The 57,671-nt window shown below is 42.5% G+C and carries 46 protein-coding genes, 1 pseudogene, 1 CRISPR repeat array and 1 riboswitch; of the genes and pseudogenes, 19 read left to right on the plus strand and 28 right to left on the minus strand.

Features of this window, described 5'->3' with window-relative positions:
* Positions 1 to 95 precede the first annotated feature (95 nt).
* Positions 96 to 923 (minus strand): annotated as a pseudogene (locus V7L31_RS11540) (cytochrome P450); the annotation flags it as partial.
* A gap of 169 nt (positions 924 to 1,092) precedes the next feature.
* Here V7L31_RS11540 and V7L31_RS11545 point away from each other — a divergent pair.
* Complete coding sequence (locus V7L31_RS11545; protein ID WP_334696346.1) at positions 1,093 to 3,306, plus strand: phosphoketolase; 2,214 nt, start codon at positions 1,093 to 1,095, stop codon at positions 3,304 to 3,306.
* A 108-nt stretch (positions 3,307 to 3,414) separates the two neighbouring features.
* Here the strand turns inward: V7L31_RS11545 and hisC are convergent, their stop codons facing one another.
* Complete coding sequence (hisC, locus tag V7L31_RS11550; protein ID WP_334696347.1) at positions 3,415 to 4,479, minus strand: histidinol-phosphate transaminase; 1,065 nt, start codon at positions 4,477 to 4,479, stop codon at positions 3,415 to 3,417.
* 382 nt (positions 4,480 to 4,861) lie between these two features.
* Here hisC and V7L31_RS11555 point away from each other — a divergent pair, with 382 nt between their 5' ends.
* From V7L31_RS11555 to V7L31_RS11565, 3 genes are all read left to right on the plus strand, one after another.
* A complete protein-coding gene (locus V7L31_RS11555; RefSeq protein ID WP_334696348.1) occupies positions 4,862 to 6,958 on the plus strand; it encodes a TonB-dependent receptor plug domain-containing protein in 2,097 nt (698 codons plus the stop codon).
* 378 nt (positions 6,959 to 7,336) lie between these two features.
* Positions 7,337 to 7,900 carry a type IV pilin-like G/H family protein gene (locus V7L31_RS11560; RefSeq protein WP_334696349.1) on the plus strand — a complete coding sequence of 188 codons (564 nt, stop codon included), beginning with the start codon at positions 7,337 to 7,339 and terminating at the stop codon, positions 7,898 to 7,900.
* A 188-nt stretch (positions 7,901 to 8,088) separates the two neighbouring features.
* Positions 8,089 to 10,308, plus strand: coding sequence for an O-linked N-acetylglucosamine transferase, SPINDLY family protein (locus V7L31_RS11565; RefSeq protein WP_334696350.1), 2,220 nt, complete (start codon positions 8,089 to 8,091; stop codon positions 10,306 to 10,308).
* Between the two features lie 259 nt (positions 10,309 to 10,567).
* Here V7L31_RS11565 and V7L31_RS11570 read toward each other — a convergent pair whose 3' ends face one another.
* The 8 genes from V7L31_RS11570 to V7L31_RS11605 all read right to left on the minus strand — a co-directional run bounded on the left by V7L31_RS11570 (position 10,568) and on the right by V7L31_RS11605 (position 20,059).
* Entirely contained in the window at positions 10,568 to 11,014 is a 447-nt protein-coding gene (locus V7L31_RS11570; protein ID WP_179064900.1) for a tellurite resistance TerB family protein, read from the minus strand.
* A gap of 178 nt (positions 11,015 to 11,192) precedes the next feature.
* Positions 11,193 to 11,330, minus strand: coding sequence for a hypothetical protein (locus V7L31_RS11575; RefSeq protein WP_179064901.1), 138 nt, complete (start codon positions 11,328 to 11,330; stop codon positions 11,193 to 11,195).
* A gap of 426 nt (positions 11,331 to 11,756) precedes the next feature.
* The gene (locus V7L31_RS11580; RefSeq protein ID WP_334696351.1) at positions 11,757 to 12,632 is read right to left on the minus strand and encodes a bile acid:sodium symporter family protein; all 876 of its coding nucleotides are present in this window, start codon (positions 12,630 to 12,632) and stop codon (positions 11,757 to 11,759) included.
* A 95-nt stretch (positions 12,633 to 12,727) separates the two neighbouring features.
* Positions 12,728 to 15,112: an arylsulfatase gene (locus V7L31_RS11585; protein WP_334696352.1), complete on the minus strand. Its 2,385-nt coding sequence runs from the start codon at positions 15,110 to 15,112 to the stop codon at positions 12,728 to 12,730.
* A 122-nt stretch (positions 15,113 to 15,234) separates the two neighbouring features.
* Complete coding sequence (locus V7L31_RS11590; protein ID WP_334696353.1) at positions 15,235 to 16,170, minus strand: formylglycine-generating enzyme family protein; 936 nt, start codon at positions 16,168 to 16,170, stop codon at positions 15,235 to 15,237.
* Between the two features lie 827 nt (positions 16,171 to 16,997).
* The gene (locus V7L31_RS11595) at positions 16,998 to 17,918 is read right to left on the minus strand and encodes a histone deacetylase family protein (RefSeq protein WP_334696354.1); all 921 of its coding nucleotides are present in this window, start codon (positions 17,916 to 17,918) and stop codon (positions 16,998 to 17,000) included.
* 110 nt (positions 17,919 to 18,028) lie between these two features.
* Positions 18,029 to 18,259: a DUF6737 family protein gene (locus tag V7L31_RS11600; RefSeq protein WP_334696355.1), complete on the minus strand. Its 231-nt coding sequence runs from the start codon at positions 18,257 to 18,259 to the stop codon at positions 18,029 to 18,031.
* 180 nt (positions 18,260 to 18,439) lie between these two features.
* Positions 18,440 to 20,059 (minus strand): cyclic peptide export ABC transporter, encoded by a 1,620-nt coding sequence (locus tag V7L31_RS11605; protein ID WP_334696356.1) that lies wholly within the window; start codon positions 20,057 to 20,059, stop codon positions 18,440 to 18,442.
* Between the two features lie 555 nt (positions 20,060 to 20,614).
* Between V7L31_RS11605 and V7L31_RS11610 the strand changes: the two genes are divergently transcribed.
* Complete coding sequence (locus V7L31_RS11610; RefSeq protein ID WP_334696357.1) at positions 20,615 to 22,270, plus strand: B12-binding domain-containing radical SAM protein; 1,656 nt, start codon at positions 20,615 to 20,617, stop codon at positions 22,268 to 22,270.
* On the opposite strand, the gene V7L31_RS11615 is transcribed toward V7L31_RS11610, so the two are convergent.
* The 4 genes from V7L31_RS11615 to V7L31_RS11630 all read right to left on the minus strand — a co-directional run bounded on the left by V7L31_RS11615 (position 22,267) and on the right by V7L31_RS11630 (position 24,472).
* Positions 22,267 to 22,668, minus strand: a complete 402-nt coding sequence (locus V7L31_RS11615; protein WP_334696358.1) for a DUF1636 domain-containing protein — start codon at positions 22,666 to 22,668, stop codon at positions 22,267 to 22,269. The two genes, V7L31_RS11610 and V7L31_RS11615, sit on opposite strands and share 4 nt — an antisense overlap.
* Positions 22,669 to 22,820: 152 nt before the next feature.
* Complete coding sequence (locus tag V7L31_RS11620; protein ID WP_334696359.1) at positions 22,821 to 22,994, minus strand: hypothetical protein; 174 nt, start codon at positions 22,992 to 22,994, stop codon at positions 22,821 to 22,823.
* A gap of 30 nt (positions 22,995 to 23,024) precedes the next feature.
* Positions 23,025 to 24,242 carry a hypothetical protein gene (locus V7L31_RS11625; protein ID WP_334696360.1) on the minus strand — a complete coding sequence of 406 codons (1,218 nt, stop codon included), beginning with the start codon at positions 24,240 to 24,242 and terminating at the stop codon, positions 23,025 to 23,027.
* Positions 24,243 to 24,280: 38 nt separating this feature from the next.
* On the minus strand, positions 24,281 to 24,472 hold the full coding sequence (locus V7L31_RS11630; RefSeq protein ID WP_292801525.1) for a CbtB-domain containing protein: 192 nt from the start codon (positions 24,470 to 24,472) through the stop codon (positions 24,281 to 24,283).
* A 395-nt stretch (positions 24,473 to 24,867) separates the two neighbouring features.
* Here V7L31_RS11630 and hpnJ point away from each other — a divergent pair, with 395 nt between their 5' ends.
* The 3 genes from hpnJ to hpnI all read left to right on the plus strand — a co-directional run bounded on the left by hpnJ (position 24,868) and on the right by hpnI (position 28,995).
* A complete protein-coding gene (hpnJ, locus tag V7L31_RS11635) occupies positions 24,868 to 26,322 on the plus strand; it encodes a hopanoid biosynthesis associated radical SAM protein HpnJ (RefSeq protein WP_334696361.1) in 1,455 nt (484 codons plus the stop codon).
* A gap of 199 nt (positions 26,323 to 26,521) precedes the next feature.
* The gene (gene hpnK / locus V7L31_RS11640) at positions 26,522 to 27,454 is read left to right on the plus strand and encodes a hopanoid biosynthesis-associated protein HpnK (protein WP_334696362.1); all 933 of its coding nucleotides are present in this window, start codon (positions 26,522 to 26,524) and stop codon (positions 27,452 to 27,454) included.
* Positions 27,455 to 27,783: 329 nt separating this feature from the next.
* Complete coding sequence (hpnI, locus tag V7L31_RS11645) at positions 27,784 to 28,995, plus strand: bacteriohopanetetrol glucosamine biosynthesis glycosyltransferase HpnI (RefSeq protein ID WP_334696363.1); 1,212 nt, start codon at positions 27,784 to 27,786, stop codon at positions 28,993 to 28,995.
* A gap of 132 nt (positions 28,996 to 29,127) precedes the next feature.
* Here the strand turns inward: hpnI and V7L31_RS11650 are convergent, their stop codons facing one another.
* The 10 genes from V7L31_RS11650 to V7L31_RS11695 all read right to left on the minus strand — a co-directional run bounded on the left by V7L31_RS11650 (position 29,128) and on the right by V7L31_RS11695 (position 42,002).
* A complete protein-coding gene (locus V7L31_RS11650; protein WP_334696364.1) occupies positions 29,128 to 30,741 on the minus strand; it encodes an iron uptake porin in 1,614 nt (537 codons plus the stop codon).
* Between the two features lie 117 nt (positions 30,742 to 30,858).
* Positions 30,859 to 31,905, minus strand: coding sequence for a Gfo/Idh/MocA family oxidoreductase (locus V7L31_RS11655; protein WP_334696365.1), 1,047 nt, complete (start codon positions 31,903 to 31,905; stop codon positions 30,859 to 30,861).
* A 154-nt stretch (positions 31,906 to 32,059) separates the two neighbouring features.
* Positions 32,060 to 33,460: a sugar porter family MFS transporter gene (locus V7L31_RS11660; RefSeq protein ID WP_334696366.1), complete on the minus strand. Its 1,401-nt coding sequence runs from the start codon at positions 33,458 to 33,460 to the stop codon at positions 32,060 to 32,062.
* Positions 33,461 to 33,669: 209 nt separating this feature from the next.
* The gene (locus V7L31_RS11665) at positions 33,670 to 34,668 is read right to left on the minus strand and encodes an ABC transporter permease subunit (RefSeq protein WP_334696367.1); all 999 of its coding nucleotides are present in this window, start codon (positions 34,666 to 34,668) and stop codon (positions 33,670 to 33,672) included.
* Positions 34,665 to 36,221 carry a sugar ABC transporter ATP-binding protein gene (locus tag V7L31_RS11670; protein WP_334696368.1) on the minus strand — a complete coding sequence of 519 codons (1,557 nt, stop codon included), beginning with the start codon at positions 36,219 to 36,221 and terminating at the stop codon, positions 34,665 to 34,667. The genes V7L31_RS11665 and V7L31_RS11670 overlap by 4 nt, the downstream gene beginning before the upstream one ends.
* Before the next feature lie 420 nt (positions 36,222 to 36,641).
* Complete coding sequence (locus tag V7L31_RS11675; protein WP_334696401.1) at positions 36,642 to 37,697, minus strand: ABC transporter substrate-binding protein; 1,056 nt, start codon at positions 37,695 to 37,697, stop codon at positions 36,642 to 36,644.
* 125 nt (positions 37,698 to 37,822) lie between these two features.
* Complete coding sequence (locus V7L31_RS11680) at positions 37,823 to 38,824, minus strand: ABC transporter substrate-binding protein (protein WP_334696369.1); 1,002 nt, start codon at positions 38,822 to 38,824, stop codon at positions 37,823 to 37,825.
* Positions 38,825 to 39,806: 982 nt separating this feature from the next.
* A complete protein-coding gene (locus tag V7L31_RS11685) occupies positions 39,807 to 40,703 on the minus strand; it encodes an inositol oxygenase family protein (protein WP_334696370.1) in 897 nt (298 codons plus the stop codon).
* 327 nt (positions 40,704 to 41,030) lie between these two features.
* Positions 41,031 to 41,354 (minus strand): DUF1815 family protein, encoded by a 324-nt coding sequence (locus V7L31_RS11690; RefSeq protein WP_334696371.1) that lies wholly within the window; start codon positions 41,352 to 41,354, stop codon positions 41,031 to 41,033.
* 138 nt (positions 41,355 to 41,492) lie between these two features.
* A complete protein-coding gene (locus V7L31_RS11695) occupies positions 41,493 to 42,002 on the minus strand; it encodes a gluconokinase (protein WP_334696372.1) in 510 nt (169 codons plus the stop codon).
* A gap of 191 nt (positions 42,003 to 42,193) precedes the next feature.
* Here V7L31_RS11695 and V7L31_RS11700 point away from each other — a divergent pair, with 191 nt between their 5' ends.
* From V7L31_RS11700 to V7L31_RS11730, 7 genes are all read left to right on the plus strand, one after another.
* Positions 42,194 to 43,225 carry a LacI family DNA-binding transcriptional regulator gene (locus V7L31_RS11700; protein WP_334696373.1) on the plus strand — a complete coding sequence of 344 codons (1,032 nt, stop codon included), beginning with the start codon at positions 42,194 to 42,196 and terminating at the stop codon, positions 43,223 to 43,225.
* 26 nt (positions 43,226 to 43,251) lie between these two features.
* Positions 43,252 to 44,679 carry a glucuronate isomerase gene (uxaC, locus tag V7L31_RS11705; RefSeq protein ID WP_334696374.1) on the plus strand — a complete coding sequence of 476 codons (1,428 nt, stop codon included), beginning with the start codon at positions 43,252 to 43,254 and terminating at the stop codon, positions 44,677 to 44,679.
* A 117-nt stretch (positions 44,680 to 44,796) separates the two neighbouring features.
* Positions 44,797 to 45,633: an SDR family oxidoreductase gene (locus V7L31_RS11710; protein ID WP_334696375.1), complete on the plus strand. Its 837-nt coding sequence runs from the start codon at positions 44,797 to 44,799 to the stop codon at positions 45,631 to 45,633.
* A gap of 94 nt (positions 45,634 to 45,727) precedes the next feature.
* The gene (locus V7L31_RS11715; RefSeq protein WP_334696376.1) at positions 45,728 to 46,120 is read left to right on the plus strand and encodes a hypothetical protein; all 393 of its coding nucleotides are present in this window, start codon (positions 45,728 to 45,730) and stop codon (positions 46,118 to 46,120) included.
* Between the two features lie 127 nt (positions 46,121 to 46,247).
* Complete coding sequence (locus V7L31_RS11720; protein WP_334696377.1) at positions 46,248 to 47,519, plus strand: lactate racemase domain-containing protein; 1,272 nt, start codon at positions 46,248 to 46,250, stop codon at positions 47,517 to 47,519.
* Positions 47,520 to 47,758: 239 nt separating this feature from the next.
* A complete protein-coding gene (tmk, locus tag V7L31_RS11725; protein WP_334696378.1) occupies positions 47,759 to 48,394 on the plus strand; it encodes a dTMP kinase in 636 nt (211 codons plus the stop codon).
* Positions 48,395 to 48,482: 88 nt separating this feature from the next.
* Positions 48,483 to 49,049 carry a hypothetical protein gene (locus V7L31_RS11730; protein ID WP_334696379.1) on the plus strand — a complete coding sequence of 189 codons (567 nt, stop codon included), beginning with the start codon at positions 48,483 to 48,485 and terminating at the stop codon, positions 49,047 to 49,049.
* 94 nt (positions 49,050 to 49,143) lie between these two features.
* Here V7L31_RS11730 and V7L31_RS11735 read toward each other — a convergent pair whose 3' ends face one another.
* Positions 49,144 to 49,332 carry a hypothetical protein gene (locus V7L31_RS11735; protein ID WP_094353117.1) on the minus strand — a complete coding sequence of 63 codons (189 nt, stop codon included), beginning with the start codon at positions 49,330 to 49,332 and terminating at the stop codon, positions 49,144 to 49,146.
* A 128-nt stretch (positions 49,333 to 49,460) separates the two neighbouring features.
* Between V7L31_RS11735 and V7L31_RS11740 the strand changes: the two genes are divergently transcribed.
* From V7L31_RS11740 to V7L31_RS11755, 4 genes are all read left to right on the plus strand, one after another.
* On the plus strand, positions 49,461 to 49,838 hold the full coding sequence (locus V7L31_RS11740) for a hypothetical protein (RefSeq protein WP_322676131.1): 378 nt from the start codon (positions 49,461 to 49,463) through the stop codon (positions 49,836 to 49,838).
* A gap of 779 nt (positions 49,839 to 50,617) precedes the next feature.
* Positions 50,618 to 51,241: direct repeats of the CRISPR family, unit length 35 nt; unit sequence GTTTTAATTCCTTTACCCCTCACGGGGATGGAAAC.
* 141 nt (positions 51,242 to 51,382) lie between these two features.
* Positions 51,383 to 51,466: riboswitch (adenosylcobalamin-variant (AdoCbl-variant) riboswitch) on the plus strand.
* A gap of 1 nt (position 51,467) precedes the next feature.
* Positions 51,468 to 53,075, plus strand: coding sequence for a precorrin-3B synthase (cobG, locus tag V7L31_RS11745; RefSeq protein ID WP_442944408.1), 1,608 nt, complete (start codon positions 51,468 to 51,470; stop codon positions 53,073 to 53,075).
* Between the two features lie 138 nt (positions 53,076 to 53,213).
* Complete coding sequence (locus tag V7L31_RS11750) at positions 53,214 to 53,840, plus strand: precorrin-8X methylmutase (protein ID WP_334696381.1); 627 nt, start codon at positions 53,214 to 53,216, stop codon at positions 53,838 to 53,840.
* Between the two features lie 2 nt (positions 53,841 to 53,842).
* Entirely contained in the window at positions 53,843 to 54,547 is a 705-nt protein-coding gene (locus tag V7L31_RS11755; protein WP_334696382.1) for a precorrin-2 C(20)-methyltransferase, read from the plus strand.
* A gap of 288 nt (positions 54,548 to 54,835) precedes the next feature.
* On the opposite strand, the gene V7L31_RS11760 is transcribed toward V7L31_RS11755, so the two are convergent.
* The 3 genes from V7L31_RS11760 to V7L31_RS11770 form a co-directional block, all read right to left on the minus strand.
* On the minus strand, positions 54,836 to 55,522 hold the full coding sequence (locus V7L31_RS11760; protein WP_334696383.1) for a PHP domain-containing protein: 687 nt from the start codon (positions 55,520 to 55,522) through the stop codon (positions 54,836 to 54,838).
* A gap of 506 nt (positions 55,523 to 56,028) precedes the next feature.
* A complete protein-coding gene (locus tag V7L31_RS11765) occupies positions 56,029 to 57,165 on the minus strand; it encodes an AIR synthase related protein (protein ID WP_334696384.1) in 1,137 nt (378 codons plus the stop codon).
* Between the two features lie 226 nt (positions 57,166 to 57,391).
* Positions 57,392 to 57,598 carry a hypothetical protein gene (locus V7L31_RS11770; protein WP_179064108.1) on the minus strand — a complete coding sequence of 69 codons (207 nt, stop codon included), beginning with the start codon at positions 57,596 to 57,598 and terminating at the stop codon, positions 57,392 to 57,394.
* Positions 57,599 to 57,671: the final 73 nt, after the last annotated feature.

Here is a 57,671-nt window from a genome sequence, read left to right on the forward strand (position 1 = left end):
TCTTACCCTAGCTCTGATAGCGCCATTTTGTTTCAAACCTTATTGCTGATCAGGCAAGTCCGCTTGTCAATAGGCTTTGAGATGCGCTAACCCTGGTATAACGCCCATGCTAAGGCTGTTGCTGTGGTTTCGTGACCGGCGACTAACAAAGTCATCAATTCATCGCGCAACTCTTCATCAGTCATAGGTTGATCGGCTTCATCCCTAGCAGCTATGAGTAAGCTAAGAATATCTGTCCGTGATGAATCTGGTTGTTCTCGACGTTCCCGAATTTCGAGGTAGATGAGTTCGTCAGCTTCTTGCTGAAGGCGCATCTGGTTTCCCCAGAAGTTAATCGGGCCAAAATCCCTTTGGAAGGCTGGAAAATAAAGCAAAGCCACACTTAAGCGAGAACTGGCTTTTTCTAAAAGCTCGCCCAAAAAATGCTGTAGTTTTTCGGCGCGAGGCCCTTCATATAGACCAAATACAGCCTGCATAATCACCCGCAGGGTAATAGCTTGAGTTACAGACCGAATATTAAAGGGTTTACCTATTTGGTATTGGCTGATAACTTGCTTGGTGACATCGGTAATCACCTCGCTATAGTTCCGCATTCTTTCACCATGAAAGGGAGGCATTAACAACTGACGTTGACGCTGGTGTTCTGCGCCGCTGATGGTAATCACAGAATGCTTTCCCAGCAAAGGTTCAAAAATATCATTCAGATCGCCAGGTACTTCTAATTCCTTGGTATCATTTGTTAAAATTTGCTGTTGCGCTTGGGGGTTGCTGACAATCACCAAAGGAGGAAGATTTTTGTCTAATCTGAGAGTAAAAATCTCGCCATAGCTTTTAGCACAAGCCTCCATAAATGACATCGGATTAGCAATCCAGCGTAGCATCTGCACAACTGCTGGAGTTTGTGGGCCATTTGGGAATTTCATAAATTTTTTTCCTACTTCAACTAATTTAAATTTTGCTTGCGTAACCATTTAAAGTACTTATTCTAACGTTGCAAAAAAGCAATAAACTGTTACAACCTCGAAGATGTAAAATTTTGGTTAAATTCAACGAGCATCTACAGTTTCACCTCCTCGTCAAAAGGTACTCAGCATGACTGCAATCTCCGCAAAGGCATCTTCAGCGCTTCCCAATTTTTCTGAAGGGATTCAATATTTTGGTGAAGCGTTACCAGATTTTGAAACTTATGGTGCTACAGCTGCTATTGAGTCGGGCAAAATAGCGATCGCATCTCCCACAGAACCAAATGCAGTATATCAAACTTTACTGGCTGCCGATGCCTTACGCTACCTGACTTTACAAGTTACTGGTAGTAAAGCTTCTGGGCATCCCGGCGGATTTGCCAGCCAAGCAGAAGCTTACGCATCTCTTGTCATGCTGGGATACAAGAACATTATTACTGAAGTCGGACACCACGCCCCTGGATTTTATAGTGCCATGTTCTTGGATCGTTCGCTAGAGGACATGGGAATATTTACAGTTCAACAATTGCGCGATCGCTTCCGAGAAAAGCACGGACTTTTAGGACATCTTTCTGGTTACATTCCCGGTATTCTCGCACCTGCTGGGCCTTTGGGACAAGGGCAACACTTTGCAATGGCGGCTGCACTGTTGCACAAAGATAAGTTGTTCCCCTTTACAGTTGGGGATGGTGGATTGGGTGAGCCTTATATTGTAAGTGCGATCGCGCATTTCCATACAGCTTATCCTGCTGTCACCAACTTCTTACCGATATTAGTGTGGAACGGTTACAGCCAAGAACATCACAGCATGGTTTCTCTAAAAACCAATGAACAGATGCAAGCATATTGGCAAGGTAACGGTTTTGATGAAGTGGTGTTAGTGGATGCCAAAGATTTCGACGATAAAAACCAACCAGGGGATTACGTTGATAGTACTGCCTTTTCCTTTGAGAAACGCCTAGCATTCACTGAAGCCGTACTTTCGGGTGTAGATAAAGCAGCGCGTTTTGCATTGGGCGGTAAACTTACCGTCTTCATTATTAAACAACTCAAAGGTGCAGGAGTCCACGCGCGGGGTGCAAAATCTCACAACCTCTATCCTAAAGACACGTTGGATGCGCCACATATTATCAGTGCATTGCAAACCCGTGCTTTGTCTGCGGAAGCTTGGCAATTAGTCAGAACAAATGCCGAACGTGCAGGTGGTGGCCCAGCAGCCAAAACGGTGGTGACAGAGTTTGAATTCCCATTACCAGATTTAGGCGAATTACCTTTAGAAGAATATGCAGTTGGTGGTGAACCCAAAGTTTCCACAACCGCGATGGGACGATTGGTAGGAATCGTAGGAAATAAAGATCGAAATTTCCTTGTCACCAACGCCGATGGGAATGAAGCATCAGGAATTGCCAACATCAACCAAGCATTAAAGATTATCCACCCCACAACCGACGACTTATATTTCCAAGCACCAAATGGACAAGTTTATGAACCATTGAGTGAAGATGCTTGTGCCGGTTTAGCTGCCGGTTTAGCGTTAATGGGTGCGAGAACTTTGTGGTGTTCTTACGAATCTTTTGCCATCAACGGATTACCAATTTGGCAAACTGTAACCCAATCAATGGCAGAATTGCGCCGTCAAACTCCTTCGACTATTACTTTATTCACAGCAGGTGCATTAGAGCAAGGGCGCAACGGTTGGACTCACCAACGTCCAGAAATTGAAGCTTACTTTGCTTCGTTGATGCGAAATGGAAATATTTTTCCATTATTTCCGCCTGATGCTAATAGTATTCAAGCTTGTTATGATTGGGCGTTGAAAACTAAGAATAAGGGAATTGTGATAACTGCAAGTAAAACGCCATTACCAATTCGCACTACTTTAGAACAAACTCGTCAAGGGTTGCGCGATGGTGCTGTGCTATTACATGAAGTCGCTGGTGATAAACAAGTTGTATTTGCTGTAATTGGTGATTTAACATTAATACCAGTATTTGAAGCTGCTGCTTTTTTAGAAACTGAAGGTATTGGCGTGAAGATAGTTACTGTCATCAATCCTCGGCAATTGTACCGTAGCCATGATACTGCTTGGGATACTTGTTCTGAACCCGAAGGCGGTTTCTTGGATGATGCCAAATTTGCCGAATTATTTGATGGTGATGCGTTAATTGCTGTTACTGGTGGCGCTGCGGGGATGCTGGAACCAATTCTGTTGCGGAGTACGGCGAAGCGCGACACTTTTGCTTGGAAGCGTGGGGAAACTACAGCCAGTGCTGGTGAGTTGATGGCCTTTAATGGATTAACTGCTGAAGCGTTGACGAAGAGAGCGATCGCTTTAGTGCATTAAGATTTAGGTTATTATTGCCGCAAATACACCCATATATACACAGAAAAAGAGGCATTTTTATGGGTGTATTTGCGGTTTTCTTATTCGATATGTTTTATTAACACATCTTTAATTTCTGGAGATGTCTAATAAATCAATTAGTACCTCCACAAGAGCCTGATTTTGTTCATCAGTGCCAACAGTAATACGTAATTTATCATCTAGTCCAGGTTGCTTAAAGTAGCGGATTAAAATTCCCCCTTCCTTCAGTTTTTGATAAAGATATTCTGCATTTCCTTCTCTTGGCTGTACCAACAAAAAGTTAGTTTGGGAATCCCAAATATGAAAACCTAATTGCTTCAAATCTGTTGCTAACTTAACCCGTGATGCCTTAATCTTTGCTACACAAGCATTTTTATAAGCTTGATCGGTAATAGCAGCTGTACCAATTGCACAAGCGATCGCATCAATGTTATAGCTATCTTTCACCTTAAACAATCCCTGCAACAATTGGGGATTCGCCACCCCAAAACCCAGGCGTAATCCTGCCAATGAGTACCCCTTAGAAAGTGTCCGAATCACGATGACGTTTTCGTATTCCTTTACCAAAGCCAAGGCATTTTCTTCGGTAAAATCTACATAAGCTTCATCAATCACCAAAACCCCAGATAACTGGCTGGCTAATTTTCGCAAGTCATCTGTTGCCACCACATGCCCTGATGGACTATTGGGCGAGGCAATAAATGTCACAGAACCATTGGCGGCAACCAGTTCTTCTAAAGGTAAGCTGTAGTCCTCGCTGTAGGAAATTTCAATAATTTCCGCCGCTTGCATTTCTGCCAACGTGCGATACAGCACGTAAGTTGGCATCGGGTAAACAACCTTCTTCCCAGGTTCTACACAGGCTCTAATGATTACGCTCAATAATTCATCACTACCATTTCCGACGATAATCCAATCACTAGGAACTTCTAAAACTTTACTTGCAGCTTGCCGGAACTCTCCACCGAAAGGTTCTGGATACCGCCGTAACCACTCACCATCGATATTCTGTAGCACAGCTAATGCGGCAGGAGAAGGAGGATAAGGGTTTTCATTGCTGTTAAGTTTAATAATCTGTTTACCGCGTTGAGGCTGCTCACCGGGAACGTAGCTAGCCATTGCATCAACATTGGAGCGAAAGTAGTTATTCATAGGGCATTGGGTATTGGGCATTGGGCAAAACAAACAGTTCCAAGTTCCGTTAGCGGGGCGTTGAGCCGGTTCTGAATGCTGAGTAAAGAATGAGATTTTCCAATAATTTTGTGGGGTGGGCAACATGAGCGCCCTGATAATGCAAGTTGTATACGTAACAGTTTACTCAGCACTCCTGAAGGCATTGGGCAAATTTCAACCCGCAATTTCTGACAATATCGTTTTTTGTCGTTTAGATCAAAAAATACGGCATCATAAATTACGAATTGACTAACAGTTTCATCTGAACCCTAGAAATATGACAGCGTGTCTTTTGACACGATTTTACTATTACAGCCACAATGCTACGTGGTAACTGTTTTTACTTGGTGTGAAAGAGAACGTGAAAAAGGATTTTTTGTTGCTAACAGTTGCTTTACCAAGTTTACTGATAGCGTTTCCTAGTTATGCTGCTGAGAGTGAAATTGAGCAGAGAAATAATCATAAATCGACCGAAGTCATTTCAGATATTCCAAGTTTGAGTGAAATTGAGTTACCCGCCACTAATGCCGAATTATTATCTCAACAATCTATACCGATTCAAGTTAATCCAGAAGAAACTCAGCCAGAAACAGAGCAAACTCCCAGCGATGATGCAGACATTTCGATAGAAGCGATCGCAGAACCAGATAATCTACCTCAATCTACTCCAACTTACGTAATTGATCGAGAAGAAATTAAAAAGCAGGGTGCTGCAAGTTTAGCCGATATTTTGAAAAGAATGCCTGGTTTTGCAATCAATGATGTCGGTCATGGTGCAGATATTCACACAGGTACATACTATCGAGGAGCCTCAATTAATCAATCTGTATTTTTGATTAATGGCAGACCAATTAACAACAATGTCAACACTTATCATGGTGGCACTGATTTAAATAGTATTCCTGTAGAGGCAATTGAACGAGTGGAATTATATAGCGGTACAGCCTCCGCTTTATATGGTTCTTCAGCCTTTGGAGGAGTTGTGAATATTATCACCAAAGAAGGTTATGGCAAACCTAAATTGAGTGGAAGTGCAGAATTTGGCTCATTGAGTTTAAATAATCAACAAGTGACTTATGGTGGTTCATCTGATAAAGTTAAGTACAACTTTAGCTTTGAAAGATTCTTTACAGATAACCGTTATCGCGTCCCTGTAGGTGCAGCTAATCGTGATAGTCAGGGGTTTTTATCAAATGCAGACACAGCGACAAGTACTTATTTTGGTAGCATTGGACTAGATTTAGATCAGAAAAATTCATTGAATTTAGATGTTACTAAACTCAGCAGTCGTCGCGGCTTAATTTATTTTGGCTTTCCTCTCCAAACAGATAGATTAGACCACGATGGTTTAAATGTTGGCTTATCTTGGAAAACTCGACTAGGTAATGGCGAAAGCTCTAATCTAACAACCTCAATTGGTTATAACCAAGATTATTTCAGCACTTATGGCCCTACAGGAGCATTTTACCGTACAGGAGCTTTAGATACACAACAACTCACAGCTAGGGTAGATCATGAGTGGAAAATTACTGCCAATAATAAATTGCGTTGGGGATTAGATTTGAAAAACACCGACTTAATCGGTGATGTTTTGAGTACAAATCCTAGTAGTATTGCCAAAAATGAAACTGAAGATCGGAGTTTGTTCAATACAGCTTTATTCGCTGTCAATACTTGGAATATTAGCGATAATTTTTTGATAGATTTAGGCTTAAGACAAAGCTTTGACAGCCAATTTGGAAATTATCTTAACCCAAGTGTAGGGTTACGTTATGCCGTCACACCAATAGTAGCAGTGCGTGGAAGTTGGGCAGGAGGACAACGCAATCCTGGGTTAGATCAGTTGTATGTTTATGATACAGTTCATGGTTGGGAACCCAATCCTGATTTAAGACCGGAAACGGGTTCTACTTGGACTGCGGGAGTGGATGTTAATTTTGCTCAAAATCTGATTGGACAGTTTACTTACTTTGGTAGTAGTATAGGCGATCGCTTGGGAGTCATCGCCGGAAAATGGGCAAACATTGGACTAGTAGATACCAATGGTTTAGAGGCTGCATTGCAATTAAAAATTGCCAATAGCTGGTCAACTTTCCTCAACTATACCTATACAGATGCTCAAATCAAAACAGGAACAGAGGCAGGTTTGCAGTTAGGTTTGATTCCCTACTCTGTACTGCAAACTGGCGTGGGTTATCAAAATTCCGGTTGGCAGGCTAATTTGTATGTTACCTACAATAGTGGCGCTCGTAGATCCATCTTCGCTAACCCCAGTGACAAGCCTACAGATTTTGCACCGTCTTTCGTGAATTTAGATTTGAGCGGGCGTATACCTCTAACTAGCAATTTAGGATTGACAGTTTACTTAGAAAATCTACTGGGTGAGCAATATGAGCGAGTTAATCGCATATATAGCCCTGGATTTACTTTCCGTGTGGGTTTAAGCGCCAATTTTTAGATATTACAGCTATTTTCAGGTAAATAGCTGTAAATGTAGAGATTTTGCAATGACAAAATCTCTACTTCAGGCGCAGGGTTTATCTTACCGTATATAGAAGAGGACGACTTGGAAACAAGAAACCTGCGATCGCCTGACGTGTTGACTAAACCAAGCTCCATTGCTGATGCAGAATGGGGACACGCTCACCGAAACAGTGCTGAGTAAGGGGTGCTGAGTAAAAAGTAATAGTCGCACTGGCTCATCGCCCCACTACCGCTAACAGCACTCCTGAAACATTTAACCAAACTTTTTTTCTGAAGGTGATAGGAAAGCGATCGCAAGTGGGTAAGTTACATCTAGAACACACAACCACTTCCTACACCAGGGAAAACACTTATGAAAACCGAATTGAAAGCAAAGTTTATCCAACACATCCTCGACAAAAAGAAGGAAAACGAAGGTTTCACACTTATTGAATTATTAGTAGTAATTATCATCATCGGTATTTTGTCTGCGATCGCTCTACCTTCTTTCTTGAACCAAGCTAACAAAGCCAAGCAGTCTGAAGCTAAAACTTATACAGGTTCCATGAACCGCGCCCAACAAGCTTATTACTTAGAACAGAACACATTTGCAACTAGTGGAGCTAGCTTTGGTAACTTAGGTCTTGGTATTGCAACACAAACATCAAATTACAAGTACGTCATTACTGGTAATGCTAGTCAAGTAACCAACCAAGCACAAACAGTACTTGGTACTGCACCTCTAAAAACTTATATTGGTGGTGTGGGTGTAGCAACACAAGCTGCTACCAGTGAAGCTACTACCATAGCTATTTTATGCGAAGCTTCACAAGCTAGAGTTAACGGTGGTGCAGATGGTACAGCAAGCGCTGATTTTACAACTAACGCTAATGGCTCGCCAACTTGTCCCGCTAGCTACGTTAGCTTATCTAAGTAGATAAGTGAGTTAGTAGATAAAAATTACTCACCTAGAATACTTGATATCAAATCTTAAGTTGTCAAAACGACTTTTATTCAGCTAAATCACGTCTTTTTTCAAGTGGGTAGATTCTTCTATCCACTTGATTTCAATTTTGTGATTTATGCACAATGATATTGCTCATACTTTTTTCTAAGAAAATCACAATGATTACTAATATATATAATTGGCAAAATCAGGCTAAAGAGTACTTTCTCCAAGAAAAATATCTGCAAGCGACACAGTTATATGAGCGAGCAATAGAAATAGAACCCAATACTATTTCTTATTATTGGCATTTAGGGTTACTATTGCTATTACAAGGGCAAGAAGCAGAAGCTCAAATGACTTGGATGCTGCCAATGACAGAGGCAGATGAGGAACAGTTAGCAATTTGGACAAATGAATTACTTCAAGTTTTACAAATAGAAGCTGAAAGGCGTGAAACACTGGCAGAATATTCTGTAGCTTGGTTAATTCGCCAACATATACGAGAAATTAATCCTAGTAATCTCAATAATTTGCTTCAAATTCTTCTACTTTCTATCAAATTAGAAAAATTTGAAGAAATTGAGAATTTGAATGAGTGGGGATTAATTGAAAGCTTAAATTACAAAGAAAATACAGAAATTAATGCGGAATTATTAATCCAATTTTTAAAAGAATTTTTAAATGCTGCTCCCTTACATCCAATTCACCTAAATTTAATAGAAGCTAGTCTTCCTTATTTCTCTGACACTCATAAATGCTTCTGTATATTGCTTCCTGCTGCTATCCAAATTGGCCATACTTTGCGACAGCCTTTACTAGCGGCATCTATTCTAAAATTGCATTTAAAATTAGAACCAGATAATGTAGAGATTTTGCGGCACTTAGCAACTTTTTATCAAGATGCTCGTAATTATTCGCAAGGGATAGAGACAGCTAAGTTATGTTATTCCCTATCAGAAGGTTTGGCTGATAAAATTTTTGCGCTCCATCTGATGTTAAGAGGTTTAATGTCAGCAGGTGGATATTGGCAGGAGATATGTACAACTTGCCAAGAATTAGAAACTGTATATAAACAGTTTATTGAAACTCAACCAATTCTTTTAGAAGAAGGAAGAATATTACGGTTGCTTACGCCAGCCTTTGCGATACCTCACATTAAAGATGCTCCTTCTGAATTTCGATTTATTCATAATAAAATAGCTGAAATTTTTAATAATGATATTCAAGCTCTTGCACAATCACAAGAAAAAAACTATCATCATAAACTTATTAATAATCAATATTTAACACCCCATACAAAGAAATTAAAAATTGGTTATGTATCTTACGCTTTAAGGAATCATTCTGTTGGTTGGCTAGCTCGCTGGTTATTTCAACATCATGACCGAGATAAATTTGATATTCATACTTATTTTGTTAATTATCAGTTAGTAGATGATCTTCTCCAAGACTGGTATTTCAATCACGCAGGTAATGCTCATAAATTAGGTATGAATGGTCTAGAAATCGCTGACCAAATATATCAAGATGAAATTGATATTTTAATTGATCTTGATAGCATTACTTTAGATATTACCAGTGAAGTGATGGCACTCAAACCAGCCCCAATTCAAGTTACTTGGCTGGGGTGGGATGCATCAGGTATACCTGCAATTGATTACTTTATTGCAGATCCTTATGTGTTGCCAAATGATGCCCAAAATTACTATACAGAAAAAATTTGGCGATTACCTCAAACTTATATAGCAGTAGATGGTTTTGAAGTTGGTGTCCCAACTCTCCGCCGCGATGACTTGGATATTCCTATGGATGCCGTTGTATATCTCAGTGCCCAAAGAGGATACAAACGCCATCCAGAAACGACAAAATGGCAAATGCAAATTATCAAACAAGTACCTAACAGCTACTTTTTGATTAAAGGACTGGCTGAGGAGGAAACAATTAAACGCTTCTTTTACCAAATTGCCGAAGAAGAAGGTGTAGATTGTTCTCGGTTACGGTTTTTGCCACAAGTCTATTTAGAGTCAGTTCATCGTGCTAATTTAGCCATTGCTGATATTGTATTAGATACATTTCCTTACAATGGGGCAACAACAACCTTAGAAACATTGTGGATGGGTATCCCTTTAGTGACAAGAGTCGGTGAACAGTTTGCAGCGCGTAATAGCTACACCATGATGATGAATGTAGGTGTGACAGAAGGTATCGCTTGGACAGATGAAGAATATATAGAATGGGGTGTGCGCTTGGGTAAAGATGAAGCTTTACGCCAGCAGGTGGCTTTGAAACTGAAAGCATCTCGACAAACAGCACCCCTTTGGAATGGTAAGCAGTTTACTCGTGAGATGGAGAAGGCTTATCAGCAAATGTGGCAGAGATATATTGAGAAAAAATAAGCTTGTAGTTCAGGAGTCAGAATTTAGAATACTCTATCCATGTGCCCTTATAGAAAAGCGATTTGACTTCTAAGTTCTTCTTGATAAAAAACTCCACGTCACTTGCGGGATGGAGTTTCCCGTCGCTTTCAATAAATAATTTTGAATAGCAAAAAATAGTGGCAAAAAAGCTGAACTTCCTTGCCACGCTTTGATTATAAGCTACTCATACAGTTTAATCAGGTAGGTACAATAGGCATAACAAGTGATGTTCCACACCCTATGCGCGATTTTTAATCAAGATTACTTGCACAATTTGTATTGCTATCTCACTAGAAACCCCTAAAGCTTGATATAGATCATTTAAAAAGTTTTTTTCTTCTTCAAGTACAATACCTTCAGCTAGGACTAAATCGGTCGCGACTGCAAAGGCTGCTTCCCGCAAATCTTGAGATAAAGAATCTTTTGCTGCATTAAACAAAGCATTAAAGCCATCACCCTGGAGAATGCCCAAGATTTTGTCAAACAATCTGTCCATCATTTCGTGAGGATAACTTTTAAAAAGTTTCATCCGAGACAACACAGAAATGATAGAATTTGCTTGCTCAACAGAAAGATAACCGTCCGAAGCTGTTGCCGTCAATATAATGACTGCAAAGGCTTCCGCTGGATTGAGTGCTGCTTGGGTTTGGCTTTCTGTGCCCAACACAGCGTCGAATAGACCCATTGTAGTAGCTCCTTGGTTAGAGTCCCAATAGCGCTATAGCTACCTGTGTGTTTGGTAGATTTACAGGTAAGACTGTAACGCTATGAGACTTTCATATCTTAGTGTTCCCAGGATTCATTCAAGGCGAACACTTGCACCCAATGGTTTTTTGCAGGAACTACATTGCAGTTTGTAAACTTTAGCGTTCTCCTGTTTTTTCTATTGTCTCAATTACCGCCAAACCTATACTAGAAGCTGCTATTAACAGCACTATTGATATCAAATAGGCATTTGTCAGTATCCGCAGGGCTTCATCGAAAAAAATATAGGTGGTCATTGCTTCACCTTTTGAACTTTGTGCTGCTAGTACTTTTTATTTCTCCACACCCTGATAGGTGTATTTCGCTGAGAAATTGCTAGCAATTGCATCTTAACAAAACTTTAGCTCTTTCAGAACACTGCTTAAAATTTTTCTTTCTGAAGATTTGATGAAGTTGGGGATTGGGGATTGGGGACTGGGGACGATTGGGGATTGGGGACTGGGGACTAGGGACTAGGGACTAGGGACTAGGGACTAGGGATTGGGGACTACCCTAAGCGCAGTCGTACCCCTCTGGGGAAGCTACGCGTAGCGTCCTGTAGGAAAGTGAGCGGAAGTATTGGGGATTGTGGACTGGGCACAAGAGCCGGAGGAGTGCGGGGGAAAGACTTACTCCAACTTCCCCCCTCTATCCCCCATACTTTCCCTAGTCCCCAGTCCCTATTACAAAACCTTTACCTGGTCTATTTCTAGAATCTTTTCTTCTTGAATTTCTGTAAACTTTTGTCCGGCGATGAGAACTATGACCAACATGAGTAAACTCGTCACCATAATAATGCTCACGACGTTGGGATCGTCGAAATTGCTCGTACCCACTAATAATGCTGCGGCAAAATTGCGTTGAGCGGTTCCTACTCCTAGTACTCGTTGGGTATCGATACCTGGGCCGCCCAAAAGATAACCTACGGAAAAGGAAAATACAATGAAAACCGCACAAACCAGGATTGCACCTGTTTGCAATAAAGTGATAATTTCGTAAAAATGTACAGCCAGCCTCACTGCTAGACCTAAAAATAATCCAGCACTAGATATTTTCGACACAATCGGCTGGAAGTTAGAGGCGATCGCAGCAAACTTGGCTTTGATAAATAACCCTATGGCTAATGGGCTTAACATCAAGAACAGCAAGGGTTTGGCAATGTCCCAAGAGTTAACTTGTACTCCTTGCAAAACTAAGGGCAGTGCGATCGGCATATATATAATTGTGCCAAACATCAGCAACATCATCAGTCCTGTAGAGAAAGCTACATTACCTTTGACTATTTGAGCAAGTTTGGGTAAAGCTGGGGGGCCTGCTGCTATTGCCATAATGATGAAACCATCTTTGATTGGTTCACTCAGAGGCACTATTTGCAATAGAAGATACACAAAAAGAGGTACCAAAACAAAATTTGCTACCAAAGATAAGACGATTAAACGAATATTGCGGAGTGGTTCCCAAATCTGCTGTACGGTTAGACGTAAACCAGTACCCAGCATGGTGGCAACAATGAAGGTGAGAAATGCTAGCTTGTCGATTAGTGGAAAGATATCGCTCATGATTTTTGATTAAAAAAATATCCAATTATTTATTGTGGGGTGGAGTATGTGAGCGCCTTTGGCTACTGGGCGGGCAAGATGCCCACCCCACAAGATTATTTCTTGGAAATCCCTAAGTTCTGTTGTATTTGAGGTTGTTCTGACTTGATATCAAGAGTGACTTGTTGTAAGTTGCCTGTGAATGCAAAGGGGACTTTGTAGATTTCAACTACAGGTGTACCTGTATCGCGACCGACATCAAAGGTTTCGTCAAGGGCCCAACGAAAAGCGACAGTTTTGGCAATTCGACCCTCGGCTACCTGTTTATCGTTGATGAATAGTTTGCCAGTTCCACCAGTCCCAAGAGTGCCACCGTCGTAGTCAAAATCAAATCTCAGTGTAGATTTACCTGTGGGTACTGTTTCTGTAGATTGAATAATGTAGCGTTCGGCATTGACGAAATTGTAGGCATAAGTCGGTTTGCCATCCTCAAGGAAGAAACTCCAACCAGAAAAGCGTCCGCCTTGTGTCAATAGAACGCCCTCTGCACCGCTTTCGGGAATATCTACATTTGCAGTGATACTGAAGGAGCGATTTTTGATGTTGGGGGCACTACCTTCTGGAATTCCGAATGTGCCTGGATAGTAAGTAAAACTGGTGCGTCCTGTAAGTAAGCTGGGGCGGAGTTGGATATCAAACCGTTCAAAAGCGCGATCGTCTAATGGTAATACTTGGTATTTCTTGGCTTCAGACAAAAACAACTTCTGGAGTTTTTGCAGCTTTTCGGGATTTTGATCGGCTAAGTTGTTCGCTTCACTAAAATCTTTCTCAATATTGTATAGTTCCCACGGATCTTGCTCAAAGTCAGCTTTGATAGTAGCTTGCCAAGGTAAACGAGGATGACGAGCCGCCGCAATCCAGCCTTGATCGTAAATGGCTCGATTACCAAGCATCTCGAAATACTGAGTTTTACGATGGGAAGGAACATCGGCATCATCAAAGGTGTAGGCGAGGCTAGTACCTTCAATTGGTTGTTGTTTGACTCCATTAACTTGAGTCGGGGCAGTAATTCCTGTAGCTTCTAAAATGGTGGGCGCAATATCAATTACATGATGGAATTGGCTGCGGAGTCCTCCTCGATCTTTGATGCGATCGCCCCAAGAAATTACTAAGGGATTCCGAGTCCCACCAAAGTGAGAAGCGATTTGTTTTGTCCATTGAAAGGGAGCGCTCACCGCCCATGCCCAACCCGCAGGAAAATGATTGAATGTCTTAGGACTCCCCAATTCATCAATTGAGGCTAGTAGTTGTTCTGGATTTTCGGGTACGCCGTTAAAGACTTTTAACTCATTGACACTACCTGTTAAACCACCTTCGGCACTGGCTCCGTTGTCCCCGACTATGTAAATTACTAAGGTGTTATCTAGTTCGCCAAGTTGATCTATACCATCAATCAACCGTCCCACTTCATAGTCTGTATGTGCCAAAAACCCGGCAAACACTTCTACCATGTGGCTATAAAGTTTCTGCTGGTCTGCTGATAGGGAATCCCAAGCAGGTAGTTCTTTCGGACGGGGAGTTAGCTGGGCATTTTCTGGAATCACACCCAGTTGTTTCTGGCGAGCAAAGGTTTCTTCCCGTAATTTATCCCACCCTTGGTTAAACTTGCCTTGATATTTGTCAATCCAGGCTTTGGGCGCGTGGTGGGGTGCGTGGGTAGCACCAGTAGCAAGATAGGTAAAGAAAGGTTTGTCAGGGGCAATAGATTGTTGAGAGCGAATCCAGGCGATCGCATGGTCTACTAAATCTGGGGTCAAGTGATAATCTGGGTTATCGCTAGGTTTGTCCACCCGCTTGGTATTTTCTACCAAAGCCGGAGACCATTGGTTAGTATCACCACCCAAGAAACCGTAAAAATATTCAAATCCTAACCTTGTCGGCCAGCGGTCAAAAGGGCCAGCCGCACTGGTTTCATAGTCTGGTGTGTTATGCCACTTACCGAAAGCAGCCGTGTTATAGCCATTTTGACGCAGCACTTCTGCCACAGTGGCAGCACTCTGAGGCAAAATCGCCGTGTAACCTGGATAACCTGTAGCTAACTCTGTGACTACACCTGTACTTACTGAGTGATGGTTGCGCCCGGTTAACAATGCTGCCCGTGTCGGTGAACAGAGGGCTGTAGTGTGGAACTGGTTATAGCGTAATCCTCTTTCGGCCAAGCGAGTCAAATTAGGAGTTTCGACTGGGCCGCCAAAGGTACTTGCTTGTCCAAAGCCCACATCATCTAGCAGTATTAGCAGCACATTGGGAGCTTGTGCCGGAGCAGTGATTGATGACGGAAAATCCGGTTTTGAATCTTTGTAGGTAATGCCGATTTTGCCTTTGAATGACTCTTCAGGAATCGGCAGAACCTTTGATGTCGCTGCTAGGGCAGGGCCAGTAAATGTAAACAAGACGACGAGGAAAGAGAGGGCGAGCGATCGCCAAAGTAAACGTGACATATATATTTAATCCTTTGGATTATTAGGTATGGGGATTGGGGACTGGGGAGTAGATGGGAAGTTGGAGTAAGTCTTTACCTTCGCCCTTCTGGCTTTTGTTCCCAATACCCAATCTCTTTGACTTACTTCAAGTTCTTCACCAAGCGAAAGCCGATATGCGTTGTTCCGGTGTCGGGGGCTTGAGACTCGCGTGCTGCTGGGCGGTAGCGGCTGCAATAGTTGGGCGCACACAAATAAGAGCCTCCTTTAATTACGTGTAGGGCAATTTCTGTGGGTTTATTGGGGTCAAAACTCTGCTTTGGGCCTGTGGGGTTCATACTATGAGTTTTGCTGTTATGTCCTAAAGCAAACCAGTCAAGGGTCAATTCCCAGACGTTACCAGCCATGTCATAAAGACCATAACCATTGGGTGCAAAGGAGCCGACTGGAGATGTGCCCAGATAACCATCATTTGTAGTGTTGAAAAAAGGGAATATTCCTTGCCAGGTGTTAGCTTTTTTCTCAGAATACTGATTGCCCCAAATGTAGGTTGTGTTGTCTAATCCACCACGGGCGGCGTATTCCCACTGAGCTTCAGTAGGTAGTGATTTTTCTGCCCATTTGGCGTAAGCTGCGGCATCTTCGTAGGCAATGTGAACGACTGGATGATTTTCTTTTGCAGCGATTGCACTGTCAGGACCAGAGGGATGTTGCCAATTAGCTCCAGTTGTCCAATGCCACCAACTCAAAAAGCTCTCACCTGGCTTTGCAATCTGGAATACGAGGGAACCTGGCGATCGCTGCTCATCAGGTAGATCGGGAAACTCTTCTTTAGATAAAGGACGTTCTGCAACTGTCACATATCCAGTAGCTTTGATAAACTGAGCAAATTGGGCGTTTGTGACTTCGTATTTGTCAATGCAGAAGGAAGTGACTGTTACATTCTCTGCCGATTTCTCTTCGACAAAGCCAGAATTATCTGACCCTATTTTGAAACTACCTTCGGGAATTAGCGCCATCTCTTGAGGACAGTTGCTTTGTGTGGTGTCAATCGTGGCTGCAAATGCAGTTGAGTTCATCAAGAGAATAAACAGTAACGTTAAAAAAGTGAGAAAACAACAATTTTTCCCTGGCTTTGACATTGTAGAAATTAACCCCCTGCCGCAGGGCGGAATTAAAAATTAAAAATTAAAAATCAATACAGCGTAAACGTTTCATTGATTGGGCATGAGTGGTTTTTTTATGCCGTTTTTTACTAGATTGGGCGGTTGCAGTTCATAACAAAACAGTAAAATTTTCACCAGCCTTGATAAATTCAAAAAAGCTGATGTGACTTCAGCACCAACAAATCTAAACCTTATATCTATTCTGAAATAAGGCTTTTTTTATAATTTGCAATAATTACTTTACTAATTCAAAACCTCAGATTTCCTAACATCCAAGCAAAAAGAGATTATCCAGTTTTTTACTTGAATAATTTCTTAATTGATATATAAAAAATCTTGAATTTATTTAAACTACTGTGAATTTATTGATTTACCGTAGTTATGTCTTAATATTGATAAATTACATCTTATCAAAAGATAAGTCAAGAACTTTTTCTGACCGAAGCATTGCCGAGTAATAACTGAGAATCGCCACTCGGCGAGAAATTAGGAATCGCGTACTATAGGAATCCGATTTGATTTCTGAAAAAATCTAAGTATGTGTAGGGTGTGTTATCGCGTAGCGTAACGCACCAAAGCCTTCGGATGGTGCGTTAGCCAGAGGCATAACGCACCCTACGTATATTTCAAAAATCAAATATGAGTCCTATAGAAGGCTTGCCACAATCATCAAAACTTCTCCCAATGGAAGAGGCCAAGAGCGATCGCTGGCTCGAAACTCAGTATGGAGACGAGAAAGCCTAGACCAAACAACGTTCAATTGTTGCTACAACTGATTGAGAAAGAGTATCAAAGTCGTAGCCACCTTCTAAGCCAAACAGAATTTTACGAGTTACACCTAGACAATAATCAGTAAATAAAGCGTAGTCTTCTGGCTGCAAATTTATACTTGCCAAAGGATCTTCCGCATTGGCATCGTAACCAGCACTGACAATTAGTAAATCTGGCTGAAAGTTGGCTAAAAACGGTACTACCTTATTTTCAAATGGTGGCTGATATGCTGTAATATCGCTACCTGGAGGTATAGGCAAGTTGAGGACATTATTGTGAAAGCCCCGTTCTGTAGCTCTCCCCGTACCGGGATAACAAGGATACTGATGTAACGAGCAATAAGCAATTTGGGGATAAATTTCTACAATAGACTGAGTACCATTACCGTGATGTACATCCCAATCGAGGATGGCGACGCGGTTAACTCCGGGTTGTTCGAGGGCAAATAAAGCGGCGATCGCAGCATTAGAAAATAGGCAAAAGCCCATCCCCGCATCACTTTCTGCGTGATGTCCTGGGGGACGCGCTAGTACAAAAGCTGGATTAGCCGACTTTAACACAAGCTCAACTCCATCCAACCATGCACTAACTGCTAACAGTGCCACATCATAACTGCGCGGGGAAACTGGCGTATCTCCATCCAAAGGGCCACCGCCACTAGAGGCGATTTGCCAAAGTTTTTTGATGTAGGCTGGGCTATGCGCTCTAACCAAAGAAGACATCAGTGAAGGCTGTTCGGATGCTGGTGTAGGCGATCGCCAAGTAATTTGATCTGCAAATGTAGCTTCTCTGAGGGCATTTGCGATCGCTATCAAACGTTCTGGTTTTTCAGGATGGTATTTTCCAGTCTTGTGATCTAAAAATTCGTCAGAATAGATGACTGGCAGCATAAAACGAAAAAGTTTAGCAGCAGGGACACTGAAGTTATTGTATCCTCACTGACAAACAGTTTTTCCTTCGCTTTCTGAATTTTGGAAGTCGAGCCTGAAGTAAGCTCGAATTACTCTTTATACGACTCCAAAACACCACTGCGAATCATTAGTTGGGGCCAATACAACACAAAAAATCCCATCCATGTTACTACAGGGATGGAAACGAGAATTGTTAGCCAGATAGTTTTAAATAGTAACCAGCTACCACCAATCAGTGTTACACCTGTGAGAACTATAGACCAGGGCTGACACCACCAAGGTTTGTAGTTCCAAGGACTTATGGGCTTTTGTTCAGACATTGGTTTTATTTAGTAAAACTCCAGATATTGCTTCATGAACAATTATGAATTGTTTTGACAGAATAAGTACAGCTTTGCATAAGTTCGTAACTTTTTTAAACGCAGAGGAACATAGAGGTAAACGCAAAGTACGCAGAGTTTTGCTAAAGTTAATTCGCTATGAATTAATGAAATGTTATACTAAGTTTTGTCAAACTCGATTTTTCCATAGTCAAGTTTGATAATTCGGTCTGCTAAATGAAAGAAGCGATCGTCATGGCTAATCACCAGCACTGTTTTACCTCGCGATCGCAGTTCTGGTAGAAGTTGAGTGTAGAATATTTCCTTGAATACCGGATCTTGATCGGCTGCCCACTCATCAAATAGATAAATTGGTCGATCTTCCAAGTAGGCTGTGAGCAAAGCTAGCCGTTTCCGTTGTCCTTGAGAAAGAGCAGTGGTAGAAAGTTGGCCATTTTCAACTTTTACTTTATGGTCTAGTTGCAGTTGTTTTAAATATTTTTTAGCTTGCTCGTCCAAGTCAGAATTTTTTAATCCTAAAAGTTCTTCAAATAAATAAAAGTCGGAAAATACCACGGAAAAATGCTGGCGATACCATTCTCGATTCTGTTCGCTAATTAGCTCGTCATCAAACAAAATTTCGCCCTTTTCTGGAATATAAAGTCCGGTAATTAGTTTAGCTAATGTAGATTTTCCGCTACCATTACCGCCAACAATGAAGACTAATTCTTGAGGATGCAGTGTCAAATCTATGGGGCCAAAAATAAAGCTATTGTCTTCTTTATCTGTATAGTAAATGTGAGTAACACTTTTAAATTTTAACCTGTGCCAGTCAGATTTCAGGGCAGGCGGAACAGTGGATATTTCCGTTCGACTTGCTAGAGATAAACCCAGGGATTCGATTTTCTGTAAAGCAATGCTGGCTTTGCTTAATAGAGGAAGTTTGCTGATGATGTTATCCATTGGTAACACCAAGTAAGTGAAGGTCAAAATGTAACCAGAGAGAGTTTCGGGATTGATGGTAAGTATATTAGGCAGCACAAACAGTACAAAACCGAGGGCAAAAAAGAATATGAGTTGACCCCAGCTGGAAGTTATGGCAAAAAGGGTTAGACCGTGAACGTTGTGATGACGGAACTCGTTAGCAGTTGATTGCAGTTTTTCTGCTAAAAAGTCTTCACGCCGCTTGTAATTTAGTTTGAGTTCCTTGACTCCTTCGGTAATGGTGCGAAAATGTTTAAATAGATGATCTTCATCTTCACGAGCTAGGGTCAGCAATTGCCCGCCTCGGTTGAGTAGCCACTGACAACTAGCGATCGCAACTACTGAAATTCCACAAACCATCAGCAATACTAACCAAGAAAGCCAGGTTATATACGTTATACAACCCAGGACGATTGCTAAATTAATAAAAATGAAAGGCATCTGATAAACAGCATCAGCAACCGCCTGAATATCTTCTGTGAGAGTTGCCAATAATCGAGGATTCCCTAAGCGTTCCAGATGACTCAACTCGGAAGCTAGAATCTGACGACTTAAACGCATCCGTAATTGCAAGACTGCATTTTGAGAAAGACGAACTAGCATCACTTGAGAAATGATACTGGTAATTAGTGCAACTATTGCCAGCCCCGCAAAACCCCAAATTATCGATGTGAGGCGGGAAGCACTACCACTACTAGCAGTATGGCTAATTAAGGCAATCAAGCCAGCACTACTACCGCCACTCAAGAATCCCGTAGCGATCGCGATCGCCACCATCCCCCACGAAGAACGCAAAAGAAAGTAAATCAAATTCATGACAGAGGCCTATACCCAGTTGGATACAACAAAAAATGAAAATCTCTCTTTTTATGTCCCATGCGCGATTTCCATAATTGTTGTTTGCCAACCAATTAAATTTGCATTGCTAGGGGAGATTTTACATTTTACCAGTTAAACACCCTCTTCAAATATCACGATGAATCAGACAGAAGGCAATATTGGGCAATTTATAAGAAGAATTCAGAACTCAGGAGTCAGAATTCAGTATGAATTCTGAACGAGTGGGTAATAATGAATATTGGTTAAAAGCGAGTGGAATAGTGGGCGAAAAAAAATTAAAATATTCTCGCCTGAAAACTCTATCCCTTTATGGGTGGAGTTTTCTGAATTCTGTTAGCGCAGCGGGGCGTAGCCCATTCTGAATTCTGACTCCTGTTTTATTTTATAATCGCTAGAAATTTGCTTTGAGCAAAAATACATTCCTAATCCCTTCTGCCTCTTGCCTTTCTTTGGTAAGCTAGTTGGAATTACAGCTAATTATGTCAATAAACTGTCAAATTACCTGCTCAGTTTTCCAGGGTGAAATTTGCAATGACTGTAAATCTAAAGTCTTCAGAGAAACAAATTAATGTCGCGGTCGATTCCAAAACCGCTCCTGTCAATCAAGGAACCCGCTACGTTCCTTCGCACCATCGACGTATTCTGTGCATCTTTCCTAAATACAGCCGCTCCTTTGGTACTTTTCATCATGCTTACCCACTGATGGGTAAAGTTCGGGCTTTTATGCCACCCCAAGGTATTTTAATTGTGGCTGCCTACTTACCTAAACAATGGGAAGTGCGCTTTATTGATGAGAACGTCAAATCAGCAACGAGGGCTGATTATCAATGGGCTGATGTGGTGATTGTGAGTGGAATGCATATCCAGAAACCACAGATTAATCAAATTAATGAACTTGCCCATCGAGCCGGGAAAATCACCGTTGTGGGTGGGCCTTCGGTATCTGGGTGTCCAGAATATTATCCTGAATTTGACATTTTAAATTTGGGTGAATTGGGAGATGGAAGCGATCGCCTGATCGAATATCTAGACCAAAATCTGGAACGTCCCCAACAGCAAATTCGCTTTGAAACCAAGGAACGTCTACCCTTAACAGAGTTCCCAACTCCAGCTTATCATTTGCTGAATATCAATGATTATTTTTTGGCAAATGTCCAGTTTTCTAGTGGTTGCCCTTATCACTGCGAGTTTTGTGATATTCCCGAACTCTATGGCAACAGTCCCCGAATGAAAACACCAGAGCAAGTAGTCGCAGAGTTAGACGCAATGCGACAATCTGGCAATTTGGGAGCAGTGTATTTTGTCGATGATAACTTTGTTGGCGATCGCCGCGCCGCGATGAAGTTACTTCCTCACCTGATTGACTGGCAAAAACGCAATGGCTACCCCATCCAGTTTGCTTGTGAAGCAACACTCAACTTAGCTCAAAGTCCAAAATTGCTGGAAATGATGCGCGAAGCCTATTTTTGCACAATTTTTTGCGGCATCGAAACACCAGAACCAAATGCCCTCCATGCGATTTCCAAAGACCAAAATCTGAGTATGCCCATCTTAAAAGCAATTCAGGTTTTAAATAGCTATGGCATGGAAGTAGTTTCAGGAATCATCATCGGGTTAGATACAGATACGGCAGAAACGGCAGACCGAATTATCGAATTTATTCGGGCATCGCAAATTCCCATGTTGACAATTAACCTACTTCATGCTTTGCCTAGAACTCCATTATGGCGGAGATTAGAAGCAGAAGGACGACTCGTTTTTGATGAAAGCCGCGAATCAAATGTTGAGTTTTTGATGCCCTACGAGCAAGTTGTTGAGATGTGGCGGCGCTGTATCACAACTGCTTATGAGCCAGAATTTTTATATGAGCGGTTCGCCTACAACATGGAACACACCTATCCAAACCGCATCAAAATTCCTAACAGCGCGTCTCGCGCTTCTATGGCTAATATTCGCAAGGGTTTAACTTATTTCAGCAATATTTTGCTGCGGGTAGGCTTATTTAGTAACTATCGTCAGACTTTCTGGAAAATGGCCAAGCCAGCACTAAAAGCAGGTAATATTGAAAACTTGATTCACGTTGGACTTGTTGGGCATCATTTAATTAAGTTTGCCCAAGATTGCGCCAAAAATGAAGAATCGGCTTCGTTCTATTCCCAAAAAATTCTCACCAAAGTTCGTAGCTAATGACACGGCGGCATCGGTGGAATCCGGGCGATCGCTCCGGCTCTGAGCAGTTCTGGGCGCTTGGCGTAGGGAAGCAAACCATCTGGCTTGGCGTGATATTGACTAGCACAGTCAAGTATGGCAATTGCTGTCTTCTCTACACGTTCAGCATCAGCAGGCAGATCGCCGAATAAGTAGGTGTGTTTGTTAGGAGAGACGAAAGCAATTGCACAAGCCCGATCGCAAACACCCATACATTCAACGGGTTGAATCGAGAACTCATCTTGCAATACCCAATCATAATATAGGGTTTGTAATTTCTCTAGCAGTCGTTCACCGTCGCTTTTCGCAACATCCTGTTTTGTCTGATGACTACTTCCACAGATTGTGCAGACAAATATAATGTGTTGTTGATTCATAGATAAATTGCAGGGTTCAATTTCTCATCCTGTGTCTATAAAAATTCATGTCGAACACTCAATGTATCCGACATGAATTTTAGGCAATCAGCCTGTTTGGTTATTGGTGAAGAAACTCAGGGCAAATGTATTTACAACCGAATGGCACTAAGTTAAGCTGAAGGGTAGGCGGCGTAAGGATTGCAGAGGGGCAGAGGTGCAGGGGGGCAGAGGGGAATTTCTAAATATCCGAACGCAATAATACCTAAAATTTCTCCTTTCTCCCCTGCTCCTCCGCTCCTCTGCACCCCTGCTGCCTCAACGATTTTCCCTTTTCTTAGTGCCATTCTAGTTACAACCGAATGGTCGATACTGACTTACGAAACACTACGCTTCCAAGTCAATCCGGTGCGCGGAGTCTGCCTGTGTCGCAGCCACAGTCCCAGCAGCAAACCAATTACCACAATTCCGGTGAAATAAGTCAGTGAAATCAACCGGACAGCCATCGGCGGAGCGACACCTTCAACTGGAATATTCTCTGCAACTTGGAATGGCTGAAATTGCTCTTTTGCGTTTGCTTGCGGCGCGACCTCGACAACAACGCTATGGGGGGCACCGTCAAAAAATTCCTGCTCCCACACCAATTTTCCGTTGCTGTCTGGAGTCCCCTCATAAGCAAACGCCACCCAATTATTTTCGAGTTGGGTGGTTGTTACCTTCAACACTACATCTGTCACAGGTTGGCTGGTTTTAGGATCGCTGACGCTGATCTGCAATTTGGCAGGTTGACCCACCGTTGCACTTTTGTCACCCGATAATTGCATATAAAGTCCTTGAGACTGCAATTTGGTGGGTTTAGCAGAGGATGGAACTTCTTCTCCCATACCTGGCATTGACATCGGATGGTGCGATTCGGCAAATTCAGCGCTGATGTTGACCCAGAGGAGTGCAGCGATCGCTACTACAATCAATCCACTCAACAACAATCGCACCTGTTGCGGGGCAATTTCTCCCGGTTGAATCGGTTGTCTGCCCCCAATCACCCAACCTCCTAGTAGTCCAACTGCCAGCAAAATCACAACCAGGATGCCAAAGTAGCGAAACTTTAAGGGATTTTCAGGCAGCGTCAGTGTCAGAGTTTGCTGAATCGGCTCAAACGCATTGGCAACAAGCGGAGTAACTGCTACTAGGAGTTGATACGTTCCCCGGATCGGCAGGGTTTGTTGAACCTGCAACTGCCCTGTTGGGGCATTGCCCTCAATATCCAGCAACTTTGTCCCTTCGACGATCGGAAAATCTGTTGTGAACCAAGGATTTTTAGGAGGGGTGAACAATTGCAAGTGGATTTTGGCATCCTTTAAAGATTGCCCTTGAGCATCTACGGCTTGCAGCATCAGCTGCACTGGCGGATTGTAGTGCCCCGATCCCAACACTGTAGTGGCTTCAGCCTCAAGAGGTCGAACCTGATTAATCGGTGGATTAGTTGTTAGCCGCACCGATGGTTGAGGAGATTGGGCAAGTCCGATCCAACCATACAGGATAATTGCGATCGCGCAAATCGCACCGATCGGCTTAGACCACTTAAATAAGGTCATTTGATTTCTTCACTCCTGCTAATCATTGACTCAATCAACTAATGGCAACTCACCATCAGGGTGTGGTGACGCAGAGTATGAGTCGTGTCATGGATAGCGGGGTATGTAGTGAAATAAATTGTCCACAGAGTCAAAGAACACAGTGCAATATAGAGCGCAGATTGTACAGGCACTGATAGTACTTGACTGGTGACTTGTTGCTGAATCGAACTAGAAGATTGAACTGTCATTTTGTACCTCGCAGATAAAACGATATTAATGGTTGATTCGGTAGGCATTCTGACTTCTACAGCCAGCAGTGAACGGTAAATGACTGAAAACAGATGAATAAGACTCTGTATGAGCCGTCTTAGCATACTGAGCCAGCTATTTCGTTGTCATTCATGAAAATTACTTATATTGACATCGACGTAAGGTTTAGTAAAACCTATCTAAATGACAAAGGTATTGCAATCTTATGTCAAAAGTATGACTAACTGGACAACTGCACTCAGAAAGAATTCCCTAGACAAGCCAATTAGGGATTAGCAAAAAAATTTAGGACTGCGATCGCATCTGCTGCCCTTTAGGTTTTATCCTAAAGAAGTATTAAGTAGAACCTCCGAACTATGAAGGAAATATACCTGTGAAGAAAACTTTATTTCTCAGTCCTCCTTCCTTTGATGGGTTTGATGGTGGCGCAGGTTCTCGATACCAAGCCAAGCGCGAGATTACCTCTTTCTGGTATCCGACATGGCTGGCACAACCCGCAGCCCTTGTACCTGGTAGCAAGCTGATTGATGCACCCCCACACGAGCAAACAGTAGAAGATGTCATCAAAATTGCTCAAGATTACGAGCTAATTATCATGCACACCAGCACGCCTTCACTGGCTAATGATGTGAAGTGTGCCGAGACAATCAAAGCTCAAAACCCTAATGTCCAAATTGGCCTGATTGGAGCGCACGTAGCAGTCTTACCAGAACAGACGTTGCTGGAAAACCCAATCATTGACTTTGTGTGTCGTCACGAATTCGACTATACCTGCAAAGAAATCGCCGAGGGCAAATCTTGGGAAGAAATCACAGGTTTAAGTTACCGCGATCGCCAGGGTAATATACGTCATAATGAAGACCGCCCCTTGATTCACGATTGGGATTCCATGCCCAGTGTCTTGCCGATTTATCACCGTGATTTAGATATTACTAAATACTTTATTGGCTACTTACTGCATCCATACATTTCCTTTTACACTGGGCGGGGTTGTCCAGCAAAATGTACCTTCTGCCTTTGGCCACAAACAATTGGCGGACATTTATACCGCACTAAAAGCCCCGGAGCAGTTGGGCGCGAGATGGAAGAAGCCAAAGCCATCTTTGGCGACAAGGTGCGAGAATATATGTTTGACGACGATACTTTTACTATAGACAAACAGCGTGCGATCGCAATTAGTGAACATCTGCGGCGACTCAAACTGACTTGGAGTTGTAACGCTCGCGCAAATCTCGACTATGACACCCTGAAAAAACTACGCGATAATGGCTTACGCCTACTTTTAGTCGGATTTGAATCTGGCAATCAGCAAATTTTAGATGGGATTAAGAAAGGAATCAAGTTAGAAGTAGCGCGGAAGTTTATGGAAAATTGTCATAAACTTGGCATTACCGTACACGGCACATTTATCATTGGTTTACCCGACGAAACGCCACAAACAATAGAAGAAACAGTCCGGTTTGCTTGCGAGATTAGTCCGCATACAATTCAGGTTTCGATTGCCGCTCCCTATCCTGGAACAGAACTTTATCGTCAAGCACAAGAAAATAATTGGTTTAGCAACACTTCCTTAGTTGCTAGTTCAGGAATTCAAATGTCTACACTGCAATATCCAAATCTCTCCAGTGCTGAGATTGAAGATGCAGTTGAGAAGATGTATCGAAAGTTCTACTTCCGTCCCAGAGCGATTATCCCAATTGTTGGCGAAATGCTCACCGATCCTCAAATGTTAGTGCGCCGCTTGCGTGAAGGACGGGAATTTTTCTCATACTTAAAAGACCGTCGCACCCAAGCAACTGCGAAAGCAGAATCAGTAGTTATTGGTTAGTCAATTCGCCAACAGTCTCATAGAATTGCCTGCGGCACACTGCGTATAGCTTGCTTCTTTGCAGGAGTACGCGGCTACACAGGCATTGTCCGTCTCCGCGGACTAAAGTCAAATTAAGGGTTTGAAACCCAGGATCGGTAGCTTTTGTTTGTATAGACGCGGTTTCTAACCGCCCGTTTAACTTAAAAATTCAAAACTTATGCCAGCACAGCGTTTCGCCATCATCAACGGTGATGACTTTGGTTTATCTGAAGGAGTTAATCAAGCAATTATCAAAGCACACAAAGAAGGAGTGCTAACTAGTACCAGCCTGATGGTGAGCGCTGATGCTGCAAAAGAGGCTGTCACTTTGGCAAAGACCAATCCAAATCTAGCTGTTGGACTACATCTTGTGTTGATATGTGGACGTTCTGTCTTACCACCAGAGCAAATTCCCCATTTAGTTGACAAACAAGGTAACTTTTCCAACAGTCCATTTTTCGCCGGGTTGCGCTATCAATTTGTCAAGGAAGCCCGTCAAGAACTGCGGCAAGAAATTCGCGCCCAGTTAGAAAAATACCGTTCTACTGGTTTGTCTCTTTCTCATGTGGATGGACATTTGCATTTGCATGTCCATCCGGTTGTCTTGCGTATTTTGGTTGACTTAGCACCAGAATTTGATATTAAAGTAATTCGTCTTCCTAGTGAGGAACTAGGAATGACCTTGAGAGTTAATCGCAGTCATCTATTGACAAAGCTAGTTTGGTCAGGAGTATTTGGCAGACTACGTCGCTATGGTGAGAAGCTGCTAGAATCCCAAGGTATTAGTTTTACTCAAAGAGTTTACGGTTTATTGCAAACTAGTGGCATTACAGAGGAATATTTACTTGCGTTGATACCCCAAATTCAGGCAAACTTGGTGGAGATTTACTCTCACCCAGCGATGTCTAGGTTGGGCAACTCTTGGAGAGGCTACGCCAACGTCAACGCAATTCACGACGATTCTTTAAATGAAGAACTAGTGGCAGGTGAAGCAGAACTTGCTGCATTGTTAAGTAGTAAGGTACGCGAAGCGCTCGTGAGTAATGGCTTTGAAATTACCAACCACAATTTCCTATCCGAACGCACCATCTCAGGGAACTCCAAGAAATAAATTATCCAATTTCCTATATTGTGGGGTGGGCATCTTGCCTGCCCACCCCACAAGATTTAATGGATATTTTTTTATTTTTCAGTGCCTAAATTTGATTTTCCAAAATCTTTAATTAATGATAATTAATCCTAAAACTATCTGTACTTGATTCAGATAGTTTCGGAAATAATTAAGCCAGCTAAAAATATTTCGTGAAAATTTAAAAGTAAAATTTCTCTAAAGTAATCACTTTGTCATCCCAATTTCATTTAACCTACATAAAAAAATCTTAAATTTATCGGCAAGGAATCTAGAAAATGCTAATATTAGCCGCCTGCTAATCAATATTTATGTTTGTATCTACCTTCTTAACAAATATTCACCTGCTTTTCATTGATTTATTACTAGTTTTATGCTTCTCATCGATCTTGTTTTATTGCTATGCAATTTATGCAGCAATCACTTTTTTTGCTGCTCCCCAGCCAATTGATCTAGATTTCCATCCACCTGTGAGTATCCTCAAACCCATTTGTGGACTAGATAGTGATACTTATAAAAACCTAGCCTCCTTTTGTCAGCAGGACTATCCAGAATATCAAATCATCTTTGCAGTTCAAAACTCTCAAGACCCTTGCATAGAGGTTATAGATAAAATCATCCACAATTTTTCAGATTTGGATATTTTGCTGATTGTAAGCGATCGCGTCATTGGTACAAACCTCAAAGTTAGCAACTTGGCCAATGCCGTAGACAAAGCTAAATACGAAATTCTAGTCCTTGCTGATAGCGACATCCGAGTTGGAAGAGACTATTTGCAAAGAGTTGTCCAACCGTTACAAGACGAAAGCGTGGGTGTAGTTACTTGTATGTATCGCTCCTCAGCTAAAGGATGGATATCGACATTAGAGGCTATTATTACTACGACTGAGTTTCATGCTGGAGTTTTTGTCAGTCATCTGAAGGAAAACGGTGTAAAATATGCTTTTGGTTCCACTATTGTCATCCCGAAAAAAGTACTAAAAGCCATTGGTGGATTTGAAGCGATCGCTGATTATCTGGCAGATGATTTCCAACTTGGCTATCTACCTGTACAAGCCGGTTACAAAGTTGTGCTTTCCGACTACATAGTTGAACATGTACAGATAAGCAACAACTTAGTTGATGCTCTCAGGCGACAGATTCGTTGGGCGCGTGGTAAACGAGTTTCTCGTCCTTGGGGTTATCTAGGACTAATTTTTACCTATGGTGTTGTCACCAGTTTGCTGCTGCTGATTGCTACTGGTGGTTCAATAGTAGGATGGTTAGGACTATGTATTTGTTGGGCAACAAGATTACTGATGGCTTGGATCGTTGGTACTATTAGTTTGAAAGATCCAATAGTCAAAAAATTTCTGTGGCTCGTTCCTGGGTGCGACTTATTAAGCTTTGTTATTTGGTGTTTTGGTTTTATTGGCAACACTATAGAGTGGCGTGGGCAGCAACTCAAGCTAACTAAAAATGGAAAGCTATTATTACAAGAAGATAAAAATTATCAATTATCAATTAAGGTTTTGACTAGTTAGTTATAGCAGTTCCCATTCAGATGTGCATATCGCGATGTGTAGGGGCACGGCAATGCCGTACCCTTACGAATGTACTCACGCGCATTCATCCCACACTCCGTCTAATGAGGCGTGGGACTTCTGCTATTAGAGTTAAAAATCGAAGGTTGTACGAAGCACACCCACATACTGCGTATCATTTCTACTATCATTTCCTGGGTTGAGAATCACCCAAAAACCAGGAGTCACTGAAATGTTATCGTTCAGACGATAACGATAAAATGCTTCGATATGATAAGCGTTGTTTCGTTCTTGACGGACATCACTGTTAGAGACATGGGGTGGTATACCAAAGAGAATTCCTGGCAGATTGCCTCTACCACCCACATCGGGAAAGGACACACCAATCGCCCCAAACCAGACATTGGCATTGTCACCATTGTTCACAAATAGAGAATCTGTTCCACCCCTACCATTAGAAATATCACTCAAACCAGAACTCTTGGCATTTGCCCAAATATATCCACCCCAAGCGTGGACTTGGAAATTCGGGGAGAAGCGATAGTATCCCTGTGTGCCGACAATATCGTTGGAAGTAGCAATGTTGTTGCCAAAGGGGGCGTTTGACAAGACGCTACCCGTCCCAGCAGAGAGATCGATTACTCCAGCAGGGCTATAGCCATGAGAGTAGGCAATACCGATTGCTCCTTGCTTACCATAATAGGCTAAGTGCGCTAGGGCATTGTAGCCGCCATCAAACAACCCGTTGCTCCCCGATGGCACATTGGGACTGTTTGCTAAATAGCCCAAAGTGAGAACCAAGTCTTTGGTGATGTTCCAGTTAGCGGCTGCACCACCGCCACCTCGCCGGAATAAGGGACTATATGATCCAAATAATGAGGGAACCCCATTACCATCATCAGCAATTGTGGGGGGAGTGACGGTGGTTGAAATGTCGGTGTAACCAATGCCTGTAGGCCCAACAACGAAGTTAAGAGAATCACTGACTGGGAAGTAATAACGGATGTGGGGGACAAAAAGTGTCTCGTTGCTGTCATAATCAAAGTTGAGGCGTGTCATCCCTGTGCCTGTAGCTGCGGCAATTTGGCTTGCACCATTGGAATTCGCAAAGTTGCCAAATTCTAACCGGACTCGCAATAAATCTTTGCCAGTAAAACTGCTCTCAAAGTTGAGACGACCCCGATTTGAAAAGTAGAGATGGGATTGATCGCGTACCCCACCGACTCTATTACCAAAGGTATCACTAATGGCGGTAATAATTTGAGCATTCAGCTTGGTAGTGGTGGAAAATTGCTGTTTCTCTAGGGTTGCTGTTCGTGCTTCTAGCGTATCCACTCGTCCGCGCAGAGTTGTCAATTCTGTGGCAAAGTCTTGCTGCAACTTTTGCAGCACTGCCAAATCTTGCTTATTAACTAAATCGCTAGTAGCTGTGGCAATTAACTCATTAATCCGATCCAAACAAGCATTTAAACCTGCGGCAAACTCATAACGGGTTAAGGCGCGGTTTCCGCGATAGGTAGAATTGGGATAACCTGCAATACAGCCGTAGCGTTCCACCAGTGATTGCAATGCACCAAATGCCCAATCGGTTGGTTGTACATCAGAAAACTGAGAAACAGAATTGACTTGTCCTTGCAAATTTCTATTCGTATCGGCTGCCTTAGAGTTATCTTCTGGAGGTGCTGCCCAAACTGCTGGAATTGCCAAAAATAGGAGAAAAAAACTATAAAAAAGAGTTTTGATCATTGATTTATTAGTTGAAGATGGTTGAATTTTGACTTGGTAACGTAAGAGATTACACTCGAATCAAAGCTTTCAAATTACGAGCTAATCTATATATTTTGAGCCAAGGTTTTAGGTCACTTAAAGCAATGCTATGACTTTTTGCTCTTTGCTGCTTCTAATAGCTGCTTCTATAATTCGCATTACATTAATTCCGTCTTCGGCGGTAACAGCAATTGGCTGATTATTAACAATAGATTTATATACGGCATCGTAATAGCCTAAATAGCTACCTTGTGAACTTTTGACTTTTTCTCGAATTATTTTGGTGTCTTTTTCTGTATGCAGCAAGCCATATTCACTTTCCGGCTCTGTATACCAATCAAGTGTGTTGGGCTTCATCCCTGCTACTAAATACTCTTCTTGCTTATCGGATCTGCTTTTAAGAAAAGAACCCTTCGTGCCATGTATGATATAGGCTGGCGCAGGTTCACGCACAAGGAAGCTTGCTTTTAATTTGACGCGCAGTTTGTCGTAGTATAGTATCAACTCAAAATAATCATCTACCTGCGATCGCACCCTAGTGATGCGGATGTCTGCAAAAATCGCATCAGGCATCCCAAATAAATGCAAAGCTTGGTCTATTAAGTGCGGCCCTAAATTATTTAATGTTCCTGCCCCCGGACTTGGAGCTTCTACGTGTTGTTTATGGCTGAGGGTTGGTTTATATCTTTGAAATTGAAATTCTGCTTCAATAATATCACCTAGTAAACCTGCTTGGACAATTTTTTTGACTGTTTTAAAATCACTATCCCACCTCCGGTTTTGATATACAGATAATTTTTTACCCTGTTTTTGTGCCAATTCTTTCAGGTTTTGGGCTTCTGCTACTGTTGTAGTAAATGCTTTTTCTACCACTACATTTTTATCTGCCAGCAATGCCTGTTTAGCATAATCGTAATGGGTATAGGTGGGTGTATTTACGACCACCAAGATTACTCGATCGTCTGCTAGTAATGCTTCTAAAGAAGGATAGCTTTTGACATCGGGATAATGTTCTTGTATCAGCTTTTTGCTTCTTTCCCAAGAACCGGCTAATTTAAATCCGGGATGCAAATCAATAAACGGCGCATGAAATACCATGCCGGATAAACCAGAAGAACAAAGAGCCGTATTGATAGTTTCCATCTTTTTCGTGATTGACTGAAGCGAGAGTTTGTATTTAGTTGTTGTCTGATATTTGTTTCGTGGATATACGATCGCAGGAGAGAGCAAGGGGAGAGAAAATACCTCTCCTCCTCTACAATTTACGAACTACGAATTACGAATTACGAATTACGAATTACATATCTTCTAACTCAATTCCTTTAGTTTCTTTAATAAAGAAGAGAATGAAAAAGAATGAGGTAGCTGCTGCAATTGTATAGAGTCCATAGGCAGAACCTAGACCGAAATATTGCAGTATGGGAGGAAATGTTGTGGAAATCACGAAATTCGCAACCCATTGTATGGCAGCAGCAATCGAAAGTGCGGCGGCTCGAATTTTGTTATTAAACATTTCTCCCAACAATACCCAAACCACTGGCCCCCAAGAGAAGCCGAAGCAAAATACATAGAGGTTGGCTGCAATCAGAGCCAGAGTCCCGGCGCTGCCGGTGAGATTGGGGTTCCCAGCAGCATCGAGGGGAGCATTGCCAAAAAGATAAGCCATCGTCCCCAAGGTCAAGGTCATGCCAATCGACCCTACTATAAGTAAGGGCTTGCGACCAAATCGATCCACGAAGGCGATCGCAATCAGTGTTGTAATAATGTTGACGGCTCCTGTAATCACCGTGATTGATAGGGAATCTTTTTCGGAAAATCCGACAGCCCGCCACAAAACGCTGCTGTAGTAGAAAATTACATTAATCCCAACAAATTGCTGTAATACAGATAAGCCTATTCCTATCCAAACAATGGGGAGGAGTCCGCCACTTCTGCTTAAGAGGTCAGAAAATTTGGGTTGGCGTTCGCGAAGCACTGTCTGGCGAATTTCTTCGATTTTTGGCAGTACGTCACCCCCTAAAATCTTGGTCAGAACGTTAACAGCTTCAGATTCTCGTCCTTTGGCAACCAAATAACGGGGAGATTCAGGAATTGTTAAAGCTACCATTCCGTAGAATACTGCTGGTGGGACTGCTGTCCAAAACATCCAGCGCCAAGCTGCAACCCCAAACAAAAATGGCGAGTCTGCTGAACCTGCTGACGTAGCGATAAAGTAGTCGCTCAATAAGGCGACGAAAATTCCCACTACGATCGCTAATTGTTGCAGAGATCCTAATCTTCCTCGTAAATGAGTGGGAGAACATTCGGCAATGTAAGCTGGCGCGATGACGCTAGCAACGCCGATGCCAATCCCACCCAATACTCGCCAAAAGATAAAATCCCAGATTGTGAAGGCAAACCCAGAGCCAATAGCACTGATAGTAAACAACGCCGAAGCGACCACCATTGCGTTGACTCGACCATAACGGTCTGCAATCTGTCCAGCAAAGAAGGCTCCTACGGCAGAACCTAGTAAGGCTAGGGACACTGCCAGCCCTGTCACCCAACTACTGGTGTTAAAAGCTTTTGCTAGAGATAAAACCGCGCCGTTAATTACAGCAGTGTCAAAACCGAACAGAAAGCCGCCGAGTGCCGCAGCCCCAGCAATCAAAATCACATAAAAGGTGTTGGATTTGCGACGAATAGTAGTAGATGACATAGTTTATATATTGGGAATTGGGTATAGGAGGCGGAGGGGCAGAGGGGCAGAGGGGCAGAGGGGCAGAGGGGCGGAGGGGCGGAGGGGCGGAGGGGCAGAGGGGCGGAGGGGCAGAGGGGCGGAGGGGCGGAGGGGCAGAGGGGCGGAGGGGCAGAGGGGAAAGACTTACTGCAACTTCTCCTCTGCTCCCCTGCTCCCCTGCCTCTTTTTTATCGTCTAGAACGTCTGCGTAACCGATCGATCATTACTGCCAAAATAATTACTAGTCCTTTGACGACTAGTTGCCAGAAGTAAGATAGGTTCAACAAGGTTAAACCGTTGTTGAGAATCGCAATAATCAATGCACCTAGAAGTGTGCCGCCAATAGTACCAATACCACCTGTAAAGCTGGTTCCACCTAGAATAACAGCTGCGATCGCATCTAATTCATAACCTTGACCTAATACGCCACTGGCACTATAAAGACGGCTGGCGCTCATGATTCCTCCTAAGCCTGCCAGTAATCCGCTAATACCATAGACGAATAACAACACCCGATTAACTTTAATCCCAGTTAATCTCGCTGCCCGTTCGTTACCACCGACAGCATATATCTGCACTCCTAAAACAGTTTGCCGCAGCACAAACCAGCTAGCAATTACAGTCAGTAGCGCAATGATTACTAGCCACGGCAGAGGGCCGACATAACTATTACCCACCCAAGCAAAATTTATGTCCCGGTTAATCAGGGTTGTCCCCTTGGCAATCAAGAAGCCCACACCCCGTAAGGCGGTAAGTGAACCCAAGGTGACAATAAAAGGTGGTACATCCAAGAAGGTAATCAGCGCACCGTTGAGTAAGCCTAATAGCAATCCTGCCAACAACGCCGCAGGTACGGCCGCCCAACTTAAAGCCGGCAGTAGCGATACTAGCAACGCAACTACAGCAGAAACAGCTAAGATTGACCCAACAGAAAGGTCAATACCGCCGGTGAGAATTACAAAGGTCATTCCTGTTGCCAGCACAATATTGATTGATGCCTGACGCAAGATATTGACGATGTTACCGCCGGTGAGGAAGTTGGGAGAAAGGAATGCAAATAAGATGCAGATAATTACTAGAATTGGCAAAATACCCGCAACTTCCAAGAGAGTGCTGATTGATTTCCGGTTGCGGGATGCGGGATTGTTGGCTGATTTATTGATAGGCGGTCTGACTGTCTGACTCATGATGCTAATACCTCCGATGCTCCTGTTGCGTAGTGCATAATCTTTTCTTGGGTGATTTCTTTGCCAAGACTGCCATCCAGTTCGCCTACCAGCTGTCCTTCTCGCATCACTAAGACGCGATCGCTCATGCCGACAATCTCCGATAGTTCGCTGGAAACCATTAAAATAGCAACCCCTTGTGCTGCTAATTCGCTCATAATTCGGTAAATTTCACTTTTAGCACCGATATCTACGCCGCGTGTCGGCTCATCTAACATCAACACTCTCGGTTTAATGGCTAACCAACGCGCTAGCAGTAGTTTTTGCTGATTACCACCAGAAAGATCCAATGCTCTAATTTCCAAATTGGCTAGGCGGATATTAAAGTTTTCCACTGCATCTGTTGATAGCCGATTCACCGAAGCCCAGTTAACAATTCCAGCCCTGGCATCCTGTTTGAGTGTGTTGATGGCAATATTCTTGCGGGCGCTCATTTCCAGAAATAAACCTTGGTCTTTGCGGTCTTCAGGGACGTAGCCAATTCCGGCGGCGATCGCATCACTGGGCGTATTAATTTCCAGTTTTTGGCCGTTCAAAAATACTTCACCGCTAGCCTTACGGTCAGCACCAAAAATCAGCCGGGATAGTTCTGTGCGTCCAGCACCAACCAACCCAGCTAAACCGAGAATTTCTCCAGCATGAAGTTCAAAACTAGTCGGCTCAATCTTATGACGCGCATCGCTCATATTTCTGACTGACAGCACAACGGGGCCAGGATTCATTTGCCGTTGATGTTCGTAAAAGTCTTGCATGGAGCGACCGACCATCATTTGCACCAATCGCTGGGGAGAAATTTCGCTGCGTGTCAAACTGCCAATATACTGACCATCACGCAACACGCTAATCCGGTCAGCTAGGGCATAGATTTCTTCCATGCGATGGCTGATGTAAATAATCGCAATGCCATCACGCCGCAGTTTGCGAATGACCTCAAATAAATGGTCACTCTCGCGGTCAGACAATGCTGCTGTTGGTTCATCCATCACCAAAACGCGGCTTTTATCCTTCAGCGCCCTGGCAATTTCCACTTGCTGCTGTTCGGCGATGGACAAAGTACCAACTATAGTCTGCGCGGTAAAATTAGCTCCCAGACTTTCCAACACTTCCTCTGCTTCTAGTTGCATCGCTTTGCGGTCTAAAAGCTGACCTCGCCGCAACTCGCTACCCATAAACATATTTTCGGTAACGGTTAAATTCGGTGCAACATTCAGTTCTTGATAAATCAGATTAATACCCGATTTGCGTGCTGTCGCCGGATCGGTAATTTTCAAGGGTTGACCATTGATGCGAATTTCTCCTTCGTCGGCAATGTAAGCCCCTGCCAGGATTTTCATCAATGTACTTTTGCCTGCTCCGTTTTCACCCATGAGGGCGTGAACTTCTCCTGGGTAAATGGTGAGATTAACATTTTGGAGCGCAGATACACCATGAAATCGTTTTGTAATCCCTTGCATTTCTAACACTGGGGTGCTAGTTGGTGTATCAGAAAGTGAGGTTTCAATATTTGTTGTCATGAGCAAAACCTGTAAAAACTATTCAAAATTCGCGATGGTGAATTAGAAATTAATAAATTCATATTTGATCGATCGCAAAATCATTTTTTAAAAGCTGACTAGGAGTTGTAAAGAGATATTTTCATCCTTTGTTGTTAACGTTAGTTCATAGAGATTGTTGGGAAAGTCTAAGTGCTATAAATAGACACTAAGACTTTCCACTGATGCACATACATAGCGGTTATCAATTGGGTGCAGCAGAGTTTTAACCTCTTTCTAAACCCATCTTTCTATTAAACAAAAGACAGGAACAAAGATGAGGTTTGGTATTAATTTAATTGAAAACCGCCAGACATTCTAAGTAAGTGCAAAAACTTTACAAATGCACCAAAAGATTGATATCAAAAGACATAATTTTCAATTGCAAATTCACAATTTCTATTACTTCCAGCCTTTTTCTGTGCTGACGTTATCTTTTGTGATCAACTTAACTGGTATTAGGATGGTTGAATTACTTGGTTTTTTCCCATTTAAGATGTCGTTGCCAACTTGAACTGCTTTTTCGGCCATCCCTCGCGGATTTTGAGTAGCAGTTGCCGCATATATACCATCTTTAGCTGCGATCGCAGTTATTGCTTCTGGCGCACCATCAACCCCGACAATAAAGAAATCTTTACGTTGTGCTTGGTTAGCTGCTAGTTCTGCACCAACTCCACTCGGATCGTTGATGGCAAAAACTGCATCAATCTTGGGAAAGGTTGTCAGCAAATCAGTCATAACTCTGAGTCCTCCATCCCGACTACCCTCTGCATTTTGGTTTTTGGAGAGGATTTTGATATCGGGATATTTAGACAATACGTTCTCGCAGCCAGTAACTCGCTGAATCACCGAGTCCACCGGCGGCCCGTTAACTATGACAACATTGCCTTTACCCTTGAGGCGGTCAGCAATATACTTGCAACTAACTTCTCCAGCTTGGACATTATTAGTCGTAATGGTGGCATCTACACCTCCTTCCGCACCTGTATCTACTGCAATAACAATTCTACCTGCTTGTTTAGCTTTTTCAATTGCTGGTTTAATGCCACTTTTATCAGCAGCATTGACGATAATGATGTCAGTATTGGAAGCCGTGAAATTCTCAATTTGATTAGCTTGTTGGTTGAGGTCATAGGCACTGGAAACTACGGTAACATTGACATCCTTACCGCCGATTTTCTTCGCTTCGGCCTCAGTTGCTTGTCCCATGAGGACGAAGAAGGGATTACTTAAATCACCAACGGTAAAGGCAACTGATTTTAATTTTCCATTGCCAGTGGCAGTTTGAGTCTCTGCACTGGTATTGGTAGCAGGTTTGGTTTCAGGGTTAGTAGCTGTGTTGCCATCGGGAGAAGCATTTGTACAGCCGACAAGACTACCACTCATGATACCTAGTAAGCTAGCTGCGATTACGCGAAGCGTAACACCAGAGGTGAACGCAATCTTTTTCACATTCATATATTTCCTAGAAGTCATTTTTACTTACACCAAATTTGAAAACGATGTATTAAAAAAACAGGGTCAAATACTGTAATCTTCCTGTATCAAGTCTTTTTCCGTATCTTGTAATTACGAATTACGAATTACCAGCCTTTGTAGCTGCTAAGATTCTCTCTAGTAACCAAGTTGACTGGAATCAGAATATTCGGTGACTCAGGTTTTTTACCCTGAATGATATCGTTGCCAATCTGAACCGCTTTTTGAGCCATCCCTGCGGGATTTTGAGCAGCAGTTGCAGCAAACACACCATCCTTATCTTCCATTGCTTTGGTTGCATCTGGCGATCCATCAACCCCAACAATAAAAAATTCTTTACGTTTTGCTTGTCTAGCTGCTAAATCTGCGCCGACACCGCTTTGATCGTTGGTGGCAAAAACGGCATCAATTTTGGGAAAGGTTGTCAGCAAATCACTCATGACTCTCAATCCTCCATCCCTTGTCCCTTCGGCATTTTGGTCTTTAGAGATGAGTTTAATATTCGGATATTTGGACAATGATTTCTCACAGCCACTCACTCGCTGATTGATTGAGTCCATCGGCGTACCGTTGAGGATGACTACACTACCTTGACCTTTGAGGCGATCGGCAATATATTGACAAGCAACCTCACCAGCTTGGGTATTGTTGGAACTAATCATTGCATCTACATCTGCATCAACGGCTGAATCTACTGCAATCACAACCCTACCTGCAAGCCTTGCTTGGTCAATTACGGGTTTAACTCCTTTTTTATCAACAGCGCTAAGAATAATTAAATCAGTCTTCGCAGCGGTAAAATTTTCGATTTGGTTGCTTTGTTGGTTCAGATCAAAAGCACTGGAAACCGAATTAACTCTGATATTACCCCCGATTTTTTGGGCTTCTGTCTCAGCCCCCTTCTGCACTGCATTATAGAAGGGATTGCCTAAGTCACCCAAAGCAACACCGATTGTTTGCAATTTTTTATTTGGATTACTAAGACTCTCTGCACTTATATTAGTAGCCTTGTTAGTATTATTAGTAGCAGTGTCGCTATTTTGAGCGCCATTTGTGCAACCAACAACCGCAAAACCTAATATACCAACTATCAGCGCAATTCTCTTCATATTCATCTATTTCTAACAACGTATTTAAATTTGAGAAAAGTCAGCAATAAATCTGTAGAGTCATCACAATATATAGGTCTGAAAACTTTAGACCTGGTTAGTGATGTTACTAGCTTTTGGAATTTCAACTCCAAAGGTCTTCTAATTTCAATACACTTGGGTTAAGGGCTACTGGCAACATTTTTGGGTTTTCGAGACGCGATAAATCGCCGTCTCTACAAGTGTTTTGTTGCTCATTCTGAACTGGATTGATTCTAATCTGACACAATTGGAGTTATTACTATTAGTTTCACGAAACCAGATGTTTTGTTTTTAAAGCAAAGCTATGAATATTACACTACTTCAAATAATCACATTATTTTTTGGTGAAATTAATTCAGTAGTGCGTACTCTGAAAACAGCTTTTACGTGAAACTTTCAAAAATTAGTTTTATTAAACTTGTAAATCTTTGTTTTGACTTGTTTCATTTTATATGCATCCAGTGAAAAAATTAATTTTCTTTATTGAACTTCACAAACAAAAAAGAGTTGAAATCTCTCTACATAACCTAAATTATTCATTGCAAAGTATCTACATAAATTTGCCTATTCAACATTTTTTCAATATTAAAGTTTTTAACATTTCTCAATCAATCTCCTTCAGGAAAGATATTGTTATAGTGGGGGGAATTTTGACTATGAGTGCCAGATTTTGAGAAATGTAAATATCTTTTAGTTAGATTTTTTAAATTAACTCAAATCTGCTTGGCAAGCATATTTATTTGTTATCAAACAGAATTCAGGAGTCAGGAGTCAGAATTCAGTTGGATATTCTGTATGACTGGTGGATTCAGAATTCAGTTGGATATTCTGTATGACTGGTGGATAGCGCAGCGTAAAGGCTGCGGCATGGCTTTTCTACGAGACGCTACCGCGAACGCTTAGAGCGAGTATTTTCGAGTCGCATCAAGATTGCTGACTCCTGAATTCTTCTTCAAGCAGCTTAAAACTTTAACGTTGCTGGTAAATATTTAGCCACCAAATCTTCATAGTATGGTTTTAATTTCTGCCAATCAGGAGGAATAGGGTTTTTTGAATACAAATCGTAGGGATTAAATAACTTCACCCATTTAAACATTTCTTGATCGTGTTTATCCATCAAATGTTCATAAGCATTTTCACGATGTTGAGGATAAAATGAGTGATAGCGAAGCATATACAATGCAGGTTCGGGCAAATAGTTTTTCATCATCTGATAAAAATACTCATCGTGGCCCCATGATATATGTACATTACTCAATCCACAGTTAGGCTCATAAATGCCATATTTAGTGTTGTAATCGGGGTTCTGATAATCAGGGTTTTCTTTAAAGAATTCTGAGAAAACAATTTTATCAGAAAATGCACAACCTACAGGATAAGTATCGCCAACGGTAGCCCATTGAGGCTCACCAAACAGACAAAGTACTTTCCCCATATCGTGAAAAAAGCCAGTAAGTACCATCCAGTCAGGATGACCATCGGCGCGAATGGCTTCTGATGTTTGCAATAGATGCTGTAATTGATCCATGTCTGTATCAGGATCGGAATCATCAACCAATTGATTCAAAAAATCGACCGCATCCCAAACAGACATTTCTTTTTTATCAAACTTCAAAAATTCTTTTTCTTTTTGAAGTACAAAATCATAAGTTTGATTAATATGATTTAACCGATAAAACTCTTTTACCGTATCTCTAATAGTCGCTTCGTAATTTCTGTACTCTTCAGTGGTTTTACCTTCTTTAACTATGTTTTCTGGATCGGGATAGCGATTCAGTAAGTCTTCTTCCCATTCTTCTAAGGAATGTAAGGGATTTTTTTGAGCTTGAGCAACTACATGATTTAGAGTTTGCGACATATTTTCCTACTTGCTGATTTGTTAAATAATACTTTTACATTCATTTTTATGCACAGGTGTGCATAAATTTTGTTAGACTTATTCTTTAATTTTTGCACACGTGTGCAAAATGTGTGTTAAGTTTCTTTTCGTCTTTGGATACCTGTGTATGATTGACTGGGGGTAGAAGCGTACAAATGTCTCTATGTTGATTTTTGAAAATGGTTATGATTATTAGTTTATACACACGTGTGCATAAACCTTTTTAAATATAAGTTTATCTTTTGTCTTACACACCTGTGCATAAACTATGTTAATTTTTTTGAATTCAGCCAAGGGAATCGTTAATTATTTTATTAATTGTATGGCAGTAGAATACTTGACAAGATTAGCCAACTCTTGCAGTTGGTTTATCGCTTCTGCACCTTCCAACTTCATTAATTCGCGATCGTCCCACAATTCCATCCAAGTAATTCCGTAATCAGAGACTAAAAATCGAATCAGGTGCTTTTCTCTGAGGCTAACCATAAATGAAGCACTCTTCATTTGGTCGCCGCATGTATAACATGACGCAGTGTAACCACGCCGCTCAAGTATAATTGTCAAGGCTTGCAGGCTCATTACCAAGTCTTGAACGAATTCTCGATGTTGTTGTGCTAATCTTAAAAACACTAGTTTTCTCCTACCACTTTAAGCTCTGTGGTTACTTTGATATCTATTTAGACTTACATCTGATGTGATTTAGTTGCCAAAAGTTCATGTTTTCGTAGATACGTGATTAATCTTAATATTACGGTTGTCACTAATAAGCTAAATTTCCAAAGCCGTTCTAATATTTTGGACAATTATCTGGGGTGGCTGTGCAACATCAATACATAGAGCGTCTAATGGTTCTTCAAGAGTATAAAACTGGCTATCGAGCAGTTTTTCACTCATGTAATGATTGCTACGCTCTTGCAACCGCATTTGAATCAACTCATAAGACCCTTTAAGGTAAACTAGCTTGATGCGATCGCCCTTGACATTGGCGGTGCGATCGCTATCTAATACCAAAAATTGCCGATAGCTATCTTTTAAAGCCGAACACGCCAGCACCACATTTTTATTTTCTTGTAGCCAGTGTTTAATAGCTATTTGCAAATCTTGTAACCAAGGTATCCTATCAGCTTCACTCAGAGGAATACCGCACCGCATTTTCTCAACGTTCTCTGGCGAGTGGAAAGAATCAGCGTCGCTAAATTCCCATTCTAAGGAGTTTGCTAGCAGTTTTCCGATAGTGGTTTTTCCAGAACCAGATACACCCATGACGATAATAATCATTTTTTTCTTAATAAAAGTTTAACTAATTCGGAATTTGTAGTTGTAATTATGAACAGTGGTAAAAGTCAGGACTTTTAACTCTTTGACATCTAAAAGATGAGTTGTATTAAAATCTCTTGACAAATAACGATTATTTTCTATAATACATACAAATGCACACGTGTGCAATATTTAAAAGCTAAGATAAAATAATGAATAAACGAAGAATTTCCATTGAAGATATTGCCCGCAGAGCAGGCGTTTCTCATTCTACAGTTTCACGTGCTTTGCGAGATAATGCTCTAATTAGCCCGAAAGTGCGAGAAGAAATTAAGCGACTGGCGCAGGAAATGAGTTATGTGCCGAATGCTATTGCTCAAAGCTTGCAAAATAAACGTACTAATACCATTGGTGTGGTAGTAACTTCAATTTCAGATCCTTTTTTTGCAGAGGTAGTAGAGGGAATCGAGAAGATAGCCAGACCAGCTGGCTTGAGTGTTTTATTGAGTGCTTCACACCGAGATTTTGATCAGGAAATGGCAGCTATTGATACTTTTCATCGCCGTAGGGTGGATGGGATCTTAGTCGCCGACTCACGAATTAGTAAGCAGCATATCAAGCAACTCACACAAATTGCTATGCCAACGGTTCTGATTAATAGCCAGACGGAAGATCAATCGGAAATATTTCACTCAGTAGAAATAGACGATCGCTTAGGTGCTAGGTTAGCTACAGAGCATCTAATTAGTTTAGGACACACTGCCATTGGTTATCTGGGTGTAGGCGATCGCAGCAGGTCAAACCAGCAACGCCTAGAAGGATATCAAATGGCACTTGCGGAAGCTGGTATCCCACAAAATACTGATTGGGTTTCAATTAGTGATGAATATGATATCAGAAGAAGCGATGTTGCCACTGGGCAAAATATGCTTGCTAAACTATTGGCGGCGGAAGTTACAGGCATCTTTTGTTACAACGATATGGTTGCAGTTGGCGCTTTGTTAGCCTGCCAAGAATTAGGTATTTTAGTACCACGAAATTTAAGTCTGGTCGGATTTGATGGTATTGCTTTGGGCAATTACGTTACGCCGGCGCTGACCACAGTTAGTCAGCCAATGTTAGAAATTGGTGGTTATGCCATGCAAATGTTACTCGATTTAATAGAAGAAAAAACTGTGGAAAATCGCGTTTTATCTCCTTTTCTATTAAAGCGTGGTAGCAGTGCAGCATTATTAACAATTTAAAACTTAAAACAATTTATACAAAAATTATGTTAACTAAAAAACCGAGTTTATCTCCCGATCGCTGTTTTTCTCCAGAACCACTTCAAAGACGACTAGCTCATCAATTTTTTGACAGCATATCTGCGTTACCTCTAGTTTGTCCACACGGACACGTAGATCCAGCTTTGTTAGCTAATCCCGCAGCCCGTTTTGGTTCGCCGACGGAATTACTGATTATCCCTGACCACTATCTATTGCGGATGTTATACAGTCAGGGCGTATCTCTGCAAGCTTTGGGCATACCAAGCAATGATGGTTCACCAGGAGAAACCAACCACCGTAAAATTTGGCAATTGTTCGCTGACCATTTTTATATATTCCAGGGTACTCCCTCTGGGTTGTGGTTGAAAGAGGAACTAACTAACGTCTTTGGGCTGGATGAACCTTTAAATTCTCGTAACGCAAGATATATCTATGATTGTCTAGAAGGTTTGTTAGCCTTACCTGAGTTTTCCCCTCGTGCTTTATTCAAACGCTTTAATATCGAAGTGCTTTGTACTACCGATGCCGCCAGTGATAACCTAGAGAATCAGCGATCGCTCCACGAAGAAGGTTTTACTCAAATTAGACCAACTTTTCGCCCTGATGCAGTGGTTAATCTGGATGCTCCTGGTTGGCGGGAAAATCTTACCAAGTTAGAAAGCAGTATTGGTAGAGAAATTAGCACTTATGCCAATTTTGTGCAAGCTTTAGAAGAACGTCGAGCTTTCTTTAAAAGGATGGGTGCGACAGCTACCGATCAAGGTGCAGCTACACCTTATACCACACGCCTTTCTGAGCAAGAAGCTGAAGCTATCTTTGCAAGAGCATTAACCGGCAAGCTGAATCCAGGTGATGTGGAAAATTTTACCGGTCATATCTTCATGGAAATGGCGCGGATGAGTGTGGAAGATGGGTTGGTGATGCAAATGCATTGCGGTGTGATGCGTAACCATAACCCGGCTTTATTTGAGAGATTTGGAGCTGATAAAGGTGCTGATATTCCCGTAAAAATCGAATGGACTCACAATTTGCACCCATTATTATCAGCTTACGGTAGCGATCCGCGCTTTCATTTAATCATTTTTGGTATGGATGAAAGCGCTTATAGCCGCGAGATGGCTCCCTTAGCTGGTCATTATCCTACTGTATTGCTGGGGCCGCCTTGGTGGTTTCATGACAGCGTAAATGGTATGGAGCGTTATTTCAATCAGGTAATGGAAACTGCGGGAATTTATAATACTGCTGGATTTAATGATGATACACGGGCTTTTGTTTCGATTCCGGCTCGTCACAATGTCTGGCGGCGGGTAGCTTGTAATTGGTTGGCTGGATTGGTTGCACGGGGGTTGGTTGCGGAGGAGGAGGGGTATGAGATGGCTCGTGCTTTGGTTTATGACCTCGCTAAGGTTGCTTATAAGTTTGAGGGGAATTGAATTGAGGGGGAATTTAAACACAAAGGGGAGGCAGCGCGTTGCGGGGGTTCCCCCCGTTGTAGCGACTGCCGTCGCGCGGAGGGAAGCGCAGAGGTACGCAGAGAGGGGGAATGGCTGATGGCTGAGTTGATTTTGAGTAAACTTTTTAGTTTGACGGGGCGGGTAGTTGTAGTTACTGGTGGTTCTGGTGTGCTTGGTGGAGCTATGGCAAAGGGTTTGGCTCTAGCTGGAGCGCGAGTTGTCGTTTTGGGTCGCAATGAAGTTAGGGCGGGGGCGGTGGTGGCTGAGATTACTGCTAATGGTGGAGAAAGTATGGCTGTGGTGGCAGATGTTAGCGATCGCTCCCAACTAGAAATCGCTAGGGATGTTATTATACAGCGTTGGGGTGAAATAGATATCTTGGTTAATATGGCTGGCGGTAATATTCCGGCTGCCACAATTTCTCCTGATGCGACTATTTTTGATATGCCACATACAGCTTTTGAGGAAGTGGTTAGCCTCAATTTAGTTGGCACTCTCTTACCTTGTCAGGTTTTTGGTCAAGCAATGGTAGAAAGAAGTCAGCCCCACGGTTGCATTGTCAATATTTCTTCTATGTCTGCCATTCGCGCGATTAGTCGGGTGGTTGGCTACTCGGCGGCAAAAGCGGGGATAGATAACTTTACTCGCTGGCTAGCTGTAGAACTCGCCCAAAAGTATGGTGATGGAATGCGAGTAAATGCGATCGCACCAGGGTTTTTTATTGGCGAACAAAATCGAGATTTACTTTTAAATGCAGATGGTAGTTTGACCGTTCGTGGGCAAAAAATTATTGACCATACCCCCGCCGGACGTTTCGGAAAACCAGATGAATTACTCAGCACCTTGATTTGGTTATGTAGTTCTGGTTCTAGTTTTGTTAACGGGGTAGTTGTCCCGGTAGACGGTGGATTTAGTATCTACAGTGGAGTTTAAACTAACTGCGATAACGCCCAACGGCTAACGCGTCTACGTCGGAATAAACCACTTGCTAACAGATCGTTTCTTTACTAGTTAATCTGAAAATTCGATGATTCAAATTCGCCACGGACAAGACCAAATTTATATCACTGGTATACCTGAAGAACTGCGAAGTATTCGACATCAAATTTTGAATTTATTGCAGCTTCATGAGGTACAAGTAGATATCCCGGCTGATACTAACTTTGATCCAGCACCATACAATCGTCTTGATTGTTTATCAATCTATCAGACTAGAGGTGCTGTCAAACTTTCAGTTTCAGCTAATTTTCTGAAAGGAGAGGGAGAAGCATCAAAATTAGCAGTTTTGGCAGAGTGTTTTAATTTCTCAGATGGCTCAAGACATGGTTCACACTCTCATGTTGAGTATTATGAGGGTCATGAGTGGATAGCATCTGATTCAATTCCTTGCGTAATAGGCGTGCTACAGCCACAATCTTAGTTAATTAGTAATAACATCTGTAAAAATACTTGCGATTTATGAAACGCATAGGCAGAAATACTTGCACTTTTTAAGCATATTCTCTGCTACTCAACTAAGGAAATTCTCATAATAAGGATAGTTAAAAATGTATTCACTAGCCGTAAATAACGGTACACTTTCAGATGAGCAAATTTCCGAGCTAGTTCATCAAGCTTTAGCAGACCAGAAGTTAGATGGACAGCGCATTTTGGTGTTAATTCCAGATAGTACCCGCACTGCTCCTATCGCGCAAATGTTTCGATTGCTTCATCAGGAGTTGGGTAAAAGGGTAGCGGCTCTGGATTTTTTAATTGCTCTGGGTACACATAATCCTATGAGTGAAGAACAAATCAATCACTTAGTAGGAGTGACACCAGAGGAGCGAGAAACAACTTTTAAAAAAATTCGCATATTTAACCATCTTTGGAACGATCCAGATACTTTTATTTCTTGTGGAATAATTTCGGCAGACGAGATAGCAGAAATTAGTAGTGGAATGCTGCATCAGTCAGTTGATGTGCGGATTAATAAGCTGGTAACAGAATACGATTTAATCGTGATTTGCGGCCCAGTTTTTCCCCATGAAGTTGTCGGTTTTTCTGGTGGCAATAAATATTTTTTCCCTGGTATTGGTGGTCAAGAAGTAATTAATCTCTCGCACTGGTTAGGTGCTTTAATTACTTGTTACGAAATTATTGGTACGCTAGGAATCACACCAGTCCGGCGTTTGATTAACCGAGCCGCTAACCTGATTTCTACCCAAAAACTTTGTTTGGCGATGGTAGTCGCACCCAAAACAAATCAGCTAGCTGGACTTTATATAGATAAACCAGAGTCAGCCTGGGAAGACGCTGCAAAATTATCAGCTAAACTGCATATTAAATATGTAGATCGGCCTTTTAAACAAGTGCTTTCAATCATGCCCCAAATGTATGATGACATTTGGACAGCAGCAAAAGGAATGTACAAGCTAGAGCCAGTAGTAGCTGACGGTGGCGAAGTAATTATATATGCGCCTCACATTACCGAGTTTAGCTATACACACGGCGAAATTTTATCCGAAGTTGGCTATCATGTACGGGATTACTTTCTCAAACAGTGGGATAAATTTCAAGAGTATCCTGCTGGAGTGCTAGCACATAGTACTCACTTAAAAGGGATGGGTACTTTTGATCCGATAAAAGGAGAACAAGCGCGAATTCGCGTGACTTTAGCGACTGGTATTTCTGCTGAACGCTGTGCTGCTCATAACTTAAACTATCGCGATCCGGCGACCATTCAACCGACAGAATGGGCGAATCGAGAGGATGAAGGCATTTTACTTGTGTCGAAGGCTGGCGAGATACTGTACCGTCTAAGGGAACTCCAAGAAATATAATTATCTAATATTGTGGGGTGGGCATCTTGCCCGCCCTATGGACTGGGCGGGCGAGACGCCCACCCCACAACGCCCACCCCACAATAAATAGTTGTATATTTTTTTATTTGGAAGTCCGTAAGTGACAGTAATTTTCAGGAAACTAAATCGTAGACTGCGATCGCAGTTTAATATTTTACACTTCGCGCTATTCTTGATCAAACGTCAGCGAATCAGTTTATTGCAGCGAACAAAAAAGCATGGGTGGGAAATTAATTGTATTTGAAGGGGTGGAAGGCTGTGGCAAAACCAGCCAAATGCAGCTTTGTTCTGAGTGGTTGGAAAGTCTCGGTGTTTCTGTGGTGGTAACTCGTGAACCAGGGGGAACAGAGTTAGGTTTACATCTTCGCCGCTTGCTACTAGAAAAGTCAGAAGATAAACCAGTTGCAGAAGTGACAGAACTTTTATTGTACGCTGCTGACCGATCGCAACACGTTGAACAAGAACTTAAACCAAATCTCGCAGATGGGAAATATATTTTATGCGATCGCTACACTGACTCTACCATTGCCTACCAAGGATATGGTCGCGGACTTAACATGAGTTTAATCAATCAGCTTAATAATATTGCCACTGGTGGTTTAGAAAGCGATCTAATTATTTGGCTAGATGTCGATGTCGAAGTAGGACTAGCCCGCAAACTCTCAGACCAAGTAGGACTAGACCGCATTGAACAGGAAACAATCGCTTTTCATCGCCGCGTTCAGCAAGGATACGCACATTTAGCAGCATCCCATCCTTCACGAATTGTGCGGGTAGATGGCAGCTTGAGTAAAGAAGCTGTACAACAGGTAATTCAAGAAATTTTGCGCGTACATCTGCACTTGGCGAGGTAGGGCAAAAATCAACCTAAAAATTTTTAATGAGAGTTTGGGCAAACTAGATATGGAGAAAAGTCTAGTTCATACAAAGCAGTAGTAAGAAATGATGGATTATAAGCGTCTGGATTATATCAAAAATGTCACCGACCAAGGTAATGAAACAGAGCGGGCGTATCCTGAATATCCTATTGGAGCTTACTTTCGGTTGAACTTTAAAAGACGTGAAAGTACAAGAGTAGTAGAATCTCACGCCCATAAATTACCAAAAGGATCTCTTATCATCCTTTCTCAAGTACCGCATAAGTGCAAAAACGATATCACAGGAGAGCAAAAAAAAATACCTGATGGTTGCAATAAGAGATACCTGACACACGTAGTTGAACTGGTTAATGAGGGAAGTGAGGATGAACCTCAATGGGTAAATGATCGGTGGGGGATTTTTCGATGGGTTAAGGTTCATTGGATTGCTGATTTGAGGAATTGGAACAGTATTCCTGTTGATAAGGAAGTAATGCGAGCCGAATGGGGTTGCTACAACACTTGCGCTAAATCGTTGTCCAAAGTCCAATTATTGAAGAAACAGTGGAAGGATGATGAGCATGATGAGCAGTGGATGAATAAATTAAGAGAACACTTAATAGAAAAATTGAATTTGGAAGCCGTCAACTAATTTGGAACCCTCAGAACCAGCTGCAATACGGTTCAGTTAACCAAAATTCTAAATTTTTAGAATAGCTGCTGCACTAAACTCCAACAACTTTTCACTACTTCCCTTTTTTCTCATCCAGTGCTTTCTGAATAGCTTCTCTACAAAACTCAGGAGGGTCGTCTTGTGCTTTTACCTCTTCCTTCATTTTTTCGGTGACACGAAAATTAAGATTTTGTGTTAGTGGTTCTTCTCTATCAGACTTAAGTGGTTTTAAATTTTCTGGATTACCTTTAGGGTTAGGCATTGTTGAGAGATGTAAATATAGCTTGAACGATACGTGAACATATAGATAGAGTTTTAAATCGGTGGTGTTCGCGTCTGTCAAAACAGTTCACCACCGATACCACTTTTACAAATGGGTAATTCTATTTTATGTTCACAAGGTCAGAACTCGAAATCAAAACCACTGCTGAATTGAGAGACTTATGTAGGCGTTACGGATTAAAGCCTACCGGAAATGGAGGGTACAAGACTAGTTGGATTGTCACCTTGATGGCATTCCCACAGATAGCACTCTCTCAATTAAGACAGGGTAGAGGGTTGAAGTCACCAGGCTTCAGTGTTATTCAATTCCTTGAAGGAGTCGTAGATGAGATGAACTCCCCCACCGATGAACAAGCGGCACTAATTCGGATAACTTTAGAGCGCAAGGCTATGAGCTACCCTGACCGATACGACCAAGAGAGTTTACTAAACTTGCACAAAGCTAAGATGCACCTTGAGATGGCTATCGGACTGCTAAATCAGTAAATCAGTTTACAAGCCGAAAGTAGTTAGTCCCTAGCAACCTAAAGCTGGGGACTTTTTCTATGTTCTACATAGCCAAAGGGTTTGCTGTAGGCATCGCCTGAAATGATCCTTGCCTTTTAGATGAACTCGTAGGAAAGTACTTTTTAAAAAGGCAACGATGAGGGCGACGGCGAAAGCGAAGGCTAAGGCTTTTAGATGAACTCGTAGGAAAGTACTTTTTAAAACCTCGTTTCCAGCCTCCGGCAGGAAATGCTGCTCCTGGTGGCTCTGCCGCGAGTTCGAGAGGCGGAGCCTTAACGACGAGCATTCTCAGTCGGAGACTGGGAACGAGGCAACGAGACAATTTATTACTCACCTGTGCAACTTGAAATCGCAGCTACACAGACAAAACCACCTACAAAGCTTTAAATTCCTTAATTTTGTCTAGTTAAAAATTATGAAGTAAGTTGACTTTAATAGTTTGTTTTCATACTATGTATACTGAAAGTATTACTGAACCATGAAAAATCAATAAAGTCTAAACTTAGCGTTTTTAGTTACTCTCAATCATTTGGTAAACTTATAAATTTTTATTGAATGATAAGCATCTGAGGGGGTCAGACAAAGGCTGAAACCCTTATTATTTCGTTGACCCCCTCAGATAGCTTGCTGAGTAAGCATTTGAGAAGTGTTGAAGTTGATACTATTGAGAAAAATTATCAACTATTCATGTTCAAAAATGACCCCCTCAGATTGACCTATCTCAAATTCAATCTTGATAAGGCTTCTGAATCGGTAGGGTTTTAATTCCTTTACCCCTCACGGGGATGGAAACTGTGGGGTAAGCCACTGCTCCAACTGGCCAGCTACTAGAGGTTTTAATTCCTTTACCCCTCACGGGGATGGAAACTTCACAACCTTTTGCAAGGCGGACAGTACCGTATGCACTGTTTTAATTCCTTTACCCCTCACGGGGATGGAAACTCAAGCCCTCTTATGTCGTACCCCATTACAATCGTGGTTTTAATTCCTTTACCCCTCACGGGGATGGAAACGATATGGCTAAAAGCCATATCATTGAATCCAAGCATTTTGGTTTTAATTCCTTTACCCCTCACGGGGATGGAAACCATTTCCAGTGTTCGACGCCTGTTTATCTAATAATAATGTTTTAATTCCTTTACCCCTCACGGGGATGGAAACTTGGAGTGAGATAATTAGCCCCACCGCAATCAGCACAAAGTTTTAATTCCTTTACCCCTCACGGGGATGGAAACCTTATTGACTCTTCAGTTCCTTCTGCTCCGTTTACAGTTTTAATTCCTTTACCCCTCACGGGGATGGAAACCTTTGCACCAACTCTCGCACCCGCCGCATATTCATGCGGCGGTTTTAATTCTTTTACCCCTCACGGGGATGGAAACTATAAATCCGCACGATCGCACTAGCCTTAAGACAGCAGTGGATAAGCTCAGGTAAAATTTGTGGCTATAGTAATGTAAGATGATTATCTGGATGATATGTGGTTGATATTTATAACCTAAACAAAATCTAAATTACTAAAGCTGAGAGTTGGGAAACTCCGGTGAAATTCCGGGACTGTGCCGCAGCTGTGATGGGATCGCCCAAGTCAGAATGCCAACTCTCAGGATGTCCTCAAGACACACTCACCGTCTACTCCCTGCGTTGCACGGGGAAGGAGTTCTAAATTTGCTTTCTGGATTTGCCACTTGTCCTGGCTTGTTTTATGCTACACCCGCCGCAGATGGTATATTATCTCGTGTTAGAATACCAGGTGGAATTATTAGTAGTCAGCAGTGCCGTGCGATCGCAGATATAGCAGATCGGCATGGTGGCGGCTATATAGACGTGACTAATCGAGCTAACCTGCAAATTCGTGAAATCCGCACGGGGATAAATGCTGAGGTTCTAAAGTACCTACAGCTGATGGGATTGGGTTCTAGCAATACTCTTGTAGACCAAATCCGCAATATTATGACCAGTCCAACTGCTGGTATCGATCCCCAAGAATTAATCGACACTCGGCCTTTTGTCCAAGGTTGGGATGATTATATTGCAGCACACCCGGCGCTTTCGGGACTGTCGGCAAAATTTAGCGTTTGCTTTGATGGTGGTGGGATAATTCGGGTATGCGATCGCTTGAATGATATCACCTTTGCAGCTGTCTTAGTTGACGGTAACGTTTATTTTCGCCTCCATCTCAGTGTTGGCGAGAAGGGTCAACCGCCCAGCAATACGGGAATTTTGTTATCACCAGAGCAATGTTTGCCCGTCTTGGCAGCTTTGACGGATGTCTATCTAGCTCATAGCCATACTACAAGTAAGCAGCGGCTACGTCTCTTAGAGTTATTGAACACTTTCGGTTGTGAAAATTATCTCCAGGAAGTTGAACAGCGTCTATCTTTCCCGCTTTTATGCAGTGAAACAAGAAAAGACCTAACCCCCCGACCCCCTTCCCTTGCAGGGAAGGGGGAGAAATTCTCCCCTCTCCTTGTAGGAGAGGGGTTGGGGGAGAGGTCAGATGCGAAATATCAGCATATTGGCATCCATCCCCAACGTCAGCCAGGCTTATTTTACCTTGGTGTCGTCTTGCCCCTTGGGCGATTGGAGAGTAGACAGATGCGGGGTTTAGCAGATTTAGCAGCAAAGTACGGCAGTGGAACTCTCAGGCTAACCCCTTGGCAAAATTTGCTCCTTACAGATATTCCTCGGCAATGGGTTGCTGATGTCCAAAATGAAATTGCTTTCTTAGGATTAGATTTCACTGCAACCAACATCAAGAGTTCATTAGTTGCCTGTTCTGGAAAAAAGAGTTGCGCCGCTTCTGCCACAGACACTAAAAGTCATGCCTTGGCATTAGCAGAGTATCTGGAAACTCGCGTTACTCTCAATTCCCCAGTTAATATCCACTTTAGCGGCTGCGAAAAGTCTTGTGCCCAGCATAGCAAAAGTGATATTACTCTCCTGGGTGTCAGCATTGAGGCTGATAATCAAACTTTAGAGGGCTATCACATTTATGTTGGTGACAGTAAGCAGAAATTCGGACATGAACTATATCAATATGTAACTTTTGCCGAACTACCTGCATTAATAGAGCGGATGCTATATGTATATAAAATTCAACGCTTAAATTCTGATGAGTCCTTTGGGGAATTTGCTAATCGATATCCGATAGCACAATTACAACAGTTATTTAATAAATACTTAGAAGATATAAGCACAGATAAATACAGATGATTGATTTCTCCGTTTCTCTTACTCTGTTTTCTCTGCGCCTCTGCGGTTAATTAAATTAGTTATTCTTCTAGTGAAAAGAAAGTATCTATATTAACCAACAAATCAATCCAAAATTTAAAATCTAAAATCCCAAATTGAATGCCCGATTACATCCGAGATGCCAACGAAATTTACCGCAATTCCTTTGCAATCATCCGCTCAGAAGCAAACCTAGATGTGCTACCGCCAGATGTAGCAAAAGTTGCTGTACGTCTGATTCACGCCTGTGGAATGACGGATATTGTCACAGACTTGGGATATTCACCAACCGCAGTGCAATCCGCAAGAGCAGCACTGGCAGCAGGAGCGCCAATTCTCTGCGATTGCCGAATGGTTGCCGATGGCGTTACCAGACGGCGGTTGTCTGCAAACAATCAAGTTATCTGTACCCTCAACGAGCCAGAAGTGCCAGAACTTGCCCAGAGTATGGGTACTACAAGGTCGGCGGCAGCTTTAGAATTATGGCGCTCGCACCTGGAAGGATCGGTAGTCGCAATTGGGAATGCTCCCACAGCCCTATTCCGGCTGTTAGAAATGCTCGATGCCGGAATACCCAAACCTGCGATTATCTTGGGCTTTCCAGTGGGGTTTGTCGGTGCAGCCGAATCGAAAGCAGCATTGGCAGCAGACAGCAGGAATGTACCATTTTTAACCTTACACGGTCGGCGCGGTGGAAGTGCGATCGCGGCAGCAGCAGTAAACGCCCTGGCAACGGAGGAAGAATGAATATGCAACCCAAAGGTCGTCTTTATGGAATTGGTGTCGGCCCTGGCGATCCAGAACTATTGACTCTGAAAGCGCTGCGGCTATTACGTGCGGCTCCCGTGGTAGCTTATCAATCAGCCACAGACAAACAAAGTATCGCTAGAGCGATCGTAGCGCAGTATCTTCCTGGCAATCAAATCGAAGTGCTATTTCACCTCCCCCGCGCTTTGGAACCAGAAAAGGCAAAATCTATTTATGACCAGGAAATTCAACCAATCGCCGACCATTTAGCAGCCGGTCGAGATGTCGTAGTACTATGCGAGGGCGATCCATTTTTCTATGGTTCCTTCATGTACCTGTTCACCCGGTTATGTGACCAATACGAAACAGAAGTTGTCCCCGGAGTTTCCTCACTGATGGCTTGTCCGGTAGCTTTGGGTGTACCTTTCACCTATTACACCGATATCCTCACAGTCTTACCCGCCCCATTGCCAGCAGAAGAATTAACTACACATCTACTAATGACTGATGCCGCCGCGATTATGAAACTAGGTCGTCACTTTACTAAAGTACGAGATATCCTGCATAAATTAGGGCTAGCATCACGGGCGAGATATATTGAGCGGGCATCAACATCACAGCAACGCATCATTCCCCTGGATGAAGTTGATCCAGCCGAAGTACCATATTTCTCAATGATTGTGATCCCCACTAAGAATCGACTATAGCTGTGCCAAATGTGGGTTAATATCAGGCTCGACCTAGCGATTTTAGATTTTAGATTATTTCGGTTCATACCCCGCCCGAAGTCAAGCGGAATAAATTCAAAATCCCAAATCCAAAATCTGACGCTCGATGACTCGCTAACGCTTCGCTATCAAGCCTTGTCCCCTTGTGGGCGAGGTTAATCCAAAATTGCAAATCCAAAATCCAAAATTGGTTGACTATTGAACATCCAAAAAAAGATAACCTCCTGGCTGCTTGAACCAGGGGTATAAAAACAAATTGATTCATCTTTACAAGCGTTGTAACAGGCTCAAACCGTGGGTATCAGTACCACAGGTATTGAAAAGAAAGTATTCATCAGCCAACTTTTGCACTTGTTCTGATTCCACGACGCTGGCTTTCCAAGGGTTGGGGTTATTGTAGGCGTAGAAAGTTTCCACACCATCGATACCCTTTTGGGCAGCAGCAGGAATTAAGTCAAAATGCGATCGCTTGTAACGAGCCGGATGAGCCAAAACTGCCAATCCCCCAGCTTCGTGAATCGCGGCAATTACGTTACTTGCCTGATATTCTTGCCCTGTAGTCGGCCTTCTTTGCAAATAGGGTTTCATACTAGGGTGTTCTGTTCCAAAAGCGTAAGCCAAAATGTGAACTTCTATATCCAAAAGATTGGCATTGATTTCCACGCCACTCCACAAGTAAGGAGTGGTGGCAGCAGGATTACTCCACTTCCAATCTTCTAACCAAGCAAGTGATGCTTGATAGCCGATAATACCATGATGATCGGTAATAGCTAACCCTTTCAGTCCAATCGCGATCGCCTGCTCCATCAATGCACTCGGCTGCAACCTGCCATCCGAGTAGACAGTGTGCATGTGAAAGTTGAATAACCTTGGACAACTATGTGCATCAATGTTATGGAATACTTGCTTCAAAAGTTCTGCCGAAGCAGTAGTCCGGGCCAAATTTACAGCCATAACTCCCTCTGAACAAAAATATATATTCTTAACACACTAAAACGCTACATCTACAGATAAGAAAGATCCACCACTAAAAAATTAGTGTTGGTTGCTACTTTCTCAGCTTTCTCAGCAAATTTTTCAATATGTTAAGACTAGGTTAGCAAATCTTAATCTCAGTAGTCATGGGTAATTTGAACTACTTTACAATTAAGTAGTAATAAATATTGCATCTAAAACTTCATAAATACGCCTATGGCATCTGTGCTAAATGACTTAGATACTAAAGGATTTTTAGAGTAGTTAGCTATAAACAGCCGAAAATGCAATTAGAATTTGTGTGTAAAAATCGTTATTTCCCTCAGTAATTATCGCCTTGATTTAACCAATAACAACTTTAGCGTAGGCGTAGCCCGCCGCAGGCATCGCATAAAACCGCATAAATAAGAAGATCCTGTGAGTTTAGAATAGCTCTCAGAAAATTGGCGATGTCTACGACGGGCTATGCCTACGCTAGCAGCTTATTACACCCCTCGCGCAATCCCAAAAGAATCTCCCTTCAAGGTGATTCCCAAGGGTTCTATTACTACCTCGCGACTAAGGGAAGCCTCAACCCTTCCGGCAATCACAGCCGAGAGTTGATGTTCTCTTGCAAGTAGGATAATTTTCTCTGCATCCTGCTCCGACTCTGTATAGAATGCGAATCCTGCACCGTAATTGAACACCGAAAGCATCGTCTGGGCCCCGCCCTCAAGATGACCCTCAACAAAGGTAAATATCTCTGGCACTGGGAGCATCGTTTCGATAACATACCGGAGTGGTTTCACTGAACGCATCAGCTTTTGCCAGCCATGACCAGTAATATTCTCCATCGCTGTGGGACGAATCCCCTCACCAAGCACCGCCTGTACAAGCGGCGTATAGAGATATGATGCAGCATTAATCGCTTCCCAAAACTCCTGCCCACTTGGGAGTTTTGTTCTATAGCCATCAGGGAGCGATTCAGCCAGCTTTCGCAATGGGGTAAAGCCGTTCTCGTGGGGGCCCGAACTCTCGACTAGAACAATAGTATTTCCGGCATCCAGACGCGAGCTATCAATCGGGGCAACACCAGCCGGCATAACCCCAAAAACCGAGCCGGCTATGTCGAGCCGCCCTGGAATCATCTTCGTTTTTAGTTGAGGAGTTTCCCCTGAAAGATAGACACAGCCCACTCGTTTGCACGCTTCAACCACTCCATCCAGAAACCCATCAAGAAATGCGGGCGTAAAGATTGTTTCAGGAGTACTCGACGGCAAATAAAGACCGAGAAGTATAGTTTGCATACCGGAAGTTGCAGCATCATTCGTCAGACACGAAATAATCTTGATACCAATATTCCACCAGAATCGTCGCAGTTCTTCTTCACTGAGATCGTCAGGGCGGGTATCGTCTGCGGTGCCCAGTCCTTCGGGTACAAGTGTCATCGAAAGTTCTCTAGCCCCCGCCTCTAGAAATGGAGCCAGGTTGAAGCTAAAAGCGTTGGCGCTTGCTCCTAAACCCGACGCGGGCACTATGCCATAGCTGCTTGCAAAGCCCAATGTGCGTTTTGCAGCATCGATGAAGCGTCGTTTTGCAGCATCGAGAGTATCGTAATCGACTTGATCGAGAGCTTGAGCCATCAGGTTGCGTTTTAAGTGAAAAGTGAGGAGTTATCGAAACAGAATTCAGGAGTCAGGAGTCAGAATTCAGTACGAGTAGCAGATAGCGCGGCGTAGCGCGTCTGAATAGACTGGTTTAAAATCCCTACTGATAGCGTTCGCAAAGCCTCTCTTAGAGAGCATCTTTATTCTGAATTCTGACTCCTGAATTCTGAATTCTTCTTCAAGACTTTTTTAACTCCTCACTTTAAAATACCTCATCTTCAATACCGCGCCACCATTCACCCAATTTCATCAAGTCTAGGTGAATATCTTCTAATTCTTTGGTATAAACATCGTCTGCAAGCATAGCTCGACGCTCTTGTAATTTCTTAAGGCGCAGTTGTACTAAAAGCCAAGGTTTAGTAATACTATTGGTTGCTTCGATGTATTGCGCTAGTTCTTTGCTATTCATTTACTAGGACTCCTATTTGATTTTTTGATTCTTGAAAAAACTCTGCACAACTCGAAAGGGCTGATTCCCTACT

The organism is Nostoc sp., from assembly GCF_036916655.1.
Lineage (GTDB): Bacteria > Cyanobacteriota > Cyanobacteriia > Cyanobacteriales > Nostocaceae > Nostoc.

Coding starts and splice junctions, on each gene's coding strand:
- V7L31_RS11545 (WP_334696346.1), top strand. CDS start 1,093: ATGACTGCAATCTCCGCAAAGGCATCTTCAGCGCTTCCCAATTTTTCT.
- hisC (WP_334696347.1), bottom strand. CDS start 4,479: ATGAATAACTACTTTCGCTCCAATGTTGATGCAATGGCTAGCTACGTT.
- V7L31_RS11560 (WP_334696349.1), top strand. CDS start 7,337: ATGAAAACCGAATTGAAAGCAAAGTTTATCCAACACATCCTCGACAAA.
- V7L31_RS11565 (WP_334696350.1), top strand. CDS start 8,089: ATGATTACTAATATATATAATTGGCAAAATCAGGCTAAAGAGTACTTT.
- V7L31_RS11570 (WP_179064900.1), bottom strand. CDS start 11,014: ATGGGTCTATTCGACGCTGTGTTGGGCACAGAAAGCCAAACCCAAGCA.
- V7L31_RS11575 (WP_179064901.1), bottom strand. CDS start 11,330: ATGACCACCTATATTTTTTTCGATGAAGCCCTGCGGATACTGACAAAT.
- V7L31_RS11580 (WP_334696351.1), bottom strand. CDS start 12,632: ATGAGCGATATCTTTCCACTAATCGACAAGCTAGCATTTCTCACCTTC.
- V7L31_RS11585 (WP_334696352.1), bottom strand. CDS start 15,112: ATGTCACGTTTACTTTGGCGATCGCTCGCCCTCTCTTTCCTCGTCGTC.
- V7L31_RS11590 (WP_334696353.1), bottom strand. CDS start 16,170: ATGAACTCAACTGCATTTGCAGCCACGATTGACACCACACAAAGCAAC.
- V7L31_RS11595 (WP_334696354.1), bottom strand. CDS start 17,918: ATGCTGCCAGTCATCTATTCTGACGAATTTTTAGATCACAAGACTGGA.
- V7L31_RS11600 (WP_334696355.1), bottom strand. CDS start 18,259: ATGTCTGAACAAAAGCCCATAAGTCCTTGGAACTACAAACCTTGGTGG.
- V7L31_RS11605 (WP_334696356.1), bottom strand. CDS start 20,059: ATGAATTTGATTTACTTTCTTTTGCGTTCTTCGTGGGGGATGGTGGCG.
- V7L31_RS11610 (WP_334696357.1), top strand. CDS start 20,615: ATGACTGTAAATCTAAAGTCTTCAGAGAAACAAATTAATGTCGCGGTC.
- V7L31_RS11615 (WP_334696358.1), bottom strand. CDS start 22,668: ATGAATCAACAACACATTATATTTGTCTGCACAATCTGTGGAAGTAGT.
- V7L31_RS11620 (WP_334696359.1), bottom strand. CDS start 22,994: ATGGCACTAAGAAAAGGGAAAATCGTTGAGGCAGCAGGGGTGCAGAGG.
- V7L31_RS11625 (WP_334696360.1), bottom strand. CDS start 24,242: ATGACCTTATTTAAGTGGTCTAAGCCGATCGGTGCGATTTGCGCGATC.
- V7L31_RS11630 (WP_292801525.1), bottom strand. CDS start 24,472: ATGACAGTTCAATCTTCTAGTTCGATTCAGCAACAAGTCACCAGTCAA.
- hpnK (WP_334696362.1), top strand. CDS start 26,522: ATGCCAGCACAGCGTTTCGCCATCATCAACGGTGATGACTTTGGTTTA.
- hpnI (WP_334696363.1), top strand. CDS start 27,784: ATGTTTGTATCTACCTTCTTAACAAATATTCACCTGCTTTTCATTGAT.
- V7L31_RS11650 (WP_334696364.1), bottom strand. CDS start 30,741: ATGATCAAAACTCTTTTTTATAGTTTTTTTCTCCTATTTTTGGCAATT.
- V7L31_RS11655 (WP_334696365.1), bottom strand. CDS start 31,905: ATGGAAACTATCAATACGGCTCTTTGTTCTTCTGGTTTATCCGGCATG.
- V7L31_RS11660 (WP_334696366.1), bottom strand. CDS start 33,460: ATGTCATCTACTACTATTCGTCGCAAATCCAACACCTTTTATGTGATT.
- V7L31_RS11665 (WP_334696367.1), bottom strand. CDS start 34,668: ATGAGTCAGACAGTCAGACCGCCTATCAATAAATCAGCCAACAATCCC.
- V7L31_RS11670 (WP_334696368.1), bottom strand. CDS start 36,221: ATGACAACAAATATTGAAACCTCACTTTCTGATACACCAACTAGCACC.
- V7L31_RS11675 (WP_334696401.1), bottom strand. CDS start 37,697: ATGAATGTGAAAAAGATTGCGTTCACCTCTGGTGTTACGCTTCGCGTA.
- V7L31_RS11680 (WP_334696369.1), bottom strand. CDS start 38,824: ATGAAGAGAATTGCGCTGATAGTTGGTATATTAGGTTTTGCGGTTGTT.
- V7L31_RS11685 (WP_334696370.1), bottom strand. CDS start 40,703: ATGTCGCAAACTCTAAATCATGTAGTTGCTCAAGCTCAAAAAAATCCC.
- V7L31_RS11695 (WP_334696372.1), bottom strand. CDS start 42,002: ATGATTATTATCGTCATGGGTGTATCTGGTTCTGGAAAAACCACTATC.
- V7L31_RS11700 (WP_334696373.1), top strand. CDS start 42,194: ATGAATAAACGAAGAATTTCCATTGAAGATATTGCCCGCAGAGCAGGC.
- uxaC (WP_334696374.1), top strand. CDS start 43,252: ATGTTAACTAAAAAACCGAGTTTATCTCCCGATCGCTGTTTTTCTCCA.
- V7L31_RS11710 (WP_334696375.1), top strand. CDS start 44,797: ATGGCTGAGTTGATTTTGAGTAAACTTTTTAGTTTGACGGGGCGGGTA.
- V7L31_RS11715 (WP_334696376.1), top strand. CDS start 45,728: ATGATTCAAATTCGCCACGGACAAGACCAAATTTATATCACTGGTATA.
- V7L31_RS11720 (WP_334696377.1), top strand. CDS start 46,248: ATGTATTCACTAGCCGTAAATAACGGTACACTTTCAGATGAGCAAATT.
- tmk (WP_334696378.1), top strand. CDS start 47,759: ATGGGTGGGAAATTAATTGTATTTGAAGGGGTGGAAGGCTGTGGCAAA.
- V7L31_RS11730 (WP_334696379.1), top strand. CDS start 48,483: ATGATGGATTATAAGCGTCTGGATTATATCAAAAATGTCACCGACCAA.
- V7L31_RS11735 (WP_094353117.1), bottom strand. CDS start 49,332: ATGCCTAACCCTAAAGGTAATCCAGAAAATTTAAAACCACTTAAGTCT.
- V7L31_RS11740 (WP_322676131.1), top strand. CDS start 49,461: ATGTTCACAAGGTCAGAACTCGAAATCAAAACCACTGCTGAATTGAGA.
- cobG (WP_442944408.1), top strand. CDS start 51,468: ATGTCCTCAAGACACACTCACCGTCTACTCCCTGCGTTGCACGGGGAA.
- V7L31_RS11750 (WP_334696381.1), top strand. CDS start 53,214: ATGCCCGATTACATCCGAGATGCCAACGAAATTTACCGCAATTCCTTT.
- V7L31_RS11755 (WP_334696382.1), top strand. CDS start 53,843: ATGCAACCCAAAGGTCGTCTTTATGGAATTGGTGTCGGCCCTGGCGAT.
- V7L31_RS11760 (WP_334696383.1), bottom strand. CDS start 55,522: ATGGCTGTAAATTTGGCCCGGACTACTGCTTCGGCAGAACTTTTGAAG.
- V7L31_RS11765 (WP_334696384.1), bottom strand. CDS start 57,165: ATGGCTCAAGCTCTCGATCAAGTCGATTACGATACTCTCGATGCTGCA.
- V7L31_RS11770 (WP_179064108.1), bottom strand. CDS start 57,598: ATGAATAGCAAAGAACTAGCGCAATACATCGAAGCAACCAATAGTATT.